A 57,671-nucleotide genomic window follows, 5' to 3' on the forward strand; every position below is an offset into this window, starting at 1 on the left:
CCGGCCAGCATGTTCGGCACGAATTTACTGGTCAGGGCCTGAGTGGCGAAGAACGGCACGAAGATCCCGGCGGATTCGGCCGGTTCCGGGTCAGCCGGAATGCCCACTGCCCCCCCTTTACGCACTTCCTTGATCACGCTGAGGATGCCTTCCTTGGTGGAAGCGGCCACCCGGTTACCCAATTGCACCCGCTGCTTGCGCAGCAACTCATCCACCGCCTTGAGCTTGGGCGGACGGTAGAAAATGATCGGTTTGCACTGGTTGCAATAGAAGTGGTTCAACACTTCCCAGTTGCCCAGGTGGCTGGTGATGCCGACCACACCTTTGCCGGAGGCGAGGGCGTCTTTAAGCACATCGAGACCTTCGACTTCGCGCACCAGATCTATGGAACGCTGAGCCGGCCAGATCCATGCGCAGGCGCTCTCGGTCAGGGACTTGCCGATGTCTTTCAGGCTCTGTCCGACTAAACGCTCGCGTTCGGCCGGGTCCATCTGCGGAAAGCACTTGGCGAGGTTGATCCGCACCACGTCGCGGGAACGGTTGGGGGTTTTCCACATGATCCAGCCAATTGCTGAACCCACCGCCTGCACTGCCCGCCAAGGAAGCAGGGCAAACAGACGCAGAGCGCCTACCAGCAAGGCGCCTTTCAACTTATCCACAGGTCACTCCTGATCTTGTGCTGTGCGCGAGGCGGCTATTCTAACCGCCGTTCGCCAAGGTGGCGTAGCGATCGCAATCCCGGGTGTGGTCCATGACCATGCCCGAGGCCTGCATCAACGCGTAACAAATGGTCGGGCCGACGAACGTGAATCCGGCTTTTTTCAGGCCTTTGCTCATCTCGACGGCAACTGGTGTCACGGCCGGCACTTCACTGCGATCCTTGAAATGATTGATCACCGGCGCTCCGCCGACGAACGACCAGAGAAACGCCACCGGGTCCTCCAGCGCCAGCCAGGCCTGGGCATTGCGCCGGGCGGCATTGAGTTTGAGGCGATTGCGGATGATCCCCGGATCGAGCATCAATTCATCGATTTCCGCGTCGCTCATCTGTGCCACACGCTGCACGTCGAAGCCAAACAGCACCTCGCGATAACGCTCTCGTTTGCGCAACACAGTGATCCAGGAAAGCCCGGCCTGGAACCCTTCGAGCAAAAGCAACTCGAACAAACCCTGCGCATCGCGTAGCGGCGTGCCCCACTCCTGATCGTGATAAGCCATGTACAGCGGATCTTCGGTACACCAAAAGCAGCGTGGCATAAGGCTCCAGGGGGCGTGCGCAGGACCGAATCGGGTATACTCCCGCTCTTTAAATCGCAGCCCAAGAAACAGGTGAATTTCGTGAGCCAGCCTACGCCAGCCGTGCGTACCTTCCAAGACTTGATCCTCGCCCTCCAGCAATACTGGGCCGAGCAAGGTTGTGTGGTACTTCAGCCCTACGATATGGAAGTAGGCGCCGGCACTTTCCACACTGCCACGTTCCTGCGCGCCATCGGCCCGGAAACCTGGAACGCCGCTTATGTGCAGCCCAGTCGTCGCCCGACTGACGGCCGCTACGGCGAAAACCCGAACCGTCTGCAGCACTACTACCAGTTCCAGGTAGTCCTGAAGCCGAACCCGGACAACTTCCAGGAACTGTACCTGGGCTCCCTCAAGCACGTGGGCCTCGACCCGCTGGTGCACGACATCCGTTTCGTCGAAGACAACTGGGAGTCGCCAACGCTGGGCGCCTGGGGTCTGGGCTGGGAAGTCTGGCTCAATGGCATGGAAGTGACGCAATTCACTTACTTCCAGCAAGCGGGCGGCATCGAATGCTACCCGGTGACCGGCGAGATCACTTACGGCCTGGAGCGTCTGGCCATGTACCTGCAAGGCGTCGACTCGGTCTACGACCTGGTGTGGGCTGACGGTCCGTTCGGCAAGGTGACCTACGGCGACGTGTTCCACCAGAACGAAGTGGAGCAGTCGACCTACAACTTCGAACACGCCAACGTCGAGAAGCTGTTCGAGTTGTTCGACTTCTATGAAAGCGAAGCCAAGCGCCTGATCGAACTTGATCAGCCATTGCCGTTGCCGAGCTACGAAATGGTGTTGAAGGCTTCCCACACCTTCAACCTGCTGGATGCGCGCCGGGCGATTTCGGTGACCGCGCGTCAGCAATACATTCTGCGGGTCCGCACCCTGGCGCGTTCCGTTGCGCAAGCCTACCTGCTGGCTCGCGCCAAGCTGGGCTTCCCGATGGCGACCCCGGACCTGCGTGATGAAGTACTGGCCAAGCTGGAGGCTGCACAATGAGTGCTCAAGATTTTCTGGTTGAACTGGGCACCGAAGAACTGCCACCCAAAGCCCTGAATACCCTGGCCGAAGCGTTTATGGCCGGTATCGACAAAGGCCTGCAAGCTGCCGGCCTGAACTACGAAACCAAAACCGTCTACGCCGCGCCACGTCGTCTGGCCGTGCTGATTACCGCGCTGGCGACCCAACAGCCGGATCGCAGCATCAACCTCGACGGCCCGCCGCGTCAGGCCGCGTTCGATGCCGAAGGCAACCCGACTCAAGCAGCCCTGGGCTTCGCCAAGAAGTGCGGCGTCGACCTGAGCGAGATCGATCAGAGCGGTCCAAAACTGCGCTACAGCCAAAGCATCGCCGGCAAGCCGACCGCGAGCCTGATGCCGACCATCGTTGAAGACTCCCTGAACGACCTGCCTATCCCCAAGCGCATGCGCTGGGGTGCTCGCAAAGAAGAATTCGTTCGCCCGACCCAATGGCTGGTGATGCTGCTTGGTGACCATGTCATCGACTGCACCATCCTCGCCCAGAAGTCCGGCCGCGATTCCCGTGGTCACCGCTTCCACCATCCTGAAAACGTGCGCATCACCTCGCCGGCCAACTACCTGAGCGATCTGCGTGCGGCTTATGTGCTGGCCGACGCCAACGAGCGTCGCGAGCTGATCAGCAAGCGCACCGAAGAACTGGCGACGCAGCAGGAAGGTACGGCCATCGTGCCGCCGGGCCTGCTCGACGAAGTGACCGCGCTGGTCGAATGGCCGGTGCCGCTGGTGTGCTCGTTCGAAGAACGTTTCCTGGACGTGCCGCAAGAAGCGCTGATCACCACCATGCAGGACAACCAGAAATATTTCTGCCTGCTGGATGCCGATGGCAAGTTGCTGCCTCGTTTCATTACCGTGGCCAACATCGAAAGCAAAGACCCGCAGCAGATCATCGCCGGTAACGAGAAAGTGGTTCGCCCACGCCTGACCGACGCCGAGTTCTTCTTCAAGCAAGACAAGAAGCAAAAACTCGAAGACTTCAACCTGCGCCTGCAGAATGTGGTGTTCCAGGAAAAACTCGGCAGCGTCTACGACAAGGCCGAACGTGTTTCCAGGCTCGCCGCGTTCATCGCTCAACGCATTGGTGGCAACCCGGCCTGGGCTTCCCGTGCCGGCCTGCTGTCCAAGTGCGACCTGGCGACCGAGATGGTCGGTGAGTTCCCGGAGATGCAAGGTGTCGCCGGTTACTACTACGCCCGCAACGACGGCGAGCCGGAAGAAGTCGCCCTGGCGCTGAACGAGCAGTACATGCCACGCGGTGCCGGTGCTGAACTGCCGACCACCCTGACCGGTGCGGCCGTGGCCATCGCCGACAAGCTCGACACGCTGGTGGGTATTTTCGGTATCGGCATGCTGCCAACCGGGAGCAAAGACCCGTACGCCCTGCGCCGTGCAGCGCTGGGTGTATTGCGGATCCTGATCGACAAGAAGCTCGACCTGGACCTGAATGACGCCGTGGCGTTTGCCGTGAATGCGTTCGGCACCAAGGTCAAAGCTGCCGGCCTGAATGACTCGGTGCTGGAATTCATCTTCGATCGTCTGCGTGCCCGTTATGAAGACGAAGGCGTTGATGTCGGGACTTACCTGTCGGTTCGTGCCCTGAAGCCGGGTTCGGCGCTGGATTTCGATCAGCGTGTACAAGCGGTAGAAGCGTTCCGCAAATTGCCGGAAGCCGCAGCCCTGGCCGCTGTGAACAAGCGCGTTTCGAACCTGCTTAGCAAGGTCGAAGGCTCTGTTCCTTCGGTCGTTGAAGCCAAGTACTTCGACAACGCCAACGAGTTCTCCCTGTATTCGGCGATCCAGCAGGCTGACCAGGCTGTCCAGCCGATGGCGGCTGCTCGTCAGTACAGCGAATCGCTGGCACGTCTGGCTGCCTTACGCGAGCCGGTGGATGCGTTCTTCGAAGCGGTGATGGTCAACGCCGAAGATGCCAAGGTGCGAGCCAACCGTTATGCGCTGCTGGCGCGTCTGCGTGGCTTGTTCCTCGGCGTCGCCGACATTTCGCTGCTGGGCTAAGGGGCTGCTGTTGAAACTGCTGATTCTCGATCGGGACGGAGTGATCAATTACGACTCCGACGCGTACATCAAGTCGGTGGAGGAGTGGATTCCGCTCCCCGGTTCGATCGAAGCGATCGCGCAGTTGAGCAAGGCCGGCTGGACGGTGGCGGTGGCTACCAACCAGTCGGGCATCGCTCGCGGCTATTACGACATCGCCACCCTGGATGCCATGCACGCTCGCTTGCGCGAGCTGGTGGCGGAGCAGGGTGGCGAAGTCGGGCTGATTGTCTATTGCCCGCACGGGCCAGACGATGGCTGCGATTGCCGCAAGCCAAAACCCGGGATGTTGAAAACCATCGCCGCGCATTACAACGTTTCGCTGACGAATCTATGGTTCGTCGGCGATACTCTCGGTGACCTGGAAGCCGCCAAAGCCGTCGACTGTCAGCCAGTTTTGGTAAAGACCGGGAAAGGCGAAAAGACTCAGGGCAAGACCCTACCGGCAGGCACCTTGATTTTTGACGATCTGGCGGCGATTGCCGCGGAACTTATCCACAACTAAGGCTCTTCTGACATCCTGGCCAAGGACTGATCGGGAGTGCGCTTGAATAGGCGGGCAGTGCCCGCAACGGTAAATATCGCCATGTCGATACTGCAGGCCATCAGAACTTTCCTCTTTTACCTGCTGCTGGGCACCAGCTCTTTGCTCTGGTGCACCCTGAGCTTTTTTATCGCGCCGTTTCTGCCGTTCAAGGCGCGCTATCGCTTTATCAACGTGTACTGGTGCCGCTGCGCCTTATGGCTGAGCAAAGTCTTTCTGGGTATCCGTTACGAAGTGAAGGGTGCCGAGAACGTGCCTGACCAGCCCTGCGTGATTCAGTCGAATCACCAGAGCACCTGGGAGACATTTTTTCTCTCGGCGTATTTCGAGCCGCTGAGCCAGGTGCTCAAGCGCGAACTGCTCTACGTTCCGTTCTTCGGCTGGGCCATGGCGATGCTGCGACCGATCGCCATTGACCGTGGCAATCCGAAAGCTGCGCTCAAGCATGTGGCGAAGAAGGGCGATGAGCTGCTCAAGGACAAGGTCTGGGTACTGATCTTCCCGGAAGGGACTCGCGTTCCCTATGGCACCATCGGCAAGTTTTCCCGCGGTGGCACCGCGTTGGCCGTCAATGCGTCATTACCGGTACTGCCGATTGCACACAATGCCGGCAAGTTCTGGCCAAAAACCGGTTGGGCGAAACAGCAAGGCGTGATCACCGTGATCATTGGCGCGCCGATGTACGCCGAGGGCAGTGGGCCGCGAGCCATTGCCGACCTGAATGATCGGGTGCAGGCCTGGAACGAACAGATGCAGCGCGAGATGGGCTCGCTGCCAGCAGCCCCGGCGGCCCCGAGTGCGACCGATCAAGTGGCTGTCTGAGATTCTGTGGATAACCTGTGTACCGTTTTGTTGAAAAACACTGAATTTAGTTCTTAAGCTTATGATTTACATACATATTTCTTAAGCAAGTAAAAAATCCGAAAAGGTGCATAAGTTTATTTCGGACGTAAAAAAACCGGCTGATATAGCCGGTTTTTTTATGCCCGTTGACAGCGTCTGGATCACTCGCTCAATAGCGGTAACTGGATGCTGAACGTCGAGCCTTGCCCCACCACGCTACGACAGGAAATCCTCCCGCCATGACGATCCACCACCGCCTTGACCATGGACAAACCCAGTCCCAGGCCGTCACTGTCGTGAGCCGAGGTAAAACGCCGATACTGACTGAACAACTCAGGAAGTTCATCGACAGCAATCCCTCGCCCCTGATCGGCGATCTCGCACAGTAGCCAACCCTCGGCACAACTCACCCGCACTGAGATCCGCGAGCCCGCCGGACTGTACTTGATGGCGTTTTCCAACAGATTGAACAGAGCCCGTGTCAGTAGCGATTGATCGGCCAGGACCAGCGCTTCAGCGTCTTCGTCGAGGTCATGCAGCAACTGAATGTTCTTCAGATGAGCGATGCTTGAGGCCTGGTCGAAGGTATCGAGTAACAACATCGCGAACATGCTCGGCTGAAACTGATAGGCCTCGGACTCGGCTTTTGCCAACTGCACAAAAGCCTCGGTCAGGTTCAGCGCCTTGCGTACTTGTAACTCGATCTGGTTGAACACTTGAGTGTCACTGGGCACCTGATGCCGCTGGACGTCGAGCAAGGCGAGTATCGCCGAATGGGGAGCCCTGAGGTCATGGGACAAAAAGCGCAGCAGTACGGCTCGCTGTTCTTCGGCGTCGCGCTCGACGCTCAAGTCAGTGAGGCTCAGTAGCCAGCCAATTACAGAGTCGCCTTCGGCCGGCAACAGGGGTGCCAGGTCCAGACGCAGACTGCGTGCCTGGGTGTCACGAAACTCCAGCGGCTCCAGGGTCGACAACGCAGATGGCATTCCGTTTGACGGTACCGGGTAACCCAAGTCGCTCAGTTGCTCGAGCATGTCCTCGCCCACCAGGCCACGACAAAACACTTCTCGAGCCTTGCGGTTGGCCAGCAGAATACGTCCGCTCGGATCGCTGATCAGCGTCGCCACCGGCAGGTATTCAAGCCCGTCGGCAATGAAACGTCGGGTATCGCGGGTCCGGCTCATGGCCTGCTCCAGCGCGACGATTTGCCCTTGCAGCACATCACCGGCCGGGGCCTGGGTACGACGACGTTCGGGAAAGACTTTTGGCTCGCTGTCCAGGCGCGCCAGTTCCCAGCCGAAATAGGCGAGCACCGCGTTCAGCCTTCGCCAATTCCAGATCAGGTAGCCCAGCATCATACCGATCAGGCTCGCGGCCGGTGACCACCACCAACCAAGCCGCAACAGTACACCCGAGCCCAGCAGAGCGGCGGCCATTGCACCCAGGGTCAGCCATAAGGCGCGACGCGGACGCACCAGCAACAGGCCCAGCAACTCACCGACAATCATCACCGATAGCAACGCCGCCAAGCGCTGGTCGAGAACCACGATGTTGCGCTGTTGCAGCAGCCCGTTGAGGATATTCGCCTGAATCTCAACACCCGGTGTAGTGCCGAGGCTGGCCGATTGCGGTGTCACGTAGCGGTCGCCCAGGCCTGCAGCGGTCGAGCCGATCAGGATCAAGCGATCGCGCAGCAACTCGGGCGGAACTTCGCCGCGCAATACGCTGACGTAGGGCACAGTGGGAAAGCCCGCGTCGGAATGGATGAAAGGAATCCGTATTTCATGGGCTCGCTGCCAGCCTTGCGCCGATGATAGGGCCGGGGTACCAGGCATCGGTACATTTCCCTTGTCGGTAAGGGTTTCTTCGTACAGCAGCCAGGCCAGTTGCGGGCGTGTTTTTTGCGCCGGGCCTTCGCTTAAATACACGCTGCGCGCGATCCCATCAGCGTCCGCTTCGGCATTGATGTGCCCGACGCCTTTAGCGCAATGGCTCAGCGCAGCCACCGGTTCAATTTCTCCCAAGGGCTGCCCATAACGTGCGACGCCTTCGCGCAACAGCGGCACGAAAACATTCCCGGCCCGACAGACCGCCTGGGCCAAAAGCTGATCGTTGGCGGGATGGCTATCGGGTTCGCTGAAAATAACGTCGAATAGAACGCCTTTAACGTTCGCAGCGCTGAGCCGATCCAGCAGTTGCGCGTGCATGGCCCGCGACCACGGCCATTGGCCAAGCTGCTGCAAGCTGTAGTCATCGATCGTGACGATGAGTATTCGCGGATCCACCGGCAGCGGACTCAACCGACGCAGGTTGTCATACAGCAGATTGCTCAGGGCCAGCCCCTGATTCATGGACAGCATCGCCGTCAGCGGCAACAGGATCAGACAGACCCACAGCCACTCGCGCACCATCCGCTGAAACAACCGCTGAGCCTGGGTCGGCTCGCGGTCATCCTTCCTTGGTCGTCTCTTCATCGGTCGTCGGCCAAGGCGCTATTGGACACGCGTGGTCCTGGGGTAATAGAAAATGTCATACACCCCGGTCTCTCCCTCTAACCCCTGAGCGTCATAGGCCGACAGGCGAACATGGTAGAAAAACGCTTTCAGCCCGCGGAACTTGACCTCTGGTGTGCTGGAAAACTGCTCTTGCTTGATGTCCAGAAAGGCTGCGTCGGTCGCCACTTGCGCCCGATAACGCTTAGCCCCTTCGATGGGCTTCATGATCAATTGCCAGACAGGCACATTCCCCGTCTGACCGGCCTGACCTAATAAACGTGGAGCGGGTAACAAGTCGATTGGCGTCAGCGTGCCTTGTTTCTGAATACGCAAACCCTGGCGGGCCATGACCTGGACTTCGTCAGCTTCAATGCCCTTGGGGCGTTTGGCAACGGGCCGGGCAGGGCGGAAACCCGACGTTTTTTCATCACGATTGACCGCCACTTGCCCGTTCAACACTTCCAGCAGCGCCTCGCCACCGTCATCGTTGCGCACCCGAAAGTGCGTACCCCTCACGCCCAGTACACCGACCGGCGTGACGATCTGAAAGCGATCATGGTCGCTGGCACGTTTGATCACATACGACTCAACCTGGCCCTGCTCAAGAATGACCTGAGGGATCGAATGTTCGTCATTGAGATGCAGGGTGATATGGGAACTGGAAGGCAACACCACCCGCGAGCCATCACCCAGGGACAGGCTGACAAATGCCGAGGGCGAGGTCATGACGCCTTCCTGCTCGTCGATCGACATACCTTCCTGCAGTGGCGTCTGCTTGCCTTTGGCGTCCAGCTTCCAGGCTTCGCCGGTCAGATGCTCGACAGTCGCCGGCAGCGGTTGACCACGCGCATTGTTGGTTTTGATCGATATAAGGCAAGCGTTTTGCCAAAGAGACTGCCGCCGATGCACTCTGGGAGAGCAATCCCATCAGGCCGGCAACCAGTAAAAGACAGACGCCAGAATGGCGTGGGAGCAATAAGGTCATGGGGTTCATGGATTGGCTTTTATGCTCTTATGAAAATCACGCCGGATAACGCACACAAGTATTTGACGCACGATACCTGAGCGGACGCTCTGGCAGATAGCTATGAGAGCAAAGGATATTGGAGAGGACACATCCCTGTGTCGGAACCGAGCAGGCACTCCATGTGTTTTCCCCTGAGCAGGGTACCGCCGAAAACCGGCGATCGACGGGCCTGCAAAGTGACTTGGCACTCCCTGCGCCGGAGCACATCCCAATGCCCCTGTGCCGCTCAGCGACAACGAATTTACCGGCATAAGTGACCTTCGCAGCAATTCGCCACAATTGTTCAGATTCGATCAATCAGCCTAAACTCCCGTAGGAATTTTCACTAACGAGATGAAGGAACCACTCGGCATGCGTGTCGCAATACTGGATGACGAGCCCGCTGAACTGCGCCGGGTTGAACAGACACTGCGACAGATCCCCGTCACGGGTGAGCAGGCATGGACGCTGCATTGTTTCGAGCGGGGAGAGGACTTGCGACGGCAACTCCGGCGCGAAACCTTCGATCTGCTGATCCTCGATTGGCAACTGCCCGATATCAGCGGTCTGGCTTTGTTGCGTTGGACCCGTGAACACATGGATGTGCCACCGGCCGCGATCATGCTCACCAGTCGTGATACCGAAAGCGATATCGTCCAGGCGTTGAACGCCGGGGCCGATGATTACGTGAGCAAACCGTTTCGTCCCAATGAGCTGATGGCTCGGGTCAGCGCGGTGCTTCGTCGGCATGGGCTGCAACGCGCCGCGGCCACCGAAATACTGACCTTCAATGACCTCGAATTCGACGACGCCGAACTCACCATCACCCGCGCCTCCACCCCCATCAGCCTGACCGAACGGGAATACCGTCTCGCCCGTTGCCTGTTCGCCAATCTGGGCCGACCTTTGTCCCGCGAATACTTGTATGAGCGCTTTTGGACCCACGAAGAAATAGTATCTTCCCGCCCGTTGGATACTCATATTTATCGCCTGCGCAACAAGCTGGGCCTGACGGCCGATCGCGGTTGGCAACTGCTGACGATTTACGGGTATGGGTATCGGCTTGAGAGCGTGGCCAACGCTAGCGCATGAGGACCTTTCGGCGATCAACAAAAAAGGCCAACGCTAAGCGTTGGCCTTTTTTGTTTTAGCGGTCCTGCCGGATCAGAAGTCCAGGTTGGAAACCGCCAAGGCGTTACTTTCGATGAAGTCACGACGAGGTTCGACCGCATCACCCATCAGGGTGTTGAAGATCTGGTCTGCGCCAATGGCGTCTTCGATGGTCACTTTGAGCATCCGGCGCTGGCTCGGATCCATGGTGGTTTCCCACAGCTGATCCGGGTTCATTTCGCCCAGACCTTTGTAGCGCTGGATGGTATGACGCTTGGTGCTTTCAGCCATCAGCCATTCAAGTGCTTCCTTGAATTCGGTGACCGGCTTCTTGCGCTCGCCGCGCTGGATGTACGCGCCGTCGTCCAGCAAGGTGCTCAATTGAGCGCCCAACGATACGACCGTCTTGTAATCGTTACTGCCGAAGAAATCCCGGTTGAAGGTGATGTAGTTCGACAGGCCGTGGGAGATCAGCTCGACCTCTGGCAGCCAGACGTTACGTTCACGGTCTTCACGCAGGCTGGCTTTGTAAACCAGGCCGGATTTCTCGACGGTGCGCAGGCGAACTTCGAACTGCGCCATCCAATCCTGCATCGCTGCGTGATCGGACAGTTGCTCCATGCTCACCGCTGGCAGGTAGATGAAGTGCTCGGTCAGTTCCTGCGGGTACAGGCGCGACAAACGCTTGAGGGTCTTCATCACCAGACGGAAGTCATTCACCAGACGCTCGAGGGCTTCGCCGGAGATACCCGGGGCTTCTTCGTTCAGGTGTAGGCTCGCGTCTTCCAGGGCCGACTGCGTCATGTACTCTTCCATGGCGTCGTCGTCTTTAATGTATTGCTCTTGCTTGCCTTTCTTGACCTTGTACAGCGGCGGCTGAGCGATGTAGATGTAACCGCGCTCGATCAACTCCGGCAACTGACGGAAGAAGAAGGTCAGCAACAGGGTACGGATGTGCGAACCGTCGACGTCAGCATCGGTCATGATGATGATGTTGTGATAACGCAGCTTGTCGATGTTGTACTCGTCGCGGCCAATACCGCAGCCCAGCGCGGTGATCAAGGTGCCCACTTCCTGCGAAGAGATCATCTTGTCGAAGCGTGCCTTCTCGACGTTCAGGATCTTGCCCTTGAGCGGCAGAATGGCCTGGGTGCGACGGTTGCGTCCCTGCTTGGCGGAGCCGCCAGCAGAGTCACCTTCCACGAGGTACAGTTCGGAGAGGGCAGGGTCTTTTTCCTGGCAGTCAGCCAGTTTGCCCGGCAGGCCGGCGATGTCCAGCGCGCCTTTACGGCGGGTCATCTCACGGGCCTTACGAGCCGCTTCACGCGCACGCGCCGCGTCGATCATCTTGCCGACGACCAGCTTGGCTTCGTTCGGGTTCTCCAGCAAGAAGTCAGAGAAGTACTTGCCCATTTCCTGTTCAACAGCGGTCTTCACTTCGGAAGACACCAGCTTGTCTTTGGTCTGGGAGCTGAACTTCGGATCCGGCACTTTTACCGAAATGATCGCTGTCAGGCCTTCGCGGGCATCGTCACCGGTGGTGGCAACTTTGTGCTTCTTCGCCAGACCTTCAGCTTCGATGTAGGTGTTCAGGTTACGCGTCAGTGCGGAACGGAAACCCACCAGGTGAGTACCGCCATCGCGCTGAGGGATGTTGTTGGTGAAGCACAACAGATTCTCGTTGAAGCTGTCGTTCCACTGCAGGGCGATTTCCACGCCGATGCCGTCTTCACGCTGGATGTTGAAGTGGAACACCTGGTTGACCGCAGTCTTGTTGGTGTTCAGGTATTCAACGAACGCACGCAGGCCACCTTCATACTTGAACAACTCTTCTTTGCCGCTGCGCTCGTCCTTGAGGACGATGCCGACACCGGAGTTGAGGAAGGACAGTTCACGAATCCGCTTGGCCAGGATGTCCCAGCTGAAGTGGATGTTCTTGAAGGTTTCAGCCGAAGGCTTGAAGTGGATCTGGGTGCCAGTGGTTTCGCTTTCGCCAACGATTTTCATCGGCTCTTGCGGAACACCGTGGACGTAAGTCTGTTCCCAGATCTTGCCGCTGCGGCGAACGGTCAGGATCAGTTCTTTGGACAGTGCGTTCACCACCGACACACCTACACCGTGCAGACCGCCGGATACCTTGTAGGAGTTATCGTCGAACTTACCGCCGGCGTGCAGCACGGTCATGATGACCTCGGCCGCCGAGACGCCTTCTTCTTTGTGCACGTCTACCGGGATGCCACGACCGTTGTCGCGAACGGTGATGGACTCGTCCGGGTGGATGATGATGCTGATGTCGTCGCAATGGCCGGCCAAAGCTTCGTCGATCGAGTTATCCACCACCTCGAACACCATGTGGTGCAGACCACTGCCATCGTCAGTGTCACCAATGTACATACCGGGACGTTTGCGTACGGCATCCAGGCCTTTCAGCACTTTAATGCTCGTTGAGTCGTACGTATTTTCTTCGCTCAATGCCTTCACTCCCGATGGTCGTGGGTCTGGGTGATACGGCCCTGTTCCACGTGGAACAGAGCGACTGGCGTTTCCGTCTGCCAGCCTTCCCTCAATAATTCGTGATCTACACAGGTGATAAAGACCTGGCAGCGTAAGTCTTCCAGCAAGCGGCAAAGCGCGCGACGGTGGTGCTCGTCCAGTTCGGACGGCAGATCATCCACCAGATAAATACACTGGCCGCGACGGGCCTGGCTAACCAAGTGCCCTTGGGCGATCCGCAATGCACAGACCACCAACTTCTGCTGACCACGAGACAAGATGTCCGCGGCGTTATGTGCGCCCAATCTAAGACGCAAATCAGCGCGTTGTGGTCCGGCTTGGGTATGACCCATTTGCTGATCCCGTTGAAGGGACCCGGCGAGCACTGCACTCAACTCACGGTCTTTGTCCCAGCCTCGGTAATAGCTGAGCGTTAAGCCCTCAAGCTCAACCAGTTCGCTCAAGGTCTGTTCAAAGACTGGTTTCAAGGCTTTGATGTAAGCGCGGCGGTATTCATCTATTTCAGCGCTGGCCTGGCACAGTTCCCTGTCCCAAACCGCTTGCGAAACGGCGTCAAGTGTACCATGTCGCAGCCAAGAGTTTCTCTGGCGCAAGGCCTTCTGCAAGCGCTGCCACGTGGACATGAATCGGGGTTCCACGTGGAACACACCCCAGTCGAGAAACTGTCGGCGAATCTTCGGCGCACCTTCCAGCAGGCGGAAGCTGTCCGGGTTGATCAACTGCAACGGCAGGATCTCTGCCAGTTGCGCAGCACTTCGGGCGTTCTGCCCATCGATGCGAATCTGGAACTCACCCTGCCGGTCGCGAGATATCCCTAACGCGCTGTGTCCACCCTCGGCCAGTTCGACCTGGCCAAACACCGTACACGCCAATTGCTCGTATTGGATGACGGGTAACAGACGGCTGCTACGAAACGAACGGGCAAGCCCCAGCAGATGAATGGCTTCCAGAACACTGGTTTTGCCGCTGCCGTTGGCGCCGTAAAGTATGTTGATTCGGGGGGAGGGGGAGAAGGTCACCGGGTGCAGATTGCGCACCGCGGTGACCGAGACGCGACTTAAGGACATCTAGGTTCTGCTGAGCATGATTACAGACGCATCGGCATGACAACGTAAGCCGAGTCGTCGTTGTCGGACTCTTGTACCAGCGCACTGCTGTTGGAGTCGGACAGGATCAAGCGAACCTGCTCGGTGGTCATCACGCCCAGTACGTCGAGCAGATAGCTCACGTTGAAGCCGATTTCCAGAGAGCCGCCGTTGTATTCAACGCCCACTTCTTCTTCCGCTTCTTCCTGCTCCGGGTTGTTCGCCTGGATCTTCAGCTGACCATTGGCCAGTTGCAGACGGATGCCACGGTACTTCTCGTTGGACAGAATCGCGGTACGGCTGAACGCTTCACGCAAGGCCTGGCGATCGCCGAGTACCAGCTTGTCACCGCCTTTAGGCAGAACACGCTCGTAGTCAGGGAATTTACCGTCGACCAGTTTCGAGGTGAAAGTGAACTCGCCGGTGGTGGCGCGAATGTGGTGCTGGCCCAGCACGATGCTGACATTGCCGTCCGGTTCGGTCAGCAGACGCGCCAGCTCAAGGATGCCCTTGCGTGGCACGATCACCTGATGACGATCCGGCTGACCGATATCGGCCTGCATCGAACACATGGCCAGACGGTGACCGTCGGTGGCCACGGCGCGAATGATCCCGGCCGAGACTTCCAGCAGCATGCCGTTTAGGTAGTAACGTACGTCCTGCTGCGCCATCGCGAAGCTGGTGCGTTCAATCAGACGACGCAGTTTGCTTTGCTCAAGGCTGCAGGTCAGCGAGCCTGGGCCTTCTTCCACCGTCGGGAAGTCATTGGCTGGCAGGGTCGAAAGGGTGAAGCGGCTTCGGCCGGCCTTCACCACGAGCTTCTGCTCGTCGACCTTGATGTCGATCAGCGCATCGTTCGGCAAGCTCTTGCAGATGTCCATCAGCTTGCGCGCAGGCACAGTGATGGAACCCGGGTCCGCAGGCTCTTCGAGTTGTACACGACCGACCAGCTCGACTTCCAGGTCGGTACCGGTCAGCGACAATTGCTGGCCTTCGACAACCAGCAGCACGTTGGAGAGCACCGGCAAGGTCTGTCGGCGCTCGACGACGCCTGCGACCAGTTGCAGGGGTTTCAACAGGGCTTCGCGTTGAATGGTGAAATGCATGGTCTAGTCCCTTGCCTTAATAAGCTGCGCTGGTGTTCATCAAGTAGTCAGTGTACGCAGCAGGTTCTTATAGTCCTCGCGGATGTCCGCGTCGGATTCCTTAAGCTCGTTGATCTTGCGGCAGGCGTGCAAAACAGTCGTGTGATCGCGGCCGCCAAACACATCGCCGATTTCCGGCAGGCTGTGGTTGGTCAATTCCTTGGACAACGCCATGGCGACCTGACGCGGACGTGCTACCGAGCGTGAACGACGCTTGGACAGCAAGTCGGAGATCTTGATCTTGTAATACTCGGCGACGGTGCGCTGAATGTTATCCACAGACACCAGTTTGTCTTGCAGCGCCAACAAGTCTTTCAGGGATTCGCGAATCAGCTCGATGGTGATATCGCGGCCCATGAAGTGCGAGTGGGCGATCACGCGTTTGAGCGCGCCTTCCAGTTCGCGGACGTTGGAGCGAATACGCTGGGCAATGAAGAACGCCGCGTCGTGTGGCAGATCGACTTTGGCCTGGTCGGCCTTTTTCATCAGGATCGCCACGCGGGTTTCCAGCTCTGGCGGCTCGACGGCAACCGTCAAGCCCCAGCCGAAACGTGACTTCAGGCGTTCTTCAAGACCTTCGATTTCTTTCGGATAGCGGTCACTGGTAAGAATGACCTGCTGGCCACCTTCAAGCAGGGCGTTAAAGGTGTGGAAAAACTCTTCCTGAGAACGTTCCTTGCGGGCGAAGAACTGAATGTCATCGATCAGCAACGCATCCACCGAGCGGTAGAAGCGCTTGAACTCGTTGATCGCATTCAGCTGCAAGGCCTTGACCATGTCCGCGACGAAACGCTCGGAATGCAGGTACACAACCTTGGCATTCGGATTCTTCTTTAACAGGTGGTTACCCACAGCGTGCATCAAGTGGGTTTTACCCAAGCCGACACCGCCATAAAGGAAGAGCGGGTTATAGCCGTGCTTGGGGTTGTCCGCCACCTGCCAGGCCGCAGCCCGGGCCAGTTGGTTGGACTTGCCTTCGACGAAGTTCTCGAAGGTAAAGGTGCGGTTCAGGTAACTGGTGTGCTTGAGCGCGCCTTCCACCTGCACCGTCCGCTGTTCGGAGCGAACCGGGGCTTGTTGCGAACTGGCACCGGCCATTGGATCGAAGCTGTCGCGAGACGGCTCTTCACTGACCTCGGCTACTTTTTGTGTCGCACGTTTGGTCGATGCAGCTGCCGGGGCTGGCGCCGGAGCGCTGACAGGCGCTTGAGCGGCCTGAGCCTGAGACGCCGCGGCGGCCAATGGAGCATTAGGTGCCGCACGCGGCGCCGAACTGCGTTTGCTGCCTATTAATAAGGAGAGCGCCGGCGCCAGGCCATTGCCATGCTCATCAAGCAGTTCAAGGACGCGCCCCAGGTACTTTTCATTGACCCAATCGAGAACAAAACGATTCGGCGCGTAGACACGCAGCTCGTCGCCTTCGGCTTCGACCTGTAGTGGACGGATCCAAGTGTTGAATTGTTGGGCAGGCAGCTCATCGCGCAAAAGCTCTACGCACTGCTGCCAAAGTTCCACTGACACGGATATCCCCTAAGTTGAAAGCCGGTGAGGCAAAAACAAGCAGTCATTGTAGCGACCAGTCGTCCACTTATCCACATGCAGGTTGCGCACAGGGCATGATTTATCAATGCGTTAACCCTCGAAAAGAAGACCAACGGTATGTGCATAAGCTCTGTGGATAACCGCCCATGAGGGCACTGGACAAGTGGGGGAGAAACTCGGTGGATAACCTGCCTGTGGATAACTGGCCTTTCCACACACAGCTTATCCGACAGCGCAGCACAGGCTGACCACCGTTTTCCACCGTAGTTGTCATTCTCTGTACATCACGGTTTAGAAGGGCTAAAGGCAGTTATCCACAGATGAACGTGCCTCTAGCTTTTATAAGCTTTACAGAAAAGCTCTAAATAATTCCCTTCTTTATTTCTATATCTGGCGAACGACCTTCGCCGGGTAAATCGTCTGGAGATCTATTTATAAGGAAACGCTGGTTGGAAATTGACCTAGAGGCTTGCTTTCTCTAGAATCCCCGGTCTCTTAAAACGGGGGCCATTCCGGCCCGTTGTGGACGAACCAGGTAACACGACAATGAAACGTACTTTCCAACCAAGCACTATCAAACGCGCTCGTACCCACGGTTTCCGTGCTCGCATGGCTACCAAGAACGGTCGTGCCGTTCTGTCGCGTCGCCGCGCCAAAGGTCGTGCGCGTCTGGCAGTTTGATAAGCCGGCACTGGAGGTGAGTCAGGACTTCAGTCGGGAAAAGCGTCTGCTTACCCCCCGGCATTTCAAGGCAGTCTTTGACTCCCCTACCGGCAAGGTTCCGGGGAAAAATCTCCTGCTCCTTGCGCGCAATAACGATCTTGATCACCCCCGTCTCGGGCTGGTTATCGGGAAAAAGAGCGTAAAGCTCTCCGTCGAGCGCAATCGCCTCAAACGTCTGATGCGCGAATCGTTTCGCCTGAACCAGGATTTACTGGTCGGTTGGGACATCGTTATCGTCGCGCGCAAAGGTTTGGGTGACGTAGAAAGCCCCGAATTGATTCAGCATTTCGACAAACTCTGGAAACGTCTGGCACGCAGCAAGCCGGTACCAGCAGTCAAAACCGAAACTGTAGGGGTAGACAGTACCGATGCGTAAACTGGCACTCGTTCCGATCCAGTTTTATCGCTATGCCATCAGTCCCCTGATGGCCAGTCACTGTCGTTTCTACCCCAGTTGTTCCTGCTACGCGTATGAAGCCATAGAAAATCATGGCCTTCTGCGCGGTGGCTGGCTGACCTTTCGTCGTTTAGGTCGCTGTCATCCGTGGAATCCCGGTGGTTATGACCCGGTTCCATCTATCCCTACCTCCCGTTCTTCTTCGATGGCCGAGTAATCATGGATATCAAACGCACGATCCTGATCGTCGCCCTGGCAATCGTGTCCTACGTTATGGTCCTTAAATGGAACCAGGACTATGGTCAGGCTGCCCTGCCGACTCAGAATGTTGCTTCCAGTACTACCGCACCGGGCCTACCGGATACGGCGACTGGCAATAATGCTTCTGTCAGTGACGACATTCCACGCGCCACAAGCGATACCAGTGCAACTGCACCTGCTGAAACACCAGTAGCTGCAAGCAAAGACCTCATCCAGATCAAAACGGATGTGCTCAACCTGGCAATCGACCCACAAGGTGGCGATGTTGCCCAGTTGACGTTGCCACTGTATCCACGTCGTCAGGATCATCCGGAAATTCCATTCCAGCTGTTTGATAACGGCAACGAGCGGACTTATCTGGCTCAGAGTGGCCTGATCGGCACCAACGGTCCGGACGCAAGTCCTGCCGGTCGTCCGGTTTACTCCTCCGAGAAGAAGATTTATCAACTGGCTGACGGTCAAGACCAATTGGTCGCAGACCTGAAGTTCAGCAAGGACGGTGTCAACTACATCAAGCGTTTCACGCTGAAACGTGGCCTGTATGACGTAACCGTTTCCTACCTGATCGACAACCAGAGCGCTCAGCCCTGGTCCGGTGCAATGTTCGCGCAATTGAAGCGTGATGCCAGCTCCGATCCTTCTTCCAGCACCGCCACCGGCACCGCGACTTACCTGGGCGCCGCCCTGTGGACAAGTAACGAGCCGTACAAGAAAGTGTCGATGAGCGACATGGACAAGGCTCAGCTGAAAGAAACCGTCACCGGTGGTTGGGTTGCCTGGTTGCAGCACTACTTCGTGACTGCGTGGATTCCGGTCAAGGGCGAAAACAACATCGTCCAGACCCGTAAAGACAGCAAAGGCAACTACATTATCGGCTACACCGCTCCGGCAATGACTGTCGCGCCAGGTGCAAAAGCCGAAACCAGCGCCGTTCTGTACGCAGGTCCAAAAAGCCAGGCTGTCCTGAAAGAGTTGTCCCCAGGTCTGGAACTGACCGTCGACTACGGCATTCTGTGGTTCATTGCCCAGCCAATCTTCTGGTTGCTGCAACATATCCACGCGCTGGTCGGTAACTGGGGCTGGTCGATCATCTTCCTGACCATGCTGATCAAGGGGATTTTCTTCCCTCTGTCGGCTGCCAGCTACAAATCCATGGCGCGCATGCGTGCAGTGGCACCGAAACTGGCTGCGCTGAAAGAGCAACATGGCGACGACCGGCAGAAAATGTCGCAAGCCATGATGGAGCTGTACAAGAAAGAGAAGATCAATCCGCTGGGCGGCTGCTTGCCAATCCTGGTGCAGATGCCGGTTTTCCTTTCGCTGTACTGGGTTCTGCTGGAAAGCGTGGAAATGCGCCAGGCGCCGTTCATGCTGTGGATTACTGACCTGTCGATCAAGGATCCGTTCTTCATTCTGCCGATCATCATGGGTGCAACCATGTTCATCCAGCAGCAGTTGAACCCGACTCCTCCGGATCCGATGCAGGCGAAGGTCATGAAAATGATGCCAATCATCTTCACCTTCTTCTTCCTGTGGTTCCCGGCGGGTCTGGTGCTGTACTGGGTAGTGAACAACGTATTGTCGATCGCCCAACAGTGGTACATCACGCGTAAGATCGAAGCGGCAACCAAAAAAGCCGAGGCGTAACTTACTCTGTGGATAACCACTCAAAACGCCCCCTAGTGGGGCGTTTTGCTATCTGTCACTTTTGTCTGGATACCGGTTTATGAGCGTTCCTCGTGAAACCATCGCTGCCGTCGCCACCGCTCAAGGTCGCGGCGGGGTGGGCATCGTCCGTATTTCCGGGCCGCTGGCGAGTCTGGCGGCCAAAGCCATCAGCGGCCGTGAATTGAAACCGCGGTTTGCCCATTACGGCCCGTTCCTCAGTGCAAACGAAGAGGTGCTGGACGAAGGCATCGCGCTTTATTTCCCTGGACCGAACTCGTTCACCGGCGAAGATGTGCTTGAACTGCAGGGCCACGGCGGGCCGATCGTTCTGGATATGTTGCTCAAACGTTGCCTGGAGCTGGGCTGTCGTCTGGCCCGACCAGGTGAATTCAGCGAGCGTGCCTTCCTCAACGACAAGCTCGATCTGGCTCAGGCCGAAGCCATTGCCGACTTGATCGAGGCAAGTTCTGCACAGGCGGCACGAAACGCCCTGCGTTCGTTGCAGGGTGCGTTTTCCCAGCGTGTGCATAACCTCACCGAGCAACTGATAGGCCTGCGTATTTACGTCGAAGCAGCCATCGACTTCCCCGAAGAAGAAATCGACTTCCTCGCCGATGGTCATGTCCTGAGCATGCTCGACAAAGTGCGCGACGAATTATCCACAGTGCTGCGTGAAGCCGGGCAGGGGGCCTTGCTGCGTGACGGTATGACCGTGGTGATCGCCGGCCGGCCGAATGCCGGCAAGTCCAGCCTTCTGAATGCCTTGGCCGGACGCGAAGCCGCGATCGTGACCGAGATTGCCGGCACGACCCGGGATATTCTTCGCGAACATATCCACATTGATGGCATGCCGTTGCACGTGGTTGACACTGCCGGCTTGCGCGATACCGATGATCAGGTGGAAAAAATTGGCGTCGAACGGGCATTGAAAGCTATCGGCGAGGCAGATCGGGTCTTGCTGGTGGTCGATGCCACGGCTCCCGAGGCTCTTGATCCCTTTGCCTTGTGGCCTGAATTCCTCGAAACCCGCCCGGACCCGGCAAAAGTTACCCTTATCCGCAACAAGGCTGACCTGACGGGGGAAGCGATTGCCCTGGAGGTCAGTGGCGATGGCCATGTCACAATCAGTCTCAGTGCCAAATCCGCTGGCATGGGACTGGAGTTGTTACGCGAACACCTCAAGGCCTGCATGGGTTACGAGCAGACCTCCGAAAGCAGCTTCAGTGCTCGCAGGCGTCACCTGGAGGCACTACGTCATGCGAGTGCGTCCCTTGAGCATGGCCGTGCGCAGCTGACGTTAGCGGGTGCTGGTGAACTGTTGGCCGAAGATTTGCGACAGGCGCAGCAGTCTTTGGGCGAAATCACCGGCGCATTCAGCTCCGATGATCTGCTGGGAAGGATCTTTTCCAGCTTCTGTATCGGTAAATAAGTCCCTTCAAGCGTTCACAGACAGGCCATTCGGGCCTGTCTGTTCTCTCCTTTCCTGAAATTTTTCCCCAGTGCCGAGCAGATTCTTCGCTTGAGCGGATTCCCCTTGCCCGGGATTTGCTCATTCGGCGGCTTTTCTGTGGATTAAGCCCTGTGAATAAGTGCCGCTAAGGGCAGTTGATAACAGGGCCTCAAAACTGAAGATAATCACATCTGTGGATAACCATCCCTTTCATCCACAGGCTTAAACCGGTTATCCAAGGGCCTCCTTGGTACATGACCACAGGGTTTTGAATCTCTGTACACATTGAAAATAAAGGGCTGTACCAATCTATCCACAGAAAGGTGGCTCAGTAGAAATAAACATAAAAACAAAGATTTAATAAATTTCTCTCTTTTTAATTTCTATAACCCCGACTTCTCCACAGCTGGTTAAATTTTGTGCAAAGGGTTCTTTAGGAAGGGCGAAGTCCCTATACTTGCCGACCAGGTCCAAAAACCTGAGCTCAAACTATTTCCGGATTACCTGACTGAAGCAGGCACGAGGTGCGTGGTGGATTTCCCTTCCCGTTTTGAAGTGATCGTCATCGGCGGCGGTCATGCCGGTACCGAGGCAGCACTGGCGTCAGCACGTATGGGGGCAAAAACCCTGTTGCTGACGCATAACGTGGAAACCCTCGGTGCCATGAGTTGCAACCCAGCCATTGGCGGGATCGGCAAAAGCCATCTGGTTAAAGAAATCGATGCCCTGGGCGGCGCGATGGCCATGGCTACCGATAAAGGTGGTATTCAGTTTCGCGTATTGAACAGCCGCAAAGGCCCGGCCGTGCGTGCAACCCGCGCTCAGGCAGATCGGGTTCTGTACAAGGCCGCTGTCCGCGAAGCTTTGGAAAACCAGCCGAACCTGTGGATATTTCAACAGGCTGCTGACGACCTGATCGTCGAGCAGGAACAAGTGCGCGGTGTTGTCACCCAAATGGGCCTGCGTTTCTTCGCCGATTCCGTGGTGTTGACCACCGGCACCTTCCTCGGTGGACTTATCCACATCGGTATGCAGAATTATTCCGGCGGTCGCGCCGGTGATCCGCCGTCGATTGCCCTGGCTCACCGTTTGCGTGAACTGCCATTGCGTGTCGGTCGCCTGAAAACCGGTACGCCGCCGCGTATCGACGGTCGCTCTGTGGATTTCTCGGTGATGACCGAGCAAGCGGGGGATACACCGATTCCGGTGATGTCGTTCATGGGTTCCAAAGAGCAGCATCCGAAACAGGTCAGCTGCTGGATTACCCACACCAATGCCCGTACTCACGAAATCATTGCTTCGAACCTTGATCGTTCGCCGATGTATTCCGGCGTGATCGAAGGCATCGGCCCGCGTTATTGCCCATCGATCGAAGACAAGATCCACCGCTTTGCCGACAAGGAAAGCCACCAGGTCTTCATCGAGCCGGAAGGTCTGACCACCCACGAGCTGTACCCGAACGGGATATCCACATCCTTGCCGTTCGATGTGCAATTGCAGATCGTGCAATCGATCCGCGGCATGGAAAACGCGCACATCGTTCGTCCGGGCTACGCCATCGAGTACGATTACTTCGACCCGCGTGACCTGAAGTACAGCCTGGAAACCAAAGTGATTGGTGGTCTGTTCTTCGCCGGGCAAATCAATGGCACCACCGGTTACGAAGAAGCCGGCGCCCAGGGTTTGCTGGCCGGAGCCAACGCCGCACTGCGTGCGCAGGGCAAAGACGCCTGGTGCCCGCGTCGCGACGAAGCGTACATCGGCGTTTTGGTCGACGACCTGATTACCCTGGGTACCCAGGAACCGTATCGGATGTTCACGTCCCGCGCCGAATACCGTTTGATCCTGCGCGAAGACAACGCCGACCTGCGCTTGACCGAAAAAGGTCGCGAATTGGGTCTGGTGGATGACGTGCGTTGGGCAGCGTTCTGCAAGAAACGCGAAAGCATCGATCTGGAAGAGCAACGCCTGAAAAGTACCTGGGTTCGCCCGGGTACCGAGCAGGGCGATGCGATTTCCGAGAAATTCGGTACGCCGCTGACCCACGAATACAATTTGCTCAACCTGCTGAGCCGTCCGGAAATCGACTACGCTGGTCTGATCGCTGTGACCGGTGGGGGCGCAGAAGATCCACAGGTCGCCGAACAGGTCGAAATCAAGACCAAATATGCCGGTTATATCGATCGTCAACAGGATGAAATCGCGCGTCTGCGGGCCAGCGAAGACACCAAACTGCCTGTGGATATCGATTACACGAACATCTCCGGTCTCTCGAAAGAGATCCAGAGCAAGCTCGGCGCGACCCGTCCAGAGACCCTGGGCCAGGCGTCGCGTATCCCGGGCGTAACCCCGGCAGCGATTTCGCTGTTGATGATTCATTTGAAAAAACGCGGCGCGGGCCGTCAGTTGGAGCAAAGCGCTTGAGTTCGTTGGTCACCTCGCAACACGCCGAAGAGTTATCCACAGGTGCTCGCCAGCTCGGTGTCAACCTGACGGAAGCCCAGCATGCACAGCTGCTGGGTTATCTGGCCCTGTTGATAAAATGGAACAAGGCCTACAACCTCACGGCCGTGCGTGATCCGGACGAAATGGTTTCACGGCATTTGCTCGACAGCCTGAGCGTTATGTCCTTCATCGAAAACGGCCGTTGGCTGGATGTGGGCAGTGGCGGCGGCATGCCAGGGATTCCCCTGGCGATCCTGTTTCCCGAGTCGCAAGTGACCTGCCTGGACAGCAACGGCAAGAAAACCCGCTTCCTGACCCAGGTCAAACTCGAACTCAAACTGGATAACCTGCAAGTTATCCACAGTCGCGTCGAAGCCTTCCAGCCGGAACTGCCATTCAACGGGATCATTTCCCGGGCGTTCAGCAGCATGGAGAACTTCAGCAACTGGACTCGCCATTTGGGCGACACCGAAACACGTTGGCTGGCAATGAAGGGCGTTCATCCCGCTGATGAGCTGGTAGCATTGCCGGCAGACTTCCACCTCGATAGCGAACACGCCCTGGCCGTACCCGGTTGCCAAGGCCAACGCCATCTGCTGATACTGCGCCGCACGGCATGATTGGGAACACAAGCAAGAATGGCTAAGGTATTCGCGATAGCGAACCAAAAGGGCGGTGTGGGCAAGACCACCACCTGCATCAACCTCGCAGCTTCCCTGGTCGCTACCAAGCGTCGGGTGCTGTTGATCGATCTCGATCCACAGGGCAACGCCACCATGGGTAGCGGTGTGGATAAACACGGCCTGGAAAACTCGGTCTACGACTTGCTGATCGGCGAATGCGATCTGGCCCAGGCCATGCACTATTCCGAGCATGGCGGTTATCAATTGCTGCCGGCCAACCGCGACCTGACCGCGGCCGAAGTCGTTCTGCTGGAAATGCAGATGAAGGAAAGCCGTCTACGCAGTGCGTTGGCGCCGATCCGAGAAAACTACGATTACATTTTGATCGACTGCCCGCCGTCGCTGTCGATGTTGACGCTCAATGCGCTGGTTGCCGCCGACGGGGTGATTATCCCCATGCAGTGCGAGTACTTCGCGCTCGAAGGGTTGAGCGACCTTGTGGATAACATCAAGCGCATTGCCGAACTGCTTAACCCGAACCTGAAAGTCGAAGGCCTGTTGCGGACCATGTACGACCCGCGTCTGAGCCTGATGAACGACGTATCGGCGCAGCTCAAGGAACACTTCGGCGATCAGCTCTACGACACCGTCATTCCACGCAACATCCGCTTGGCCGAAGCGCCAAGCTATGGCATGCCGGCGCTGGCGTACGACAAATCATCGCGGGGCGCGATTGCCTATCTGGCATTGGCTGGCGAGATGGTTCGCCGTCAGCGCAAAAACTCACGCATCGCCGCTGCTCAGGCAACTTAAGGAATTCCCATGGCCGTCAAGAAACGAGGTCTCGGACGTGGACTGGATGCACTGCTGAGTGGTCCGACTGTCAGCTCGCTGGAAGAGCAAGCAGTACAAGCCGATCAGCGTGAGCTGCAGCACCTGCCCCTGGACCTGATCCAGCGTGGCAAGTACCAGCCGCGTCGGGACATGGATCCTCAGGCGCTGGAAGAGCTGGCGCAGTCGATCAGGGCCCAGGGCGTGATGCAGCCGATCGTGGTGCGCCCGATCGGCAGCGGGCGCTTCGAAATCATCGCCGGCGAACGCCGCTGGCGTGCCAGCCAGCAGGCTGGCCAGGAAACCATCCCGGCAATGGTTCGCGATGTGCCGGATGAAACCGCCATCGCCATGGCACTGATCGAGAACATCCAGCGTGAAGACCTCAATCCGATCGAAGAAGCGGTGGCCTTGCAGCGTTTGCAGCAGGAATTCCAGCTGACTCAGCAACAAGTTGCCGAGGCTGTGGGTAAGTCACGCGTCACCGTGGCCAATCTGTTGCGTCTGATTGCGCTGCCGGAAGTCATCAAGACCATGCTGTCTCACGGCGACCTGGAAATGGGTCATGCCCGTGCCTTGCTCGGTTTGCCGGAAAATCAACAAGTTGAAGGGGCGCGACACGTTGTCGCACGGGGGCTGACTGTGCGCCAGACTGAAGCACTGGTTCGCCAGTGGTTGAGTGGCAAACCGGAGCCTGTGGAACCGGCAAAACCGGACCCGGATATCACCCGACTCGAGCAGCGTCTGGCCGAGCGCCTAGGCTCTGCGGTGCAGATCCGCCACGGAAAGAAGGGTAAGGGGCAGCTGGTGATCGGCTACAACTCTCTTGATGAGCTTCAAGGTGTGCTCGCACACATCCGCTGAAACAATTCCTCATGTAGCGTGAAGTCGGAAATCACTACCTGACAGTTGAATAGGGGCAGAACCGCCCCTATACTCTGCGCGCATTTTGTCGGCACAAATTATGCCAAGTTATTGAATTCTGGCAGCCGACCATTGGGGAGCAAAAGAGATGGAAAACCGCACGCCAGACCGCTTGCCGTTCCATCGCCTGGCAGTTTTTCCGGTGTTAATGGCTCAATTTGTCGTTTTGCTGATTGCCGCTTTGGCGCTCTGGCAATGGCATGGAGTCGTTGCCGGGTACTCGGGACTCTGCGGAGGCCTGATAGCCTTGCTTCCCAATATTTATTTCGCTCACAGGGCATTTCGGTTTTCCGGCGCCCGAGCAGCTCAAGCCATCGTCCGGTCTTTTTATGCCGGCGAGGCGGGCAAACTGATTTTGACGGCAGTGCTGTTTGCATTGACGTTCGCAGGTGTGAAGCCATTGGCGCCGTTAGCAGTATTCGGCGTCTTCGTGCTGACCCAACTGGTTAGCTGGTTCGCTCCCCTGCTAATGAGAACAAGACTTTCGAGACCTTAGGGCGTTTGAGGCAACCATGGCAGAGACAACCGCTTCGGGCTATATCCAGCACCACTTGCAGAACCTGACCTTCGGTCAGCATCCAACTGGCGGGTGGGGTTTTGCCCACACCGCAGCAGAAGCCAAAGAAATGGGCTTCTGGGCTTTCCATGTCGATACGCTCGGCTGGTCGGTCGCGTTGGGTCTGATTTTCGTTCTTCTTTTCCGCATGGCGGCAAAGAAGGCGACGTCCGGTCAGCCTGGTGCTTTGCAGAACTTCGTCGAGGTTATGATCGAGTTCGTTGACGGCAGCGTGAAAGATACATTCCACGGCCGTAATCCATTGATCGCGCCATTGGCCCTGACGATTTTTGTCTGGGTGTTCCTGATGAACGCCGTCGACCTGGTACCGGTTGACTGGATTCCGAAGCTGGCTGCCATCATTACGGGCGACCCGCACCTGGTCTTCCGTGCCGTTCCTACCACTGACCCGAATGCGACCCTGGGTATGTCCCTGTCGGTATTCGCGTTGATCATTTTCTACAGCATCAAGGTCAAGGGTATCAGCGGTTTCATTGGCGAACTGACCCTGCACCCGTTCGGCAGCAAGAACATCTTCGTTCAAGCCCTGCTGATTCCGGTGAACTTCCTGCTGGAGTTCGTGACGCTGGTGGCCAAGCCAATCTCTCTGGCACTGCGTCTGTTCGGCAACATGTACGCCGGCGAGCTGGTCTTCATTTTGATTGCTGTGATGTTCGGCAGCGGTCTGCTCTGGCTTAGCGGCCTGGGCGTAGTTCTGCAGTGGGCGTGGGCTGTGTTCCACATCCTGATCATCACCCTGCAGGCGTTTATCTTCATGATGCTGACCATCGTCTACCTGTCGATGGCGCACGAAGAGAACCATTAAGACCAGTCTCGACTAGTCTGATGTCCCACCCGGTAAAACGGGTGGGTGCCCGAACAGGGCTATGAAACGATTTGTTTTACCGCTTTAAAATCTAAAAAACCTAAACCATACGACGTAAAAGTCGGGAGGAAAGATGGAAACTGTAGTTGGTCTAACCGCTATCGCTGTTGCACTGTTGATCGGCCTGGGCGCACTGGGTACCGCAATTGGTTTCGGCCTGTTGGGCGGCAAGTTCCTGGAAGGCGCAGCGCGTCAGCCAGAAATGGTTCCAATGCTGCAAGTCAAAATGTTCATCGTTGCCGGTCTGCTCGACGCCGTAACCATGATCGGTGTTGGTATCGCTTTGTTCTTCACCTTCGCGAACCCATTCGTTGGTCAACTCGCTGGCTAATCACTCGAACCTTCGAGTTGATTGGTGTGATGTGCAACGAACGAGCGAGGTGTTGGCGTGAACATTAATGCAACCCTGATTGGCCAGTCCGTTGCGTTCTTCATTTTTGTACTGTTTTGCATGAAGTTCGTGTGGCCTCCGGTCATCGCGGCTTTGCACGAACGTCAGAAGAAGATCGCGGATGGACTGGACGCTGCCAGCCGAGCAGCTCGCGACCTGGAGTTGGCCCATGAGAAAGTGGGTCAGCAACTGCGCGAAGCGAAAGCTCAGGCAGCTGAAATCATTGAGCAAGCCAAGAAACGCGGTAATCAGATCGTTGACGAGGCTGTTGAAAAAGCCCGTATCGACGCTGACCGTGTGAAGGTTCAGGCTCAGGCCGAGATCGAGCAGGAACTGAACAGTGTCAAAGACGCGCTGCGTGCCCAACTGGGTGCACTGGCTGTCGGCGGCGCCGAGAAGATCCTGGGTGCCACAATCGATCAAAACGCGCACGCGGAGCTGGTAAACAAACTGGCTGCTGAAATTTAAGCGAGGGCGATCATGGCAGAATTGACCACGTTGGCCCGACCTTACGCTAAGGCAGCCTTCGAGCACGCCCAGGCCCACCAGCAACTGGCCTCTTGGTCAGCCATGCTCGGCCTGGCTGCAGCAGTGTCGCAAGACGACACCATGCAGCGCGTGCTCAAGGCCCCGCGACTGACGAGCGCAAACAAGGCCGCCACGTTTATTGACGTGTGCGGCGACAAGTTTGATGCCAAGGCACAGAACTTCATTAACGTCGTTGCCGAAAACGACCGTCTCCCGCTTTTGCCGGAGATATCCGCTCTGTTCGACCTGTACAAGGCTGAACAAGAGAAGTCGGTAGACGTTGAAGTAACCAGTGCTTTTGCATTGAACCAAGAACAGCAAGACAAACTCGCCAAGGTTCTCAGTGCACGACTCAACCGGGAAGTGCGCCTGCAAGTCGAGGAAGACAAATCCCTGATAGGGGGCATTGTCATCCGCGCCGGCGACCTGGTTATCGATGGCTCGGTTCGCGGCAAACTCGCGAACCTTGCCGAAGCATTGAAATCTTGAGTTTGAAGGGGCAGCAGAGCAATGCAGCAACTCAATCCTTCCGAAATAAGTGAAATTATCAAGGGCCGCATCGACAAGCTCGATGTGACCTCTCAAGCCCGTAACGAAGGCACTGTCGTCAGCGTATCTGACGGTATCGTGCGGATTCACGGTCTGGCCGACGTCATGTACGGCGAGATGATCGAGTTTCCGGGCGGCGTCTTCGGTATGGCTCTCAACCTTGAGCAAGACTCTGTAGGTGCCGTTGTATTGGGCTCCTACCAGTCTCTGGCTGAAGGCATGAGCGCCAAGTGCACCGGCCGCATCCTCGAAGTTCCGGTTGGTAAGGAACTGCTGGGTCGCGTAGTCGACGCACTGGGTAACCCGGTTGACGGCAAAGGTCCGCTGAACAACACCGAGACCGATGCGGTCGAGAAAGTTGCTCCAGGCGTGATCTGGCGTAAGTCGGTAGACCAGCCTGTACAGACTGGCTACAAAGCTGTCGATGCCATGATCCCTGTCGGCCGTGGCCAGCGTGAGCTGATCATCGGTGACCGTCAGATCGGTAAAACCGCTCTGGCGATCGACGCGATCATCAACCAGAAAGACAGCGGCATTTTCTGCGTCTACGTAGCCATCGGTCAGAAGCAATCGACCATCGCCAACGTTGTTCGCAAGCTGGAAGAAAACGGCGCACTGGCTAACACCATCGTCGTGGCGGCGAGCGCTTCGGAATCTGCAGCACTGCAGTTCCTGGCTCCGTACTCCGGTTGCACCATGGGTGAATTCTTCCGCGACCGCGGTGAAGACGCGCTGATCGTTTATGACGATCTGTCCAAGCAAGCAGTGGCTTACCGCCAGATTTCCCTGCTGCTGCGCCGTCCACCAGGCCGTGAAGCTTACCCAGGCGACGTGTTCTATCTCCACTCCCGTCTGCTGGAGCGCGCATCCCGCGTTTCGGAAGAGTACGTAGAGAAGTTCACCAACGGCGCAGTGACCGGCAAAACCGGTTCCCTGACCGCACTGCCGATCATCGAAACCCAGGCTGGCGACGTTTCCGCGTTCGTTCCGACCAACGTGATTTCCATCACCGACGGTCAGATCTTCCTGGAATCGGCCATGTTCAACTCCGGGATCCGTCCTGCAGTGAACGCCGGTGTTTCGGTATCCCGTGTGGGTGGTGCCGCTCAGACCAAGATCATCAAGAAGCTGTCCGGTGGTATCCGTACCGCTCTGGCTCAGTACCGTGAACTGGCGGCATTCGCCCAGTTCGCTTCTGACCTGGACGAAGCGACCCGTAAGCAACTTGAGCATGGTCAGCGCGTTACCGAGCTGATGAAGCAGAAGCAATACGCACCAATGTCGATCGCTGACATGGCGCTGTCGCTGTATGCCGCTGAGCGTGGGTTCCTGACTGACGTCGAAATCGCCAAGATCGGCAGCTTTGAACAAGCGCTGATTGCTTTCTTCAACCGCGATCACGCCGAATTGATGGCGAAGATCAACGTGAAGGGTGACTTCAATGACGAAATCGACGCTGGCATGAAAGCCGGTATCGAGAAGTTCAAGGCCACCCAAACCTGGTAAGCCGCAGCGGGAGCCGCAAGGCTCCCGCTTGCTAACCTGATAGGTGTTACATGGCAGGCGCAAAAGAGATTCGCAGTAAGATTGCGAGCATCAAAAGCACGCAAAAGATTACCAGCGCCATGGAAAAAGTGGCGGTCAGCAAAATGCGCAAGGCACAAATGCGCATGGCTGCTAGCCGTCCTTACGCGGAGCGCATCCGCCAGGTTATTGGCCATCTGGCCAACGCCAACCCGGAATATCGCCACCCATTCATGATCGACCGTGAAGTAAAGCGCGTCGGTTACGTTGTGGTGAGCAGTGACCGTGGTCTGTGTGGTGGCTTGAACACCAACCTGTTCAAGGCCCTGGTCAAGGACATGGCGGTAAACCGCGAAAACGGCGTCGAGATTGATCTGTGTGTAGTGGGTAGCAAGGGTGCGGCTTTCTTCCGCAACTTCGGCGGTAACGTCGTTGCAGCTATCAGCCACCTGGGTGAAGAGCCGTCGATCAATGATCTGATCGGCAGCGTCAAGGTGATGCTGGATGCCTACCTGGACGGCCGTATTGATCGCCTGTCCGTGGTGTCCAACAAGTTCATCAACACCATGACGCAATCGCCTACCGTGGAGCAGTTGATTCCACTGGTGGCAACCCCGGATCAAGAACTCAAGCACCACTGGGATTATCTGTACGAACCGGACGCCAAAGAGCTGCTTGACGGCTTGATGGTCCGTTACGTGGAGTCGCAGGTCTACCAGGCGGTGGTCGAGAACAACGCGGCTGAACAAGCTGCGCGGATGATCGCGATGAAGAACGCTACCGACAACGCCGGTGATTTGATCAGCGATTTGCAGCTGGTCTACAACAAGGCGCGTCAGGCTGCGATCACCCAAGAGATCTCGGAAATCGTCGGCGGCGCTGCCGCGGTTTAACGGTTCAAATATTCAGAGGATCCAGCTATGAGTAGCGGACGTATCGTTCAAATCATCGGCGCCGTTATCGACGTGGAATTTCCACGCGACAGCGTACCGAGCATCTACAACGCGCTGAAAGTAGTGAGCGCGGCCGAAACCACCCTGGAAGTTCAGCAGCAGCTGGGCGACGGCGTGGTTCGTACCATTGCGATGGGTTCCACCGAGGGCTTGAAGCGCGGTCTGGAAGTCACTGACTCTGGCGCAGCCATCTCCGTACCAGTCGGTAAAGCGACCCTGGGCCGGATCATGGACGTTCTGGGTAACCCGATCGACGAAGCTGGCCCGATCGACACCGAAGAGCGCTGGGGCATTCACCGTCCTGCGCCAACCTTCGCTGAACAAGCGGGCGGCAACGACCTGCTGGAAACCGGCATCAAGGTTATCGACCTGGTTTGCCCGTTCGCCAAGGGTGGTAAAGTCGGTCTGTTCGGTGGTGCCGGTGTAGGCAAAACCGTAAACATGATGGAACTGATCCGTAACATCGCCATCGAGCACAGCGGTTATTCCGTGTTCGCCGGTGTGGGTGAGCGTACTCGTGAGGGTAACGACTTCTACCACGAGATGAAGGATTCCAACGTTCTGGACAAAGTGGCACTGGTTTACGGTCAGATGAACGAGCCGCCGGGTAACCGTCTGCGCGTAGCATTGACCGGCCTGACCATGGCCGAGAAGTTCCGTGACGAAGGTAACGACGTTCTGCTGTTCGTCGACAACATCTATCGTTACACCCTGGCCGGTACTGAAGTATCCGCACTGCTGGGCCGTATGCCTTCGGCAGTAGGTTACCAGCCGACCCTGGCCGAAGAGATGGGTACTCTGCAAGAGCGTATCACTTCGACCAAAAACGGTTCGATCACCTCGATCCAGGCGGTATACGTACCGGCGGATGACTTGACTGACCCGTCGCCAGCGACCACCTTCGCCCACTTGGACGCCACCGTCGTTCTGTCCCGTGACATCGCTTCCCTGGGTATCTACCCAGCGGTCGATCCACTCGACTCGACTTCGCGCCAGCTGGATCCGAACGTAATCGGCCAGGACCACTACGACACCGCTCGCGGCGTACAGTATGTTCTGCAGCGTTACAAAGAACTGAAGGACATCATTGCGATCCTGGGTATGGACGAGCTGTCGGAAGCCGACAAGCAGTTGGTAAACCGTGCTCGTAAGATCCAGCGTTTCTTGTCGCAGCCGTTCTTCGTGGCTGAAGTCTTCACCGGTGCATCGGGTAAATACGTTTCCCTGAAAGACACCATTGCTGGCTTCAAAGGCATCCTCAACGGTGACTACGACCACCTGCCAGAACAAGCGTTCTACATGGTCGGCGGCATCGAAGAAGCGATCGAGAAAGCCAAGAAACTGTAATCCCGGCGCCCGGCAACGGGCGCTAATTTAGGTTGAGGCAATCAGATGGCTATGACAGTCCATTGCGATATCGTCAGCGCGGAAGGGGAAATCTTTTCCGGCCTGGTCGAGATGGTGGTTGCGCACGGTGCACTGGGTGATCTTGGTATCGCCCTGGGTCACGCGCCGCTGATCACCAATCTCAAGCCGGGTCCTATCCGCTTGATCAAGCAGGGCGGGGAAGAGGAGGTGTATTACATCTCCGGCGGTTTCCTCGAGGTTCAGCCGAACATGGTCAAGGTTCTTGCCGACACCGTGCAACGTGCTGCCGACCTGGACGAAGCCTCCGCTCAGGAAGCCGTTAAGGCTGCCGAGAAGGCCTTGCATGAGCGAGGCGCGGAATTCGATTACGGTTCTGCTGCCGCACGTCTGGCCGAGGCTGCAGCTCAGCTGCGCACCGTCCAGCAGATCCGCAAGAAGTTCGGCCACTAATAGGCCATCGACTTATTGCGCGATTGATTAAAAAGGGTAGCCTCGGCTACCCTTTTTTCTTTTCCGACTTTCATCACCCGGTCGCAGCCGCTGACCCCCCAGGATTAGTAGCCTGTCATGTCTCTTGAAATTGTTATCCTCGCTGCCGGCCAAGGCACGCGCATGCGTTCGGCCTTGCCTAAAGTCCTGCATCCTGTTGCCGGTAACTCAATGCTTGGCCATGTTATCCACACGGCCCGGCAACTAGATCCACAACGCATCCATGTGGTGATCGGACATGGTGCCGAAGCGGTGCGCGAGCGTCTGGCGGCCGATGACCTGAATTTCGTCCTGCAGGATCAACAGCTGGGTACCGGACATGCGGTGGCCCAGGCTGTGCCGTTCATCGAGTCCGATACCGTGCTGATTCTTTACGGCGACGTACCCTTGATCGAAGTCGAAACCCTGCAACGGTTGCTCAAGCTGGCTGCACCGCAGCAACTTGGCCTGTTGACTGTCGAGCTGGATGACCCTACGGGTTACGGCCGCATCGTCCGCGATGCCGCCGGCAAGGTTACCGCCATCGTCGAGCAGAAAGACGCCAACGACGCCGAACGCGCCATTACTGAAGGTAATACAGGCATCCTGGCAGTTCCTTTTGAGCGCTTGGGCGACTGGATGAGCCGGCTGTCCAACAATAATGCCCAAGGCGAGTACTACCTGACCGACGTGATCGCCATGGCGGTCAGTGATGGTCTGGTGGTGGCTACCGAACACCCCCATGACGCTATGGAAGTGCAGGGCGCCAACGATCGCAAGCAACTGGCCGAGCTTGAGCGTCACTATCAGCTGCGCGCCGCTCGTCGTTTGATGGCTCAGGGCGTGACCCTGCGCGACCCGGCACGTTTCGATGTGCGTGGTGAGGTCACCGTCGGTCGGGATGTACTGATCGACATCAACGTCATCCTCGAAGGCAAAGTGGTCATCGAGGACGACGTGGTGATCGGCCCGAACTGCGTGATCAAGGACAGCACCCTGCGCAAAGGCGTGCAGATCAAAGCCAACAGCCATATCGAAGGCGCAATACTCGGCGAAGGCAGCGATGCCGGCCCGTTCGCTCGTTTGCGCCCGGGTACGGTGCTGGAAGCTCGCGCGCATGTGGGTAACTTCGTTGAACTGAAGAACGCCCATATGGGCGAGGGCGCCAAGGCCGGTCACTTGACGTATCTGGGCGACGCCGAGATCGGTGCGCGTACCAACATTGGTGCAGGCACCATCACCTGTAACTATGACGGCGCCAACAAGTGGAAAACCGTGTTGGGCGAAGATGTATTCATCGGCTCCAACAACTCGTTGGTAGCGCCTGTGGATATCTCAGCGGGTGCGACCACGGCGGCGGGTTCGACCATTACCCAGAATGTGGATAAGGCTCAGTTGGCCGTGGGGCGGGCTCGGCAGAAGAACATCGATGGCTGGAAACGGCCGGAGAAGATCAAGAAGAGCTGAGTTATCCACAGTTCATGATGTGCTGGCCATGAGATCGCTTTCGCGGGCAAGCCTCGCTCCTACGGAATATCACCGTCCGTAGGAGCGAGGCTTGCCCGCGAAGCTTTTTATCCACAGATCATTTTTATCGTGTCGCGCTTGACGAAGTTTCGCTAATAGGTTTTGATTGCTTACGTTATCTTTCGAATCGAAACTTACCAAGCCATGTCAAAGCGCAACACGCCCCAACGCCGCCACAACATCCTCGCCTTGCTCAATGAGCAGGGGGAAGTCAGTGTGGATGAGTTGGCCAAGCGCTTCGAAACGTCGGAAGTTACGATTCGCAAGGACTTGGCCGCACTTGAAAGCAACGGTCTGTTGCTGCGTCGTTATGGTGGGGCGGTCACCATGCCTCAGGAACTGGTCGCCGATCTCGGCCAACCGGTTTCCAAATACAAGCAGGCCATCGCCCGCGCCGCCGTCACGCGGATCCGCGAGCATGCGCGAATCATCATCGACAGCGGCAGCACCACCGCTGCAATGATCCCGGAACTCGGCCAACAACCGGGTCTGGTGGTGATGACCAACTCCCTGTATGTCGCCAACGCTTTGAGCGAACTCGAGCACGAGCCGGTGCTGTTGATGACCGGCGGGACCTGGGACCCGCATTCCGAGTCCTTCCAGGGTCAGGTGGCCGAGCAAGTACTACGCTCATATGACTTTGATCAGCTATTTATCGGTGCCGATGGCATCGATCTGGTACGCGGGACCACCACCTTCAATGAATTGCTGGGCTTGAGCCGTGTCATGGCCGAGGTTGCCCGCGAAGTGATCGTGATGGTCGAGGCCGACAAGATCGGCCGCAAAATTCCCAATCTGGAGCTGCCATGGAGCAGCGTCCATACCCTCATTACCGATGATCGTCTGCCACTTGCGGCACGCGATCAGATTCAGGCCCGCGGCATTAATTTGATTTGCGCCGCCGTCAGTCAGGAGAACTAGCATGTGTGGAATTGTCGGTGCAGTCGCAGAACGTAACGTTACCGCCATCCTGCTCGAAGGCCTCAAACGTCTGGAATACCGCGGGTATGACAGCGCCGGTGTGGCTGTGTACACCAATGATGAAAAGCTCTTGCGCACGCGTCGTCCGGGCAAGGTCAGCGAGCTGGAACAGGCGCTGATCGAAGAGCCACTGGTCGGCCGTCTGGGCATTGCCCATACCCGCTGGGCGACCCACGGCGCGCCGTGTGAACGCAATGCTCACCCGCATTTCTCAGGCGATCTGGCGGTGGTGCACAACGGCATCATCGAGAACCATGAAGCCCTGCGCGAGCAACTCAAGGCTTTGGGCCACGTGTTCACGTCGGAAACTGACACTGAAGTCATCGCGCATCTGCTGCACGAAAAACTCAAGCTGCAACCCGACCTGACAGTAGCCCTGAAAGCGACCGTCAAAGAATTGCACGGTGCTTACGGTCTGGCGGTGATCAGCGCTCTTCAACCGGATCGCCTGGTGGCGGCCCGCAGTGGCAGCCCATTGGTGATCGGTCTGGGTATGGGGGAGAATTTCCTGGCTTCCGACCAATTGGCGCTACGTCAGGTCACTGACCGTTTCATGTACCTGGAAGAAGGCGATATCGCCGAAATTCGCCGCGACAGCGTGCAGATCTGGGATATCGATGGCGCGCTCGTCCAGCGTGAAAGCGTTCAGTACCGTGACGGAGCCGAAGCGGCTGACAAGGGCGAATTCCGCCATTACATGCTCAAGGAAATTCACGAGCAACCGGTCGTAGTACAGCGCACCCTCGAAGGTCGCCTGAGCCAAAACCAAGTGCTGGTCGAGGCGTTCGGTCCCCAAGCTGCCGAGCTGTTTGCCAAGGTACGCAATGTACAGATCGTCGCCTGCGGCACCAGCTATCACGCCGGCATGGTTGCCCGTTACTGGCTCGAAGAACTGGCTGGCATCCCATGTCAGGTCGAAGTCGCCAGCGAATTCCGCTACCGCAAAGTAGTGGTGCAGCCCGACACCCTGTTCGTGAGCATCTCCCAGTCAGGTGAAACCGCCGACACCTTGGCCGCGCTGCGCAATGCCAAGGAGCTCGGTTTCCTCGCCAGCCTGGCAATCTGCAACGTCGGCATCAGCTCCCTGGTGCGTGAATCGGACCTGACGCTGCTGACCCAGGCCGGTCGCGAAATCGGCGTGGCCTCGACCAAAGCCTTCACCACTCAACTGGTTGGCTTGCTGTTGCTGACCCTGTCTCTGGGTCAGGTTCGCGGTACGTTGGCCGAAGGTGTCGAAGCCACACTGGTTGAAGAACTGCGTCGCCTGCCGACCCGTTTGGGCGAAGCCCTGGCCATGGACAGCACCGTGGAAAAAATCGCCGAGCTGTTCGCCGAGAAGAACCACACACTGTTCCTCGGTCGCGGCGCGCAATTCCCGGTGGCGATGGAAGGGGCCCTCAAGCTCAAGGAAATCTCCTACATTCACGCAGAAGCCTACCCGGCGGGCGAACTGAAACATGGCCCGTTGGCGCTTGTGGATAACGACATGCCCGTCGTCACTGTGGCGCCGAACAACGAATTGCTGGAGAAGTTGAAATCCAACCTCCAGGAAGTCCGCGCCCGTGGCGGTGAACTGATCGTCTTCGCCGACGAGCAGGCTGGCATGACCAATGGCGAAGGTACCCATGTCGTCCATATGCCGCACATCCATGACATTCTGTCGCCGATTCTCTACACCATTCCGCTGCAGCTGCTTTCGTACTATGTGGCCGTATTGAAAGGTACTGACGTTGACCAGCCGCGTAACCTGGCGAAGTCGGTGACGGTGGAATAAGTTATCCACAGGTGATCGAAACAATTGATTTTTGAGAATAAAAACTGTCGCTAGACAATAAAAACTGTCGCAGAGGGAGGGAGCCGTCCCAGCTCCCTTCATCGACACAGGCTCCCTTCCTTCTGTTGCGATGGCTGTAACCCCGCTTTGACCCTCGCCCATGCCTTTGAAAATTCAGCTCGACGAATCACTCGCCTCTTATGTGCGGCGGAACCTATTCCTCAACTGGAACGTAGATGTCGCACCAATCTTTGATCAGCTCGCGACACGTCACGTGTTGAAGAATATCGAGTTGAAAAGACTCTCAGCGGCGATGGGTTGGCAAGGATGCAACGGCTTCAATCGGCTGATTCAGCAACGCCAATTAGTTAAGCCGCAACTGCCCAGTTCACGAGGCTGCTACAGCAAAGAGTGCGTCGCGGCTGAAATTGCTTAACTGACCTTCATCGGGCTTATGAGGGTGAGGATTAGTACCGATAGGTTGCCTGCACTGAAAATATATTCGCACTGTTTTCGTAATTAGCACTGTATTCAGGTTGAAGGCCGGAGTTGTTCGGTTGGTTTACCGAGGCTTTGGATTCCCAGAGATAACCATAAGCAAAGTCTATCGTCAGATCGGGACTCGGCAAATAAGCGCCACCCAGGGTCACGACTTGGCGGTTACCAACCGGAACGCGCACGCTACGATCGGCATTGCTGATTGGCGACGGATCGTAGGCGTAGCCTGCACGCAGCAGCCATTGTTGGTTCAATTGAAAGGATGCGCCAACGGCGGTGGACCACGTGTCGTGCCAGTTCAATGGTTCGCCCACACGCTCCAGACCCGCACTCTGGCCAAGGGCGGAAACATCGCTGTTGATTGCCTCGATCTTTTTCAGTCGACTCCAACGTTTCCAGGTGGTCCCCAGGTATCCCGTCCAGCGACTATTGAAATGATGGGTGATAGAGGTGTCCACGGATTCGGGCATCGTGATGTCTATCTTGTTGTCATACTTTCCGTCCAGCGGGATAACGCTCGGGGAGCCGGAAACCTCGGTATGCCCTTTGAGGTGATAGCTCACCTTCGAGTGATAGTTAATCCCCCAACTCGTTGCATCACTCAAGTCAACCAAGAGGCCGACGTTGTAGCCAATTGCCGTGTCATCGCCTTTGATGGTGACCCGTGTGTCCTGGCCGTTGTTCAGGGCGCCGGTGGCCAGGTAATTCTGAAGTTTTGCATCGAAATGGTTTATGGTCGGTCCGCCACCAATGGACACGTAATCATTAATCCGATAGGCAATGGTGGGCTGCAGGGTTACCTCCTTGGTCGAGCTATAGGAACCTTGGTAGCGGCCCTGAAAAGTGCTCTCGTATTCATTGATCAGACCACTCGGAGCATAGAGACCCAGACCAATCGAAAAACGATCATCAAGCGGCGTCGACATATAGGCGAAGGCACGACCGCCAAAGGTACCGAGTCCCCCTTATTCGTTCCTGCGACACTGCTCTGCGCATCACTAATGTCGTCGCTCCCCGAGATGATCGCGGCCCCGCCGGAAATCTCGGTACGTTTCAACTTGGTCAAGCCAGCAGGATTTCCGTAGATGGTGCTGGCGTCCAGTGCGGAAGACGACCTTCCCGCATAAGCAGTTCCCGCACTGCTGGCACTTTGTTCGTTAAGAGCAATGCCATTGGCGCCTGCAATTGTAGAGGCACTGAGCAGCGCCATGACACTGGTGTACTTAATCCACGCAGCACACTTTCGCTGAGCGGAGAGACACGGGATCGCACGGCTATTGAGTTTCATTTTCCACCTCTCGTTTATTGTTTTTGTTGATTGCACGCAGGCAAGGCTTCGCCTTCCTGTGCACTTTTGAGTGCCGGTTGGAGTTGATCGAAGTTGTGTAAAAGAACCTGAAGGAACACCGCCAGGGCACGACTGCTGGACTTACAAATGCGAGTCAGGGACTCAATTAAGCCATTCGACTTGGAAGCTATAGCGCCCCAAGAGCGGCGCCAGGATTTCCTGGTTAGTTCCGGCCCGGATGCGGGCGACATGCCCACGGCCAGAAGCGGTCATTCGTTCAGGCTGCGACCCTGACCTAATCAAGCCTTGTCTTCATCGCTGAGCCTTACCGCTTCGGCGACTTTTCCAGCGTCGAAACCGATCCACTCGATAAGCCGGCGCAGCAAGCCTGGCGCTTTCGCCACCAGCACCTGGCTGCGTGGCACCGTCACCAAGTCATGCCGCTGCTCGATGCAGTCCACCAGGGCGGCCACCACCTGCTCCAACGCGACGAACTGCCAGACCCCCTGATGGTTATTCCAGACCAGGGTGGAGGACGGCCCATCAACGATCGCCTCCATCATCGGCGTTTGGAAGAAGGTCGGGTGGAACGAGCCGACACTCACGCCGTGCTGACGAAGCTCCAGGCGCAAGCTGTCACACAGGGCCCAGACTCCGGCCTTGCTGGCGGTGTAGGCCGTGTTCAACGGCGAATGAACGAAAGCCGCCATAGACGAGATGGCCAGTAGATAGCCCTGGCGTGCCTTCACATGGGGCAGTGAAGCGCGGAAGGTGCGCGCCACACCGTTGAGGTTGATATCGATGACCCGGTCAAACGTGGCGGGATCGATATACTCCAGGGCTACCACCGAGCTGACGCCAGCGCCGGCGACCACCACATCAATTCCGCCGAAATGCTGCGCGGCCTCTTTCAGCGCCGTTTCCAGACTCTCAATTGAGCGCACGTTGGCCACCCAACCGACAGCGACATTAGGCCCGCCCAGGGTGACAGCCATGGCATTCAGGCTATCCAGATCGAGATCCAGCAAGACCAGCTTCGCGCCTTTGTCGCGCAGGGCCTGCGCGGCGGCCCTGCCGAGACCACCCGTGGCACCAGTGATGGCGATGACGCGGTCGTTCAACGAGTAGCTTTTCATGGGTGAACCTTAAGCAAGTAGTGGGGCATCAACTAGGGCTCTGGGTGCGAACGGTTTCTTCTTCCAATTGGTGGAGCAACCGTTGCAGGCGGGCATCGCGTGTCAGATGCCCAGTCCGTGAAAACGTTGAACAGGCCGCGCAACAGTGAGATGGGCGCCCAGCGAGCCGGTACAACGATGCGCGGCTGGCGCTTTTGTAGACCGCGCACCACGCCACGTGCCACCTGTTCCGGTGCAATCGCCCGATGCAGGAAGGCCGGCAATAGGGTCTCGTTCATCTGGGTGGCGATGGCGTTGCCACCGAAGGCGACCTTGGCGATGGCGGTCGCCGTCCAGCCGGGATAGAGCACGCTGGCGCTGGCCCCGGTTGCACTTAACTCGGCGCGCAGCGAGCGGGCCAGCGACTCCACCGCCGCCTTGCTCGCGGCATAGGGCGCGTTGGCCATGCCGTTCAAGTAGGCATAGGTCGACGACGTGACCAGCACTTGGCCCCGATTGCGCACGACCTCCGGCAGTGCGGCGCGCATCGCGTGCCACACCCCGAACAGATCCACCTCAATGATGCGACGGAACTCCGCTTCGTCGCAGGTGCGTAGGGTCGCCGGTACGCCTCGCCAGGAGATGCCGGCATTGGCGAAGGCCACATCGAGACGGCCGAAACGCTCGACTGCTTGGCGTATCACTGCCTTTGCCGCCTCGGCGTCGGTGACGTCGAACGCCAGCGGCAACACACGTTGGCTGTTGAACTCCTGGGCCAGCTTGTCCACCGCCTCCTGCGAGGTATCGGTCAGCACTAGGCTGGCGCCCTGCACATACAGTTCGCGTGCACTGGCGGCGCCGATGCCGCCAGCCGCGCCGGTGATCAGAACCACTTTGCCTTGAAGGTCGTACATATTCTTATCTCTTCGTTGGGGGGCTTGGCACGTTGCGCTTGAGGAAGTCGAGTTGATCACCCACCACCTGCTCGAAGGCTTCGCCCACATAAATATCGAAATGCCCATGGGCATAGCGATGGATCTCATGACGTGGCGCGCGCCGGGCGTGACGCAGCGTCTGCTTCGCCGGTGCCACGCTGTCGGGATCGCACACGCAAAACAGCACGGGGGCCTGGATACGAGGTGTACTGCGCCCGGGGTAGTAGCGAATGATGTCCAGGGCAAAGCGCGCGGCGGCCTCTTGGCGGATACGCGCACCTGACGGGATCAGCCCGTTATAGCCGCTCCAGGCATCCGGCGAAGTCATGAATGCCGTATCGCCAGGTTGACCGGCGAGCGGAACCAGAATGGGTTTGGCGCCGAACCACGAGCCGATACGGTCGGCCAGGGCCAGCAAGGTGAGGCGAAGTGACACCAGGAGTTCGGTGGCAAGACTGGAGCTCAGGCCGTCGGTGAAGGGACATTGGGAAATGACAGCGGCCACCCTGGCATCGTCGGCGGCGGTGGCCAGCACATGCCCGCCACCGAACGAGGTGCCCCAGATAACGACACGCTGCGGGTCCACATCCGCGAGGCGGCGGGCATGATCTATCGCGGCTTTCCAGTCTTCGAGCTGGCGGTTGATATCCAGCAGTTGGCGAGGCTCGCCCTCGCTGTCGCCGAAGTGGCGATAGTCGAATACCAGGCAAGCGTAGCCGGCGGCGGCGAAGCGGGCGGCAAAGGCCGGCAAGCGCATCTTGCGCGTCCCGCCAAGCCCATGCGCCATCACCACCACCGGGAAAGGTCCTGCACCCAGTGGGCGGTAAAAGTCGGCAACGCAACGCGAGCCGTTGGAGAAGAACTGGATTGTCGCTGGTGCCAGAAGATCGGTGATCGTGTTCATGAACGGCATCTGCTGGAATGGCTGGAGTGCCGTCATTCTCGGCCGCTGCCGTTAGGAAGGCTTGACGGTATCCGACGACTTGCTTGACACTTTGCGTCAAACAACAAAAGGCCAACCCACCCAAAGAGGCCCGATGAGCCAGCCTTTGTATAGGCGCGTGGTGCCCGAGACCTACGTGCAACTGCTCTATGAATACCTGGAGGCGCTCGGTCATGAGCCCGAGTCGGTGCTTGGCCAGCCCTGGCCCACACCTGCCCAGGAGGGTGTCGGCGGCGTTGACGTGGAATGCTGGGATCGCCTGCTGGTGACGGCGGCGCAGGCACTGGACGACCCGCTGCTGGGCCTACACGTCGGTCAAACCATCAGCGCCCGGCATATCGGTGTGCTCGGCTCGGTGCTGCTGGCCTGCGGTAATCTCGGTACGGCTCTGCAACGCCTGGAGCGCTACATTCGCCTGGTGTACGACGTCATTCCCATGACTCGCCGCGACGGCGACGGCTGGTTCGAACTGGTCTGGGATGTCAGCCAGTACCAGCCCGGACCCTTGGTGAATGAAACCGGTATGGTTGCCATAGTGCAGTTCTGCCGTGCCCTAGTGCGCGGCACGGCCAACCCGTTGCGAATCGATTTCAATCATCCCAGCCCCCTCGACACCAGCCCGTACGAAGCCTTCTTCGGCTGCCCGGTACGCTTCGGTCAGGCCGAGGCGGTCCTGCGTTTCTCCGCGCAACTGCTCGAACTGCCCTTTAAGAGCCCCGACCCGGCGCTGGTCTCCCTGTTGGAACAACATGCGGATCGCCTGCTGGCCCAGTTGCCACAGCAGGATGAATTCGTGGAACAGCTGCGCAAGACCATCACCCATGCCTTGCGCGAAGGTGAGCCGAGCATAGAGCGGATAAGTCCCCAACTGGGCACCTCGTCACGCACGCTACAGCGCCGTCTACAAGAGGCCGGCACCAGCTTTCGCTATGAGCTGAACTTGGTCCGCCACGAACTAGCGTTGTCGTACCTGCGCGATCCACGCCTGCAAATCGTGGATATCGCCATGCTGCTGGGCTATTCGGAGCACAGCGCCTTCACTCGCGCCTTCAAGGAGTGGAGTGGAAGGTCGCCCCATGAGGCGAGGCAACTCAACTCGGAGAGTTACTGAGCGGGGAGTCCATGGAATTAGGGAAGGCTTCGGGAGCAGGCTCAGTCTCTGTTCGGCCTCGGGACATCAGGCCCTTTTTGAGTGGTCCATTGAGTGGCCGCTGAGCGTTTCGTTATCAGGGCTTGAATCTGCGCTAGCGTGTTGCGAAGACACGTTGGCGGCCCCCGAAGACTCGATGCAACCATCAGAGATATGAGGTCCAGTAGAGGTCGATTTCTTCGACAGTGAGAGCCCGGGCTGCTGGGTTCATCCCGAATAGCGGGCAGGACATCCACTCTTGGAATCTCAGAAGTGGCTGTAAGGCCCGCCGTTCCTGGGCTAGACAGTTTTTATTCTCTAGCGTATTTGTCCGAGTCACGGTTTTTGGGGCTCGCGACAGTTTTGCATTTCCTCCGAATCGGGCTGAAGGCCACGGAAACTGGGCGTCTTTTGCGACAGTTTTAATTCTCTAAATCCACAATAAAAATCGCAGCCTACGGTTGCGATTTTTTTATCTGAATAAAGGACATGCCCGATGGACCGCTTCCAGGAAATGCAAGTCTTCGCCACCGTCGCCCAGGAACAAGGCTTCTCGGCGGCGGCGCGGCGTTTGGGGATGTCGGCGGCCAGTGTCACCCGCGCCGTGGCGGCGCTGGAAAAACGCATTGGCACCCAATTGCTGACACGTACCACCCGCAGCGTGCATTTGAGCGAGGCGGGTCAGCGTTATCTGGAGGATTGTCGGAGAATTCTCACCGAGGTGCAGGAAGCGGAGGATTCGGCGGCCGGAAGCCACGCCCAACCCCGTGGGCAACTGACGATCACGGCGCCGGTGTTGTTCGGTGATCTGTTCGTTACGCCGGTCATGGTCGGTTACTTGTCTCAATTTCCTGAAGTCAGCATCAACGCTCTACTGGTCGACCGGGTGGTGAGTATGGTCGAGGAGGGCATCGATGTGGCTGTGCGCATCGGTGAGTTGCCTGACAGCAATCAACATGCAATTCGCGTGGGCGAAGTGCGGCGGGTGATCTGCGCGTCCCCCGGATTCCTGACTGACCATGGTCGGCCCCGGCATCCTGCAGATTTAAGCGCAGGTCCGATCATCGCTACGTCGTCCATCGGTCAGCACAGACGCTGGCCGTTCCTTGATGCGGGAGAGCCGATCAGCATTCGTCTGGAACCGCGCCTTGTGGTCACCGCCAATCAGGCAGCTATCACGGCCGCCGCCATGGGGCTGGGACTGACTCGAGTGCTGTCGTATCAAGTGGCGAGCAAAGTCGCGGCCGGTGAGCTGGAAATCGTTCTGGCTGACTTCGAACTGCCGCCATTGCCCATTCATGTGGTCTACCAGGGTGGGCGCAAAGCCCCGGTGCGGGTCCGTAGTTTTGTGGACTTCGTGGTGAACGTACTGCGCGAACCCCCGGCCCTGCATGGCTGAGGGTTATTGCACTGGCTGAAATAATGGATTGCGTTGGCTGGTTATTCTGTTGTTTTGGTTGCGGATGGAAGATGGCCCCCTATCGGCGCTGATCTTCCTGGACGGCGCCACCACCCAGCGGAGTCGACCATGCAAGCGATCAAACTCTACAACTTCCCCCGCTCTGGCCACGCTCACCGTGTGGAGCTGATGCTGTCTTTGTTGCAACTGCCGACCGAGCTGATCTTCGTCGATTTGGCCAAGGGCGCCCACAAGCAAGCGGATTTTCTGGCGCTCAACCCGTTTGGGCAGGTGCCGGTGATTGATGATCAAGGCGTGGTGCTGGCCGATTCCAACGCGATTCTGGTCTACCTTGCGCTGAAATACGGCAACGGTCGCTGGCTGCCAACCGACCCGGTCGGTGCGGCCAAGGTTCAGCGCTGGTTGTCGGTCGCCGCCGGGCCGATTGCCTTCGGCCCGGGCAGGGCAAGGCTGATCACCGTATTTGGTGCGCCTTACAACGCGCAAGAGGTGATCGCTTACGCCCACAGCTGGCTCAAAGTGATCGATCAGGAACTGGGCGCAACGCCCTATCTGGCCGGTGGCGAGCCGACCATCGCCGACATCGCCGCGTACAGCTACATCGCCCATGCCCCGGAAGGCAATGTGTCGCTGGATGACTACCCCAACATTCGGGCCTGGCTGACACGGGTTGAAGCCTTGCCAGGGTTTGTCGGCATGCCACGCACCGTCGCTGGTTTGCAAAAAACTGCCTGATGTTCACAGCCCGCCTCAGTCGGGCTGTTCTTGTTGCGCGATGAGCGCAGGGGAGAAGTCGTTATGGAACGTTCACCTTGGCACGCAGGCGAGACACAGTTGCAGGCTCGTGTGGGTGTCGCCGAGCGAATGGAGGAGTTAGGTCGTAGGGTGATTCGCAGCGAGATGCCGGATCAGCACCGCACCTTCTATCAGCAACTGCCGTTCATGCTGTACGGCGCGGTGGATGCTGACGGCAACCCTTGGGCCAGCATTCTGGAAGGGGCGCCAGGTTTTGCCCATTCTCCAGAGCCTGCGCTGTTGCAGTTCGCCAGCCTGCCTGGCCACGACGACCCCGCGCAATTGCAAGAGGGAGCGGCGATCGGTCTGCTCGGTATTGAGCTGCACACGCGACGTCGCAACCGTCTCAATGGCCGAGTTGGCGCTGTGACTGCGAGCGGCTTCGAGGTGACGGTGCAGCAATCTTTCGGCAATTGCCCGAAATACATTCAATTGCGCCAATTTCGCTCGGTGCCCTTGGCGGATCCGGCGACCCGTGTCGCGCAGCACCTCAACGGGCTGGATGACGCGGCCAAAGCCATGATTGCCGGCGCCGATACCTTCTTTGTCGCCAGTTATGTGGACGTCGATGGCCAACGCTCGGTGGACGTTTCTCACCGGGGTGGCCAGGCCGGTTTCGTCCGGGTAGAAGGCAATCGCCTGACCATCCCGGACTTCGCCGGCAACCTGTTCTTCAATACGTTGGGCAACCTGCTAATCAATCCTCGAGCCGGTTTGCTGTTCATCGATTTCGATTCGGGTGACTTGCTGCACCTCAGCGGTCGCACGCAAATCATCCTCGAAGGCCCGCAAGTCGAAGCCTTTCAAGGGGCCGAGCGGTTGTGGACATTCGAGGTGGAGCGCGTGGTGCGACGGCCCGCGGCACTGGCCTTGCGTTGGCGCTTTGACGGCGTGTCACCCACCAGTTTGTTGACCGGGACCTGGGCGCAGGCGAATGCGCGCTTGCAAAGCTCAAGCCGGAGCTGTAACCCAGAAAATCCACTGTAGGAGCGAGGCTTGCCCGCGAAGACTTTCTCACATTCAGCATTGAGGTCGACTGACACGCCGCCATCGCGAGCAGGCTCGCTCCCACATTTGATCGTGGTCGTCCTACAGACCGAGTGATTTTTGGGGATGTTTCCGACAAGTTTTGACGGTTGTCGGTCGGAAATGGGGTGGATAGGCTTTGGGGGTCGCTGCACATCAGCGATCGGGTGTCGCAGTCCGTTCAGTTCATTTGGTGCATAATCGCCGGCCCAAACCACAGCGCTTCGGTGCTAGTCGTTTGCTTAATGGCGGCTGTGCGCGGGATACCTTCGGGTATGCCGAGTTTCCGAATGGCTCGGTCTGCGACCCCGCGTACAGCTGCCTCCTTCAAATCGCGTCGCAGCGATCGGTGGCGGTAAAACCTTTCATTCGGAGTGTCATCATGTTCAAAGCAACACCGAATCCCCCAGAAACCGACGACGTTTCCCCCTACGAATCCCTCGATTCAAAAAAACTCCACGAAGCCGCTAACCGCGCGCTCGATCACTACCTCAACCCCTCTGCACTCAAATCCCCCACGGCCCGCAAACCGAGCACGATGTATATGGTCGCGCCGGATATCAAAGACGAAGACCTGTTGGCCCACACCTGTGAATCGTTGGCCCAGGCCAGTGTGATGGCGAGTGATTTTGCGGGGTATCTGGAAGGGCCGCATCGGTATACGGCGATGGCGATTCAACAGATCGTCATGCTGGCAGAACTGGCGGTGAACCGGATGCTGGATAACGTCGCCATACCAAAACCTGCGCCACACAGCTGATCCCCTGTAGATGCGAACTGTGGCGAGGGAGCTTGCTCCCGCTTGAGTGCGCAGCACTCACAAGATCTTTGGTATATCAGAGATTTTGGGGCCGCTACGCAGCCCAGCGCGAGCAAGCTCGCTCGCCACAAAAGCCCGGTCCCGCAGGTTTAGGCGTAGGACAGGGATTTTTCTTCCAGCAGTTCTTCGTACAACGTCGTCCACTTGCGACCCATTTCTTCAGCCGTGAACAACTGCCGATAACGCGCCTCTGCCTTCACGCCCATTTCGGCTGCAAGCGTCGGGTTTTCCCAGAGTGTGCGCATGGCGTCACGGAACGCCTGTGGATGACTCGGCGGCACCACCAGCCCGGTTTCGTTGTGGATGTTGATGTAGCTGGTGCCGGTGCCGATTTCGCTGGAGATCATCGGTTTGCCGTACATCGCGCCTTCGAGCAGCGAAATGCCGAACGCTTCGGAGCGCAGGTGCGACGGAAATACGATGGCGTAACTCAGTTGCAGCAGCGCGACTTTGTCTTCGTCGCCAAGACGCCCCAGAAAGTGAATATTGCGCAAACCCAACGCTGCGGCCTGGGCGTGCAGTTCGGCTTCCAGCGGCCCGGCACCAACGATTACCACCGGGTAATCCACGTCTTTCAAGGCGTCGAGCAGAATGTGCAGGCCTTTGTAATAGCGCATCACGCCCACAAACAGGAAAAACTTATCCCCAAGCTTTTGCCGCCAATGGTCCATGCGTTCGTTATCGGCCTGTGGATAACCGGCTTTGTTCAGGCCGTAGGGAATGACGCGGGTCTTGTCCTGAAACTGCTGCAACACATCACTGGTGTGCAGATAGTTGGGGGACGCGGCGACGATCCGGTCGGCGCTGGCAAGAAAGCGGTTCATCAGTGGCCGGTAAAGTTTGAGCAGGTGCTTCTGGCGAATGATGTCCGAGTGGTAGGTCACTACGCTGGGTTTGTTCATGGCGCTGAAGAAATGCACCAGATCCATGAACGGCCACGGGAAGTGGTAATTGACCACGTCTGCCTCAGCGGCCATTTCGCGAAATTGCTTGAAGACGCTGTAAGAAAAGCCTGTGGAAGCGAACTGAATGTCGAGTTTGGCCCGATGGACTTCGTGCTGCCCGAGTTGCACCACCGGCGGTGTCGGATCGGCACTGAGAGTCAACACCTGACTTTCAATGCCATGCTGGGCGCCGCTTTCACATAACTGGAAGATGACTTGTTCGATCCCGCCGACCGAGTCAGGCAGGTACGTCTTGAAAAAATGAAGAACTCGCATTCAACCTCCCATAGCCTGGCGGTAGGCGCGGGCGGTGATCTTCGCGCAGCGCTCCCAGGAAAAAAGCCTTGCCTGCTGCAATCCGGCTTTTCGGCATGCCTGCCAATGTGTTTGATCGTCGATCAGACGGCGCATGGCATCGCGCAAGCCGTCTGGATCGTCGGGTTCAATATAGTTGCCCGCAACGCCTGCGACTTCGGGCATGGCCGAACGTCGGGTCAGGATGACCGGCGTGCCGCTGGCCATGGCCTCCAGCACCGGTAGGCCGAAGCCTTCATAGCGCGACGGGAAAATCAGCGCCCGGGCGCCGGCCAACAGCTGCGCGACCTGCTCGTCGGGCAGGTAACCGAGCAAACACACATGACCATTGGCCAATGCCTGGCGCAGCTCATCGTTGAATTGTTCACGCTGCCAGCCGGCCATGCCCACGATCAATAACGGAAAGCGCTGACGCAATGCTTCCGGAAGTTGGGCGTGGGCGCGCAGGGCCAGGGTCAGGTTCTTGCGTGGTTCCAGCGTGCCGACGCAGAGAAAATAATCCCGCATCTCGACCCCGTGGGCCTTGAGCATCGCATCGATGGCCTCGGGTTCGCGTGGGTGGAAACGTGCAGCCACGCCCAGCGGGGCAACTACAAAACGCTCGGCCGGCAGTGCGAACCAGGCTTGAGCCTCGTCGGCAATGTACTGCGAGTCGGTGAGAATCAGCTGCGCCTGTTGCACGCCATCGGCCAGTCGCCGCTCGATTTCTCGCAGGCGCGCCGGTGGTTGCGTCTCGGGATAGTGCAGGTGTGTCAGGTCATGCAGAGTGATGACCGTCGGGCCGTCGAACGACAACGGCCACAGACTGGGTTCGTGATAAAGGTCGATCGCCTGGGCGCGGCCTTGATCAAAGCGTTTCTGCGCCAGCCAGCGTCGAGCCTGATACGCCCCCGGTATCTGCCGCAGCAACGGCGTCAGTCGCGAGTAGCCCGGCATGGCAGCATCGGGTAGCGAAGAACTCCAGCCCCAGCCATGGAACAGCGACAACTCGACATCGGGCTCACCGGCCAGGGCATTCACCAGTTCGGCGACGTAATGGCCTATGCCGGTGCGCGGGGCCTGGAGGATTCGGGCGTTAAGGGCAATTCGCATGTTGCCTCTCTTGCACGACGGGGGTTTCCACAAGGTTGCGCAGGGTTCGTTCGGCCAGTTGCGCACTGGCTTCACGCCAGCCAATCCAGCGCCAGTCCGCCACATCGCGGGCGGCCGGGAATTGTTTGCTGCTCTCGAATCGGGCAACCAGATCGGCCAGGTTTTGTGGTTCGGCCAGGTCGAAGTACGCCATGAACTCGCCGCCTATTTCGCGGAAGACCGGGATGTCACTGCCCATGGCCGGCAAACCACGCTGCATGGCTTCTACCAGTGGCAGGCCGAAGCCTTCGACGTAGGACGGAAACACCAGCGCACTGGCGTGGGAATAGGCATGTTCGAGGCTGGTGTCGCTCAGGTCGTTAAACATGAACAACCGCCTGTTCAGCTCCGGGTGATTGCGCACCCGGGCGAGCAGGGCATCGCACTTCCAGCCAATGCGCCCGGCGATGCACAGACGGGCGGTGGAGCCTGCGGCCCAGGCGAGTTCGAAGGCGTCTAGCAAGTAGTCGTGGTTCTTGCGCGGCTCGATGGTGCTGACCATCAGGAACACCGGTTCGGGGGTATCGAACAGGCGGGTCAGTCGTGTTTCGACAGCGGCGGTTTCTTCGCGCAGGTCCAGCTCCGAGCCCAGGTGAAAGTAGTCGAACCACAAGGAGTCGGCTTTGGCAGGGCCGACGCGACGATGCAATTCTTCGCGCACCTGATCGCGCACCGTGGCGGAAATCGCCACGTAGCCGTCGGCGGTTTTGGCGATCCAGTCGAACCACTCGTTGAAAATCCGCACCAGTCGCGTGTCGTAGAACTGCGGGTGGGTCAGGGGAATCAGGTCGTAGATCACCGAGACAATGCCCACGCCTTCGCGTTTGAGTTGTTCGGCCAACGGGAAGAAATCGGCGTGCCAGGACGAATCCAGCAACACGAGTTGATCACCCGGTTGATGCTGCAGCGGCGAGCAACGTTTGGGCAGTTGATAGTGATTGATCCGGTCAATCAGGCGCAGCGGTACGCTGAAACCCGCCAGCGCCGTGAGGCGGTAAGCCGCGTACAGCGCGCGCCGGGTCCATCGCGAGGTGCAGCGTTTGTCGAGGCGCTGGTGCAGTTGCCAGTAACGATGGGCCAATCGCTCCAGGCGCCCACCGAACTCCATCAGCCCATTGAAAAGCGGTGTGTCCAAAGGGGCCAGACTCAACACCCGGTAGAGCTTGCCCTTAAGCATCACCACCGGGATGCACTCAACGCCATCGACGCGTTCAGACAACTGATTGATGACGTTGCGCACCACCCGCTGAATGCCCGAATTGACCTTGGGGTGCTGGAACACGTACGTGCATTCCACCAGTAGACGGGTCATGGCGTGTGCTCCGAAACAATCGATTCGGCCGCGCGAGTGATGGTGGTTTTCGCCGCCAGCCACGAGCAGCCGACGAAGTCTTCGTGTCGGTTGTTGATCACATGGAACACCAGGCCGTAGTCGCGCCACTCGAAATTGCGGTCCAGGTGCGAGTCCAGTCGCGACAGGCTCAGGGCCACGGAATAGTTGCCCTTGCCCAGGCCCATGACGAAGGCAAAGCGGTAGGTCAGCCGCTCGCCGGCCTGCAGATCGGTGAGGGCGAGGTCCTGACGATGGGTATTGATGCCGTACATGGCCTGGCCCAGGCGATCCTTGATCATGAAACCCAGCACCAGGCGTTCGATGTCCTGGCGCACTTCGACTTGCACCTCAAGCACGACCGGCTGGCCGACTTCGGCGGCATCGATGGCACGTTCGCGCTCATCGAGCATGCGCACGCTGAGGATCCCGGCTTCACCGGTGCCGGAAACGGTTTGCACCTGGCCGTCCGCGAGCATTTCCTGACGCACCGTCTGGCCTTCGCGCTCGGCGAGCAGGGCGTTGTAGTAGTCCATGACGGCTTCGGGCTTGCCATGCATGGCCATGCGGCCGTTCTCCAAGAGAATCGCCGAGTCGCAGATCGACTGAATCGCCGAGCGGTCGTGGGACACGATCAGCAATGTGGTGCCGGCCCTGCGAAAGCTGCGGATGCGTTCGAAGCTCTTGTGCTGGAAGTAGGCGTCGCCCACTGACAGCGCTTCGTCGACGATCAGGATATCCGGGCGCCGCGCGGTGGCCACGCTGAACGCCAGGCGCATCTGCATGCCGCTGGAGTAGGTACGCACCGGGTGGTCGATGGCTTCGCCGATCTCCGCGAAATGTTCGATCTGTGGCATCAGGGCTTCGATTTCTTCGACCTGCATGCCCAGCAGTTGCCCGGCCATGATCGCGTTTTGTCGACCAGTGAACTCCGGGTGAAAGCCCATGCCCAGTTCCAGCAGGGCGGCGACGCGGCCTTCGAGCTGGATCTGTCCACAGGTGGGTTGGGTGGTGCCGGTGATCATCTTCAGCAAGGTACTTTTGCCGGCACCGTTGACCCCGACGATGCCCACCGCTTCACCGGGAGCGATTTCGAATGCCACGTCTTGCAGCACCCAGTGCTGGCGATGGCGGATCGGCGAAAACGGGATCAGCCACTCGGCCAGTCGGCTCCAGCGCGTGGGGTATTGCTTGTAGGCCTTGCCCAGGCCGGTCACGCGTATGTGTCCCATCAGAGTTCATCCACCATTTCGCCGACCCGCTGACGAAACAGTCGCAGCCCGATCACGCAGAACAACACACCGATCACGAAAATCGGCAGCAGCGAACTCCAGACCGGCCATTGGCCGTAGAGGAACAGGTTCTGGTAACTGCCCATCAGGTTCGTCAGCGGGTTGAGTTGCAACAGCCGCTGGACCCACTCGGGCAGGATGCTCAACGGGTACACGATCGGGGTCAGCCAGAACCAGAATTGCAGGCAGATGGCGAAAAGTTGCCCGACATCGCGAAAGAACACATTCAACACGCCGAGGATCATCCCCAGGCCGGCGCAGAACATGACTTGCAGCGCGATCAGCGGCAGCAACGCCAGCAGGGCCATGCCCGGCAAGCGCCCGGTGATCAGCAGAAAGCCCAGGAACAGCCCGATGATGATCGCGAAGTTGATGCCGGCATTGAACAGCACGATCACCGGCAGGCAGATTCTCGGGAAGCTGATTTTCTTCAGCAGGTTGGCGTTTTCCAGAAACATGTTCTGGCTGCGCAGGGTGATTTCCGAAAACAGCCCCCAAGTCAGCAACCCGGCGCAGAGGTAGATGCTATAGGCCATGCCGTCATCCACACCCGGCAAGCGTGCGCGCATGATGTGGGAAAAAATCACCGTGTAGACGACGATCATCGACAGCGGGTTGAGTACGGTCCATAGGGCACCGAACAGTGAATTGCGATAACGCGCTTGAAACTCTCGCTTGACGCTACCGAGGATGAAACCTCGATAGCTCCACAGCGAGCGATATAGGGAAAGCACCATTCAAACCGTCCTGCCGTATTGGTCTTCGAAGCGAACGATATCGTCCTCCCCCAGGTATTCACCGCTTTGCACTTCGATGATGACCAGGTCGATCACGCCGGGGTTTTCCAGACGGTGCCTGTGCCCGGCGGCAATGAATGTCGATTCGTTCTTGGCCACCAGGTGCGAACCGGAACCGTTGTTGGTGACCTTGGCCATGCCTTCGACCACGACCCAGTGTTCATTGCGGTGATGGTGCATTTGCAGTGACAACTTGGCGCCGGGTTTGACCACGATACGTTTGATCTTGAAGCGAGGACCTTCCTCGAGCACGGTGTAAGTGCCCCACGGTCGGTTGACTGTGCGGTGCAGGCGATAGGCTTCGTGTTTTTTGTCCTTGAGCTGCCGGGCCACCCGGCGCACATCCTGGGCGCGGTCGGCATGGGCGACCAGCACCGCGTCGGCGGTGTCGATGATGATCAGGTTATCCACACCCACTGCGGCGACCAACCGGTCTTCGCTCTGGATGAAGTTGTTGTGGCTGTCGATGAAGATCGCATCGCCGCTGGCGCGATTATTCTGCGCATCGGCCGGCACCAGTGCGGCCACGGCGCCCCAGGAACCGATGTCGCTCCAATCGAAATTGGCCGGTACCACGACCACTTTGTCGGAGCGCTCCATCAAGGCGTAGTCGATGGAGATGTCGGTGATGTCGGCGAAGTGCGTTGGCGACAGTTCCTGTTGCAGGCAACCGCCGGTTTCCACCGGCGCACTGGCCGCCATGCAGGCCCGAGCTTGTTCAAGTAGTGCGGGGGCGTGAAGGTGCAGCTCGGCCAGCAGCGTGGCGATCGAGAAGCAGAACATCCCCGAATTCCACAGGAAGTTACCGCTCTCCAGATAATGCGTGGCGGTTTGCAGGTCGGGTTTCTCGACGAAGCGTTGCACCTTGGCGGCGCCTTTGTCGTCCAGCGGGGCACCGGTTTCGATGTAGCCGAAGCCGGTTTCCGGGGCTGTCGGCACGACGCCGAACGTCACCAGATGACCAGCCTTGGCCAGCGCCACAGCGTGCTCGACCGCGCTTTTCAAGGCGTCTTCGTTGAGAATCAGATGGTCGGCGGGCATCACCACCATGATCGCTTCGTCGCCGTGCAGGGCTTGTAGCGAAAGGGCTGCCGCCGCGATGGCCGGGGCTGTGTTGCGGCCCGTCGGCTCGAGCAGAAAATGCCCGCGATGGCGCTCCAGGCGCGCCTCCTGATAGTGATCCTTGCTCTGGAAGTAATAGTCGCGGTTGGTCACCGTGACGATATCGCCCCAGCCATCGAGCAAACTGGCCGCACGCCGATAGGTCTTGCTCAGCAGCGACTGTCCGTCGGGCAGGGTCATGAACGGCTTGGGATGGCCTTCGCGGGACACCGGCCACAACCGGGTGCCGGCACCACCGGAGAGAATCACGGGAATCAGCATGGCCTACTCCTTGGCAACGCGTTTCATGTCCGCATCCATCATCATGCGGATCAAGGTATCCAGATCGGTTTTTGGCTTCCAGCCCAGTACGCGCTGGGCCTTGGCCGGGTTGCCAAGCAGCACTTCTACCTCGGCCGGGCGGAAAAACGCCGGGTCGATCTTCACGTAGTCGCGGTAGTTGAGGCCGATGTGATCAAAGGCGATGCGGCACATTTCGCGCACGGTGGTGGTCACGCCGGTGGCGACCACATAATCGTCAGGCTTGTCCTGTTGCAGCATCAGCCACATGGCTTCGACGTAGTCGCCGGCGAAGCCCCAATCGCGTTTCGCGTCGATGTTGCCCAGGCGCAGTTCCTGCTGTTTGCCCTGTTTGATGCGGGCGGCGGCGTCGGTGACTTTACGGGTCACGAACTCGATGCCGCGCAGCGGTGATTCGTGGTTGAACAGGATCCCGCTGCTGGCGTGCAGGTTGAAGCTTTCGCGATAGTTCACCGTGATCCAGTGGCCATAGAGTTTGGCCACGCCGTAAGGGCTGCGCGGATAAAACGGCGTGTTTTCATCCTGCTGTTCGGCCTGAATCAAGCCGAACATTTCGCTGGTGGACGCTTGATAGAAGCGGGTGTGCGGACTGAACTGGCGGATCGCTTCGAGCAGGTGAGTCACGCCCAGGCCGTCGACGATGCCGGTGGTCACCGGTTGATCCCAGGAGGCGGCGACAAAGCTTTGCGCCGCCAGGTTGTAAACCTCATCCGGTGCCGATTTGATTACGGCGCGCTGCACCGAGCAGGCATCGGCCATATCGCCATCCAGATAGACGATATCGCCCTCGATCCCCGTCTCGCGCAGTCGCCAACGTGAATCGCTGCTGCGCCGTGCCACCAGGCCATGGACTTTATAACCTTTGTCGAGCAGCAACTTGGCCAGATAGGCGCCGTCCTGACCGGTGATCCCTGTGATCAATGCACTTTTTGTCATTCTTGTCGTACTCGCTTCTCCCAGTCGGACAGGATCGCCCGCAGGGATTGTTGTGTTGTGATTTCAGGCGTCCATCCTGTGGTCTGGGCAAGCTTGGCATGGCTGCCACAAACGCGACGCTGATCCGCGCGGCGAAGACGCGCCGGATCCTGAATCAGTTGCACATCGACCTGGGCGAGATCCCCCAGCTGTTCGATCAAACTGCGAATGCTCTGCTCGCGCCCCGAGCAAATGTTGTAGACCTGTCCCGACATACCTTTTTCCAGCAAGGCGAAGTAGGCCGACACCACGTCGCCCACATCGAGGAAATCGCGAGTGACGTCAATGTCACCGACTTCCAGTTGCGGTGTTTGCAGGCCTTGCTTGATTCGGCTGATCTGCCGCGCCGCGCTGGCAATGACGAAGCTGTCCTTCTGCCCGGTGCCGATATGGTTGAACGGGCGAGCGACCAGCACCGGCCAGCTTTCGCTCAGGCCCCATTGCAGGCTCAGGAACTCCGCCGACAGTTTGCTCACGGCATAAGGATTGCGCGGGCAGGGTGGCTGGCGTTCGGTGATGGGCAGATCGGCTTCGTTGACCTGGCCATAGACGTCACCGGAGCTGACGTACAGGAACGTACCGGCGAAGCCACGGGCTTTTAGGGCTTGAAGCAGGTTAAGGGTGCCCAGCAGATTGATATTCAGCGTACGTGCCGGATCACGAAAGGCTTCGGGGACGAAGGTCTGGCCGGCCAGATGAATGACCGCGTCGGGCATCTCCGGCCACAGGCCTTCAAGGCTTTCTGGCTGTACGAGATCGTAACGGGAAGGGGCAGGCAGCAGTTCCCATTCCGAGGCATCAGCCTTCAGACGAGATTGGATGTGTTGTCCTACGAATCCACTCAGACCCGTAACGAAAAGACGCTTTTTCAAGCCGCGGTCCCCTCAATTCTGAACTTCTGCCATTTCCCGCAGGCTTTAGGGAAAGTCTGTCAGACCGAAGAAAAACCTTCGTAGGAAGACAGGCGAAGTCGTTGTTGTAGTTGTTTGGTAGCCAATCTGTGCCAATTGCGCAGCAATTTCAATAAGTCCCACCGTGACCGGTCAGTTCTCGTTTTCGCAGGCCTTTTTATTCTCGCCGAGCGGTTCACGAACCCTTAATGGATGTGTTTAGAATGCCCCTCGTCACGATCGCCCAGGGTTCGGCAGGGTTATTTTGAAACTCCGCGAAACTGACCACTAAAACAAGAACGTAGACGGGTACGAAGACGATGGAAGAGCACAGGTGATACCTGGCTTTATCCGTTGCTGTTCCGTCATAAAGTGGGGCTGCCGGGATGGCAGTTTCATTGTGGGATGCTATGAATTTCATTCTTTACTCAGCCGTGCACGATAACCTGACTCGTCAAACAGTCGGTCATCCTCAATACGATTACGCGTTTATCCTCCAGGCTTACCGACGGGTGCTCGGGAGCTTTGGAAGCGTTCATATCGTGGCGTCGATCGCAGAGGTCAACCCCCTTGTCCGGCGACTGTCGCAAGAGCGTCAGGAAAGTATTTTCCTCTCGTTCGCCGCGCCACATGACACCCCCACTGACCTCAGTTGCCCGACTATTTGCGTGATGGCCTGGGAGTTCGACTCGATCCCCACTGGGCAAGAAAGCAGCGACCCGCAGCAAGACTGGCGTCGCATCCTTGGTATTCACGGTCGAGTCATCACGCTCTCGAGCCACGCCGCACGGGCGATCCGCAAAGCGTTGGGCGAGGACTTCCCGGTGCTGGTCCTGCCCGTGCCGCTTTGGCAAGCTTTCGCCATCGCCGGCGACCCCGTGCAGCCAGTGCCGATCAACCCGGGGACCACCGTTGATATCACCGGCTGCATTCTCGATACGCGGGTGCTTGGGCTGCACGCCGACGATCTGCTTCCGCCGGTACCTACCGCTGAAGAGCTGGCGCGCATTGAGGCGCTGAAACCTCCACCCTTGACGCCACATCGACGCTTCATCATTGCCAAGCACTATCTACGGGCCTGGATTAGGGACGTTGTTCGAGGGCCGTCACTGC

At 58.2% G+C, this 57,671-nt stretch carries 50 protein-coding genes and 3 pseudogenes (2 of these 53 cut by a window edge); 33 read left to right on the forward strand and 20 right to left on the reverse strand.

Annotated features, from left to right (window positions below; translation table 11 throughout):
• On the reverse strand, window positions 1–659 hold the 5' portion of the coding sequence (locus tag AB7M26_RS05170; protein WP_008007909.1) for a lysophospholipid acyltransferase. The gene continues 229 nt to the left of window position 1, outside the view; 659 of the gene's 888 nt are visible here — the first part of the coding sequence; the start codon lies at window positions 657–659; its stop codon lies off the left edge, out of view.
• Window positions 660–699: 40 nt separating this feature from the next.
• Window positions 700–1,257, reverse strand: a complete 558-nt coding sequence (gene tag, locus AB7M26_RS05175; protein ID WP_063342022.1) for a DNA-3-methyladenine glycosylase I — start codon at window positions 1,255–1,257, stop codon at window positions 700–702.
• A gap of 81 nt (window positions 1,258–1,338) precedes the next feature.
• Here tag and glyQ point away from each other — a divergent pair, with 81 nt between their 5' ends.
• The 4 genes from glyQ to AB7M26_RS05195 all read left to right on the forward strand — a co-directional run bounded on the left by glyQ (window position 1,339) and on the right by AB7M26_RS05195 (window position 5,748).
• Complete coding sequence (glyQ, locus tag AB7M26_RS05180) at window positions 1,339–2,292, forward strand: glycine--tRNA ligase subunit alpha (RefSeq protein ID WP_003213601.1); 954 nt, start codon at window positions 1,339–1,341, stop codon at window positions 2,290–2,292.
• Entirely contained in the window at window positions 2,289–4,343 is a 2,055-nt protein-coding gene (glyS, locus tag AB7M26_RS05185) for a glycine--tRNA ligase subunit beta (RefSeq protein ID WP_429388215.1), read from the forward strand. The genes glyQ and glyS overlap by 4 nt, the downstream gene beginning before the upstream one ends.
• 4 nt (window positions 4,344–4,347) lie before the next feature.
• On the forward strand, window positions 4,348–4,887 hold the full coding sequence (gmhB, locus tag AB7M26_RS05190) for a D-glycero-beta-D-manno-heptose 1,7-bisphosphate 7-phosphatase (protein ID WP_162830932.1): 540 nt from the start codon (window positions 4,348–4,350) through the stop codon (window positions 4,885–4,887).
• Between the two features lie 81 nt (window positions 4,888–4,968).
• Window positions 4,969–5,748, forward strand: coding sequence for a lysophospholipid acyltransferase family protein (locus AB7M26_RS05195; protein ID WP_063342023.1), 780 nt, complete (start codon window positions 4,969–4,971; stop codon window positions 5,746–5,748).
• A 182-nt stretch (window positions 5,749–5,930) separates the two neighbouring features.
• Here the strand turns inward: AB7M26_RS05195 and AB7M26_RS05200 are convergent, their stop codons facing one another.
• Both AB7M26_RS05200 and AB7M26_RS05205 read right to left on the reverse strand, forming a co-directional pair.
• Window positions 5,931–8,243, reverse strand: coding sequence for a CHASE2 domain-containing protein (locus AB7M26_RS05200; protein ID WP_429388219.1), 2,313 nt, complete (start codon window positions 8,241–8,243; stop codon window positions 5,931–5,933).
• 18 nt (window positions 8,244–8,261) lie between these two features.
• A pseudogene (locus tag AB7M26_RS05205) lies at window positions 8,262–9,249 on the reverse strand (FecR family protein).
• 393 nt (window positions 9,250–9,642) lie between these two features.
• On the opposite strand from AB7M26_RS05205, the gene AB7M26_RS05210 reads away from it, so the two are divergent.
• Window positions 9,643–10,362 carry a response regulator transcription factor gene (locus AB7M26_RS05210; RefSeq protein WP_123495584.1) on the forward strand — a complete coding sequence of 240 codons (720 nt, stop codon included), beginning with the start codon at window positions 9,643–9,645 and terminating at the stop codon, window positions 10,360–10,362.
• Between the two features lie 72 nt (window positions 10,363–10,434).
• Here AB7M26_RS05210 and gyrB read toward each other — a convergent pair whose 3' ends face one another.
• The 4 genes from gyrB to dnaA are packed head-to-tail and all read right to left on the reverse strand — an operon-like array spanning window position 10,435 to window position 16,645.
• A complete protein-coding gene (gene gyrB / locus AB7M26_RS05215; RefSeq protein WP_007902994.1) occupies window positions 10,435–12,852 on the reverse strand; it encodes a DNA topoisomerase (ATP-hydrolyzing) subunit B in 2,418 nt (805 codons plus the stop codon).
• A 5-nt stretch (window positions 12,853–12,857) separates the two neighbouring features.
• Window positions 12,858–13,961 (reverse strand): DNA replication/repair protein RecF, encoded by a 1,104-nt coding sequence (gene recF / locus AB7M26_RS05220; RefSeq protein ID WP_008007898.1) that lies wholly within the window; start codon window positions 13,959–13,961, stop codon window positions 12,858–12,860.
• Window positions 13,962–13,981: 20 nt separating this feature from the next.
• Window positions 13,982–15,085, reverse strand: a complete 1,104-nt coding sequence (gene dnaN, locus AB7M26_RS05225; RefSeq protein ID WP_007903001.1) for a DNA polymerase III subunit beta — start codon at window positions 15,083–15,085, stop codon at window positions 13,982–13,984.
• A 39-nt stretch (window positions 15,086–15,124) separates the two neighbouring features.
• On the reverse strand, window positions 15,125–16,645 hold the full coding sequence (gene dnaA, locus AB7M26_RS05230; RefSeq protein ID WP_008007897.1) for a chromosomal replication initiator protein DnaA: 1,521 nt from the start codon (window positions 16,643–16,645) through the stop codon (window positions 15,125–15,127).
• 567 nt (window positions 16,646–17,212) lie between these two features.
• On the opposite strand from dnaA, the gene rpmH reads away from it, so the two are divergent.
• The 22 genes from rpmH (at window position 17,213) to AB7M26_RS05340 (ending at window position 37,929) form a co-directional block, all read left to right on the forward strand.
• A complete protein-coding gene (rpmH, locus tag AB7M26_RS05235) occupies window positions 17,213–17,347 on the forward strand; it encodes a 50S ribosomal protein L34 (RefSeq protein ID WP_003213577.1) in 135 nt (44 codons plus the stop codon).
• Between the two features lie 16 nt (window positions 17,348–17,363).
• Window positions 17,364–17,765, forward strand: coding sequence for a ribonuclease P protein component (gene rnpA / locus AB7M26_RS05240; RefSeq protein ID WP_032830545.1), 402 nt, complete (start codon window positions 17,364–17,366; stop codon window positions 17,763–17,765).
• Entirely contained in the window at window positions 17,758–18,003 is a 246-nt protein-coding gene (gene yidD / locus AB7M26_RS05245) for a membrane protein insertion efficiency factor YidD (protein ID WP_052966011.1), read from the forward strand. Before rnpA ends, yidD begins: the two co-directional genes overlap by 8 nt.
• 2 nt (window positions 18,004–18,005) lie before the next feature.
• Window positions 18,006–19,694: a membrane protein insertase YidC gene (gene yidC, locus AB7M26_RS05250; RefSeq protein ID WP_123495588.1), complete on the forward strand. Its 1,689-nt coding sequence runs from the start codon at window positions 18,006–18,008 to the stop codon at window positions 19,692–19,694.
• Window positions 19,695–19,773: 79 nt separating this feature from the next.
• Window positions 19,774–21,144: a tRNA uridine-5-carboxymethylaminomethyl(34) synthesis GTPase MnmE gene (gene mnmE, locus AB7M26_RS05255; RefSeq protein ID WP_123495590.1), complete on the forward strand. Its 1,371-nt coding sequence runs from the start codon at window positions 19,774–19,776 to the stop codon at window positions 21,142–21,144.
• A gap of 552 nt (window positions 21,145–21,696) precedes the next feature.
• On the forward strand, window positions 21,697–23,589 hold the full coding sequence (gene mnmG / locus AB7M26_RS05260; RefSeq protein ID WP_258618475.1) for a tRNA uridine-5-carboxymethylaminomethyl(34) synthesis enzyme MnmG: 1,893 nt from the start codon (window positions 21,697–21,699) through the stop codon (window positions 23,587–23,589).
• The gene (gene rsmG / locus AB7M26_RS05265) at window positions 23,586–24,230 is read left to right on the forward strand and encodes a 16S rRNA (guanine(527)-N(7))-methyltransferase RsmG (protein WP_218395708.1); all 645 of its coding nucleotides are present in this window, start codon (window positions 23,586–23,588) and stop codon (window positions 24,228–24,230) included. Before mnmG ends, rsmG begins: the two co-directional genes overlap by 4 nt.
• A gap of 18 nt (window positions 24,231–24,248) precedes the next feature.
• The gene (locus tag AB7M26_RS05270) at window positions 24,249–25,046 is read left to right on the forward strand and encodes a ParA family protein (RefSeq protein WP_008007890.1); all 798 of its coding nucleotides are present in this window, start codon (window positions 24,249–24,251) and stop codon (window positions 25,044–25,046) included.
• A gap of 9 nt (window positions 25,047–25,055) precedes the next feature.
• Window positions 25,056–25,928, forward strand: a complete 873-nt coding sequence (locus AB7M26_RS05275; RefSeq protein WP_123495596.1) for a ParB/RepB/Spo0J family partition protein — start codon at window positions 25,056–25,058, stop codon at window positions 25,926–25,928.
• A gap of 148 nt (window positions 25,929–26,076) precedes the next feature.
• The gene (locus AB7M26_RS05280) at window positions 26,077–26,484 is read left to right on the forward strand and encodes a F0F1 ATP synthase subunit I (protein WP_007903021.1); all 408 of its coding nucleotides are present in this window, start codon (window positions 26,077–26,079) and stop codon (window positions 26,482–26,484) included.
• A gap of 16 nt (window positions 26,485–26,500) precedes the next feature.
• Complete coding sequence (gene atpB, locus AB7M26_RS05285; RefSeq protein WP_123495598.1) at window positions 26,501–27,370, forward strand: F0F1 ATP synthase subunit A; 870 nt, start codon at window positions 26,501–26,503, stop codon at window positions 27,368–27,370.
• A gap of 133 nt (window positions 27,371–27,503) precedes the next feature.
• The gene (gene atpE, locus AB7M26_RS05290) at window positions 27,504–27,761 is read left to right on the forward strand and encodes a F0F1 ATP synthase subunit C (protein WP_002555987.1); all 258 of its coding nucleotides are present in this window, start codon (window positions 27,504–27,506) and stop codon (window positions 27,759–27,761) included.
• Window positions 27,762–27,818: 57 nt separating this feature from the next.
• Window positions 27,819–28,289, forward strand: a complete 471-nt coding sequence (locus AB7M26_RS05295; protein ID WP_063342029.1) for a F0F1 ATP synthase subunit B — start codon at window positions 27,819–27,821, stop codon at window positions 28,287–28,289.
• 12 nt (window positions 28,290–28,301) lie between these two features.
• Window positions 28,302–28,838, forward strand: a complete 537-nt coding sequence (locus tag AB7M26_RS05300; RefSeq protein WP_007903030.1) for a F0F1 ATP synthase subunit delta — start codon at window positions 28,302–28,304, stop codon at window positions 28,836–28,838.
• A 21-nt stretch (window positions 28,839–28,859) separates the two neighbouring features.
• Entirely contained in the window at window positions 28,860–30,404 is a 1,545-nt protein-coding gene (gene atpA, locus AB7M26_RS05305) for a F0F1 ATP synthase subunit alpha (RefSeq protein ID WP_007903032.1), read from the forward strand.
• A 50-nt stretch (window positions 30,405–30,454) separates the two neighbouring features.
• Window positions 30,455–31,315, forward strand: coding sequence for a F0F1 ATP synthase subunit gamma (gene atpG, locus AB7M26_RS05310; protein ID WP_007903034.1), 861 nt, complete (start codon window positions 30,455–30,457; stop codon window positions 31,313–31,315).
• Between the two features lie 27 nt (window positions 31,316–31,342).
• Complete coding sequence (gene atpD / locus AB7M26_RS05315) at window positions 31,343–32,722, forward strand: F0F1 ATP synthase subunit beta (protein ID WP_008155715.1); 1,380 nt, start codon at window positions 31,343–31,345, stop codon at window positions 32,720–32,722.
• A 45-nt stretch (window positions 32,723–32,767) separates the two neighbouring features.
• Window positions 32,768–33,193: a F0F1 ATP synthase subunit epsilon gene (locus AB7M26_RS05320; protein WP_010465460.1), complete on the forward strand. Its 426-nt coding sequence runs from the start codon at window positions 32,768–32,770 to the stop codon at window positions 33,191–33,193.
• Window positions 33,194–33,310: 117 nt separating this feature from the next.
• Window positions 33,311–34,678, forward strand: a complete 1,368-nt coding sequence (gene glmU / locus AB7M26_RS05325; RefSeq protein ID WP_123495600.1) for a bifunctional UDP-N-acetylglucosamine diphosphorylase/glucosamine-1-phosphate N-acetyltransferase GlmU — start codon at window positions 33,311–33,313, stop codon at window positions 34,676–34,678.
• Window positions 34,679–34,882: 204 nt separating this feature from the next.
• On the forward strand, window positions 34,883–35,659 hold the full coding sequence (locus tag AB7M26_RS05330; protein WP_007903040.1) for a DeoR/GlpR family DNA-binding transcription regulator: 777 nt from the start codon (window positions 34,883–34,885) through the stop codon (window positions 35,657–35,659).
• Window position 35,660: 1 nt separating this feature from the next.
• Complete coding sequence (gene glmS, locus AB7M26_RS05335; protein ID WP_123495602.1) at window positions 35,661–37,493, forward strand: glutamine--fructose-6-phosphate transaminase (isomerizing); 1,833 nt, start codon at window positions 35,661–35,663, stop codon at window positions 37,491–37,493.
• Between the two features lie 160 nt (window positions 37,494–37,653).
• Window positions 37,654–37,929: a hypothetical protein gene (locus AB7M26_RS05340; RefSeq protein ID WP_123495604.1), complete on the forward strand. Its 276-nt coding sequence runs from the start codon at window positions 37,654–37,656 to the stop codon at window positions 37,927–37,929.
• A gap of 31 nt (window positions 37,930–37,960) precedes the next feature.
• Here the strand turns inward: AB7M26_RS05340 and AB7M26_RS05345 are convergent.
• From AB7M26_RS05345 to AB7M26_RS05360, 4 genes and pseudogenes are all read right to left on the reverse strand, one after another.
• Window positions 37,961–39,279 (reverse strand): annotated as a pseudogene (locus AB7M26_RS05345) (outer membrane protein transport protein).
• 299 nt (window positions 39,280–39,578) lie between these two features.
• Window positions 39,579–40,415, reverse strand: a complete 837-nt coding sequence (locus tag AB7M26_RS05350; RefSeq protein WP_057396519.1) for an SDR family NAD(P)-dependent oxidoreductase — start codon at window positions 40,413–40,415, stop codon at window positions 39,579–39,581.
• 32 nt (window positions 40,416–40,447) lie between these two features.
• A complete protein-coding gene (locus AB7M26_RS05355; RefSeq protein ID WP_259698683.1) occupies window positions 40,448–41,308 on the reverse strand; it encodes an SDR family NAD(P)-dependent oxidoreductase in 861 nt (286 codons plus the stop codon).
• A 4-nt stretch (window positions 41,309–41,312) separates the two neighbouring features.
• Complete coding sequence (locus AB7M26_RS05360) at window positions 41,313–42,233, reverse strand: alpha/beta hydrolase (protein ID WP_185022096.1); 921 nt, start codon at window positions 42,231–42,233, stop codon at window positions 41,313–41,315.
• Window positions 42,234–42,366: 133 nt separating this feature from the next.
• On the opposite strand from AB7M26_RS05360, the gene AB7M26_RS05365 reads away from it, so the two are divergent.
• From AB7M26_RS05365 to AB7M26_RS05385, 5 genes and pseudogenes are all read left to right on the forward strand, one after another.
• Window positions 42,367–43,383, forward strand: coding sequence for an AraC family transcriptional regulator (locus AB7M26_RS05365; protein WP_057396521.1), 1,017 nt, complete (start codon window positions 42,367–42,369; stop codon window positions 43,381–43,383).
• Window positions 43,384–43,897: 514 nt separating this feature from the next.
• Complete coding sequence (locus tag AB7M26_RS05370) at window positions 43,898–44,800, forward strand: LysR family transcriptional regulator (RefSeq protein ID WP_429388239.1); 903 nt, start codon at window positions 43,898–43,900, stop codon at window positions 44,798–44,800.
• A 129-nt stretch (window positions 44,801–44,929) separates the two neighbouring features.
• Window positions 44,930–45,556, forward strand: a complete 627-nt coding sequence (locus AB7M26_RS05375; protein ID WP_123495612.1) for a glutathione S-transferase family protein — start codon at window positions 44,930–44,932, stop codon at window positions 45,554–45,556.
• 63 nt (window positions 45,557–45,619) lie between these two features.
• Window positions 45,620–46,573: pseudogene (locus AB7M26_RS05380) on the forward strand (pyridoxamine 5'-phosphate oxidase family protein); the annotation flags it as partial.
• A gap of 451 nt (window positions 46,574–47,024) precedes the next feature.
• Window positions 47,025–47,402, forward strand: coding sequence for a DUF6124 family protein (locus AB7M26_RS05385; RefSeq protein WP_123495616.1), 378 nt, complete (start codon window positions 47,025–47,027; stop codon window positions 47,400–47,402).
• Between the two features lie 149 nt (window positions 47,403–47,551).
• On the opposite strand, the gene AB7M26_RS05390 is transcribed toward AB7M26_RS05385, so the two are convergent.
• The 8 genes from AB7M26_RS05390 to AB7M26_RS05425 are packed head-to-tail and all read right to left on the reverse strand — an operon-like array spanning window position 47,552 to window position 56,540.
• Window positions 47,552–48,682 (reverse strand): glycosyltransferase family 4 protein, encoded by a 1,131-nt coding sequence (locus tag AB7M26_RS05390; RefSeq protein WP_123495618.1) that lies wholly within the window; start codon window positions 48,680–48,682, stop codon window positions 47,552–47,554.
• Window positions 48,683–49,813: a glycosyltransferase family 4 protein gene (locus tag AB7M26_RS05395; RefSeq protein WP_123495620.1), complete on the reverse strand. Its 1,131-nt coding sequence runs from the start codon at window positions 49,811–49,813 to the stop codon at window positions 48,683–48,685.
• Complete coding sequence (locus tag AB7M26_RS05400) at window positions 49,797–51,164, reverse strand: glycosyltransferase family 4 protein (protein ID WP_123495622.1); 1,368 nt, start codon at window positions 51,162–51,164, stop codon at window positions 49,797–49,799. Before AB7M26_RS05400 ends, AB7M26_RS05395 begins: the two co-directional genes overlap by 17 nt.
• Window positions 51,161–52,414, reverse strand: a complete 1,254-nt coding sequence (locus tag AB7M26_RS05405) for an ABC transporter ATP-binding protein (RefSeq protein ID WP_063342039.1) — start codon at window positions 52,412–52,414, stop codon at window positions 51,161–51,163. The genes AB7M26_RS05400 and AB7M26_RS05405 overlap by 4 nt, the downstream gene beginning before the upstream one ends.
• On the reverse strand, window positions 52,414–53,211 hold the full coding sequence (locus AB7M26_RS05410) for an ABC transporter permease (protein ID WP_123495624.1): 798 nt from the start codon (window positions 53,209–53,211) through the stop codon (window positions 52,414–52,416). The genes AB7M26_RS05405 and AB7M26_RS05410 overlap by 1 nt, the downstream gene beginning before the upstream one ends.
• On the reverse strand, window positions 53,212–54,654 hold the full coding sequence (locus AB7M26_RS05415) for a mannose-1-phosphate guanylyltransferase/mannose-6-phosphate isomerase (RefSeq protein ID WP_123495626.1): 1,443 nt from the start codon (window positions 54,652–54,654) through the stop codon (window positions 53,212–53,214). It lies immediately after the preceding gene.
• A 3-nt stretch (window positions 54,655–54,657) separates the two neighbouring features.
• Entirely contained in the window at window positions 54,658–55,629 is a 972-nt protein-coding gene (gmd, locus tag AB7M26_RS05420) for a GDP-mannose 4,6-dehydratase (protein ID WP_030132531.1), read from the reverse strand.
• On the reverse strand, window positions 55,626–56,540 hold the full coding sequence (locus tag AB7M26_RS05425; protein WP_123495628.1) for a GDP-mannose 4,6-dehydratase: 915 nt from the start codon (window positions 56,538–56,540) through the stop codon (window positions 55,626–55,628). Before AB7M26_RS05425 ends, gmd begins: the two co-directional genes overlap by 4 nt.
• Window positions 56,541–56,944: 404 nt before the next feature.
• Between AB7M26_RS05425 and AB7M26_RS05430 the strand changes: the two genes are divergently transcribed.
• On the forward strand, window positions 56,945–57,671 hold the beginning of the coding sequence (locus tag AB7M26_RS05430; protein ID WP_123495630.1) for a glycosyltransferase. Its footprint extends 875 nt past the window's final position; only the first 727 of its 1,602 coding nucleotides appear in the window; its start codon is at window positions 56,945–56,947; its stop codon lies beyond the right edge, outside the window.

It is taken from the genome of Pseudomonas sp. F-14 TE3482 (assembly GCF_053629455.1).

Coding starts and splice junctions, on each gene's coding strand:
- tag (WP_063342022.1), bottom strand. CDS start 1,257: ATGCCACGCTGCTTTTGGTGTACCGAAGATCCGCTGTACATGGCTTAT.
- glyS (WP_429388215.1), top strand. CDS start 2,289: ATGAGTGCTCAAGATTTTCTGGTTGAACTGGGCACCGAAGAACTGCCA.
- AB7M26_RS05195 (WP_063342023.1), top strand. CDS start 4,969: ATGTCGATACTGCAGGCCATCAGAACTTTCCTCTTTTACCTGCTGCTG.
- AB7M26_RS05200 (WP_429388219.1), bottom strand. CDS start 8,243: ATGAAGAGACGACCAAGGAAGGATGACCGCGAGCCGACCCAGGCTCAG.
- AB7M26_RS05210 (WP_123495584.1), top strand. CDS start 9,643: ATGCGTGTCGCAATACTGGATGACGAGCCCGCTGAACTGCGCCGGGTT.
- recF (WP_008007898.1), bottom strand. CDS start 13,961: ATGTCCTTAAGTCGCGTCTCGGTCACCGCGGTGCGCAATCTGCACCCG.
- dnaN (WP_007903001.1), bottom strand. CDS start 15,085: ATGCATTTCACCATTCAACGCGAAGCCCTGTTGAAACCCCTGCAACTG.
- rpmH (WP_003213577.1), top strand. CDS start 17,213: ATGAAACGTACTTTCCAACCAAGCACTATCAAACGCGCTCGTACCCAC.
- yidD (WP_052966011.1), top strand. CDS start 17,758: ATGCGTAAACTGGCACTCGTTCCGATCCAGTTTTATCGCTATGCCATC.
- yidC (WP_123495588.1), top strand. CDS start 18,006: ATGGATATCAAACGCACGATCCTGATCGTCGCCCTGGCAATCGTGTCC.
- mnmE (WP_123495590.1), top strand. CDS start 19,774: ATGAGCGTTCCTCGTGAAACCATCGCTGCCGTCGCCACCGCTCAAGGT.
- AB7M26_RS05270 (WP_008007890.1), top strand. CDS start 24,249: ATGGCTAAGGTATTCGCGATAGCGAACCAAAAGGGCGGTGTGGGCAAG.
- AB7M26_RS05275 (WP_123495596.1), top strand. CDS start 25,056: ATGGCCGTCAAGAAACGAGGTCTCGGACGTGGACTGGATGCACTGCTG.
- AB7M26_RS05280 (WP_007903021.1), top strand. CDS start 26,077: ATGGAAAACCGCACGCCAGACCGCTTGCCGTTCCATCGCCTGGCAGTT.
- atpB (WP_123495598.1), top strand. CDS start 26,501: ATGGCAGAGACAACCGCTTCGGGCTATATCCAGCACCACTTGCAGAAC.
- atpE (WP_002555987.1), top strand. CDS start 27,504: ATGGAAACTGTAGTTGGTCTAACCGCTATCGCTGTTGCACTGTTGATC.
- AB7M26_RS05300 (WP_007903030.1), top strand. CDS start 28,302: ATGGCAGAATTGACCACGTTGGCCCGACCTTACGCTAAGGCAGCCTTC.
- atpA (WP_007903032.1), top strand. CDS start 28,860: ATGCAGCAACTCAATCCTTCCGAAATAAGTGAAATTATCAAGGGCCGC.
- atpG (WP_007903034.1), top strand. CDS start 30,455: ATGGCAGGCGCAAAAGAGATTCGCAGTAAGATTGCGAGCATCAAAAGC.
- atpD (WP_008155715.1), top strand. CDS start 31,343: ATGAGTAGCGGACGTATCGTTCAAATCATCGGCGCCGTTATCGACGTG.
- AB7M26_RS05320 (WP_010465460.1), top strand. CDS start 32,768: ATGGCTATGACAGTCCATTGCGATATCGTCAGCGCGGAAGGGGAAATC.
- glmU (WP_123495600.1), top strand. CDS start 33,311: ATGTCTCTTGAAATTGTTATCCTCGCTGCCGGCCAAGGCACGCGCATG.
- AB7M26_RS05330 (WP_007903040.1), top strand. CDS start 34,883: ATGTCAAAGCGCAACACGCCCCAACGCCGCCACAACATCCTCGCCTTG.
- glmS (WP_123495602.1), top strand. CDS start 35,661: ATGTGTGGAATTGTCGGTGCAGTCGCAGAACGTAACGTTACCGCCATC.
- AB7M26_RS05340 (WP_123495604.1), top strand. CDS start 37,654: ATGCCTTTGAAAATTCAGCTCGACGAATCACTCGCCTCTTATGTGCGG.
- AB7M26_RS05350 (WP_057396519.1), bottom strand. CDS start 40,415: ATGAAAAGCTACTCGTTGAACGACCGCGTCATCGCCATCACTGGTGCC.
- AB7M26_RS05355 (WP_259698683.1), bottom strand. CDS start 41,308: ATGTACGACCTTCAAGGCAAAGTGGTTCTGATCACCGGCGCGGCTGGC.
- AB7M26_RS05360 (WP_185022096.1), bottom strand. CDS start 42,233: ATGAACACGATCACCGATCTTCTGGCACCAGCGACAATCCAGTTCTTC.
- AB7M26_RS05365 (WP_057396521.1), top strand. CDS start 42,367: ATGAGCCAGCCTTTGTATAGGCGCGTGGTGCCCGAGACCTACGTGCAA.
- AB7M26_RS05370 (WP_429388239.1), top strand. CDS start 43,898: ATGGACCGCTTCCAGGAAATGCAAGTCTTCGCCACCGTCGCCCAGGAA.
- AB7M26_RS05375 (WP_123495612.1), top strand. CDS start 44,930: ATGCAAGCGATCAAACTCTACAACTTCCCCCGCTCTGGCCACGCTCAC.
- AB7M26_RS05385 (WP_123495616.1), top strand. CDS start 47,025: ATGTTCAAAGCAACACCGAATCCCCCAGAAACCGACGACGTTTCCCCC.
- AB7M26_RS05390 (WP_123495618.1), bottom strand. CDS start 48,682: ATGCGAGTTCTTCATTTTTTCAAGACGTACCTGCCTGACTCGGTCGGC.
- AB7M26_RS05395 (WP_123495620.1), bottom strand. CDS start 49,813: ATGCGAATTGCCCTTAACGCCCGAATCCTCCAGGCCCCGCGCACCGGC.
- AB7M26_RS05400 (WP_123495622.1), bottom strand. CDS start 51,164: ATGACCCGTCTACTGGTGGAATGCACGTACGTGTTCCAGCACCCCAAG.
- AB7M26_RS05405 (WP_063342039.1), bottom strand. CDS start 52,414: ATGGGACACATACGCGTGACCGGCCTGGGCAAGGCCTACAAGCAATAC.
- AB7M26_RS05410 (WP_123495624.1), bottom strand. CDS start 53,211: ATGGTGCTTTCCCTATATCGCTCGCTGTGGAGCTATCGAGGTTTCATC.
- AB7M26_RS05415 (WP_123495626.1), bottom strand. CDS start 54,654: ATGCTGATTCCCGTGATTCTCTCCGGTGGTGCCGGCACCCGGTTGTGG.
- gmd (WP_030132531.1), bottom strand. CDS start 55,629: ATGACAAAAAGTGCATTGATCACAGGGATCACCGGTCAGGACGGCGCC.